Genomic DNA, 51,193 nt, shown 5'->3' with positions numbered 1-51,193 from the left:
GATACTTAAGGTATGTTGTTAGATCAGCCAAATATTAACCAACCGAAGTGATGGCTGATCAGCTTCGAGGAAAATGTTACATATGAACGTTAGTGAAATTATTAAGGACGTCAAAGCACTTCAAAGCCGCATGATGGCACTTGAATTTATTGTGCAGTCTATGCTGAGAACTTTATCAGAATCAGAAAAAAAAGAATTAATTACTGAATTGGAAAAAATAAATTATGACATTCCAGCCGTTCATGAAGCTCTTGAGCTGAGTAAGAGACACATTAATAACAAGTTGTGATAGGTAAGGCGGTCACCGTGCCGCCTTTAATATTTTAGAAACCATATCCTTTGCGTATTTTTCAGCGCGATCAATAAATTCCCCGATGGATTTATTTTTACTATAGTCCTCTTGGTACCTAAAAGTAATTTTCGGTTCCGTCAAAAGTTTGTTCTCATCATTAACATTCATAAAATCTGTAATTTCAATCTCTGAAATCAATATTTGCACATACGACTGGTTAAAAGCACCAACCCCATATCTTTCAACATCGTCATTTATATCCAAGTTAGAAGGGCGCTCGAATAACTTAGGAAAAGTCACTTCAATATTCATCATTCACCTCACGTGAGTTAATAGGTTGCCAGCCGCAATGTGTGTATACGGATGTAATGAGAGTGATTGCGGTGGCAAATATGGGAATCCCTCTGTTGCAGAAAGGGTATTAATGGCTATTCAGTCACGTTTCAGGATAAAACCAACTACGCAACCAAAACTGAACATTGATACACTAAGCGAAATTAACGTGATAATTGATAATTCCATAGGCATACCTCATGACACTTGAAATCGTTATTGCTGTGATAGGTGTATTGATCCCCGTTGCCCTTTATTTTGCAAACAAGCAGGATCAAAACAAAAAGGAACGTAGGAAAGTATCGAATGAAATACTGGTAAAACTCATAAAAGAGATTACCTTAATAGAGTCTGGTAGGTACCCATTTACAAAACTAAGTCAGCGTGATTTTGATAAGTTGCTCGCCCTGGTTTCAGAAAGGAAAATGAAGAAACTTAAGTCTGCCATTAATTCCTACGAACGGGCTCATAATGAAACCGTCAAAATTAAACACTATCACGACACTCATCCATCCGATCGCGTATTCATTCTTAATGCTTTTGATGTTATTAACCCAAAAGAAACCATCAAAGATTTGGAGCCATTGAGAAGATTTCTGAAAAAATTTTAAGCCGCAATGAGAAAAAGGCCGCATTAAGCAGCCTTGAATTTAGAATTTATTCATCACGCCAGGTGACGCAAAAACGTTTGGTTTTTCCTATTTGTTGCTTCAGTATTTCTCTTAATTTTCCTGCTTCAGAACTATAGGGAATTCCGAGAGCGTAGGAAGTGAAGCATTTATATACATCTTCGCTATAGGTAGGAACGTAAGGCTTACCAAGGTAATAGGTAATACTATCAACTGTTATATAAAGATTTTTGTTATTAAATAGATTTTTTATTTTCTCATAACTCTCTTTATTATGGGGGGTAGATACATTCCACTTAAGCATATTCCAACTGCCAGAAGTATTTGGTGTTTCTACCCAATAGAATGAGTCTGTTTGTACAATCTCTGCATTATTGGATACTATATTGATAGCACCAACGGCATGATGATTTGGATTCCACTTAATTGCATCAGTTTCGTCCACGTAACCCCACATCTCCATGAGACCACCTAGAGTATCTTTCGATGAAGCATATTCTATAGTAAGGTCAAAAACATACATACTATCCTCTGGACACACTGGCTTTAGCTTTACCTTCGCCTCTTCCCAATCGCACGCTACCATATCGTCCTGATCTGGAAGCCAATCTCTCGAATGGTCGTGTCTATCGTGTACTTGTAAATAGACCTGCTCCGCCTTGTCGTCATCGGCTTTTTGAGTATTAAGATATATATATTTTTCTGGATAACTCCAATCCTTACAGCGCATTTTCTTACCAAGATACACCTGAATTATTGCCCAAGGAAAAGAACCGACTGGCGCAGTAATATCATTACTCAATTCAACTTTAGCTTTAACTTTGTAATCATCAGGGTTGATTTGGCATTCAAATCCCATTTTCTTATTTTGTTTCTCTGGCTTATTAACTTCAGACATTAATTCCTCACTTATTATTAATTATTAAAGGTAATTTCATCCTACTAATAAACAGCCAGTTAATATTACTTAGACCTGTTTTTATTTCAATCCAGCGCCATTGTATAGAGATTAATACACCTTAATATATGGCGACGCACTATAAAATTTGTCTGTTAATCGAGTGCACAATTCAGTGAGGTGTAAATTTGAAGTTTGGTGCTGGTAGCGGGCCTCGTTTCGTGAGGCTAACGGTCAGTGACGTCATTCTGACATCAGATGCAAGATAACATTGCCACGATGACAATATGTTTTGCGCCTTAGAACCTGTCATGCTGATTTATCTGGCTTGCATGGGTGTTCTCTAACCTTGATCGAAGTGTTGACCAAACCGTACAGAATAAAAATTAACCTATTGATTTATAGATACTATATCTATTGATCGACCCCGATCGAACTGCAATCTCAAAATTGACGACTGTCAGAAAGCAAAAAACCCCGCCGAGGCGAGGTCTGAAAATTGGTAGTGAGTATAGTTACAAGTTCCCACTATTTAAAGATGGTAGGCCAGCTGCGGACAAAAAGCAACTGTTTATTTTGTTACCTCATTGAATGCTTCTTCAGCGCGTCTTTCTTCCGTGCGGCACTTCTCCACCAGCTTTTCATAAAACGGTTTCCAGTTCCGACGCCATGTCCTTTCGTTCAAATCAGGGATAAGCGCCTTAATTGCGGTATAAGCCACTGATGACGGCACTCGACTGTACCCCCGCCCTGAGCATCGAGGGCAAATCTTGTGAACGGGAACACCTCGTACAGCGGTTTCTTCCTCGTCCAAAATAATGCCCCGTCCCTTGCAGCGACAACGGTTTGACAGCACACCTTTCCCGTTGCATTTCTGGCAAAGCTCTCCTACTCGTTCAACTTCAATCCACGGTTCAATAAGCACCACCCCATCAGCGCGAATAATACCGGGATGCTTTTCAACCTCTTTCATGCCATAGATAAGACCTTTCCCTTGGCACTCTGCACATTGGCAGGTTGAAGCGGCTGAACGGGCATAATTCTCAAACGCCATCTTGGATAAGATCACCAAACATTGACCCAGCTTGTTACCTGCCGCTTTTGATATCAGCTTCGGTACGGTTTGCCTTGCATACTTTGTTAATGCCTCTACCGTGCTGAACTTGTCTTCTTCACTTACCTCGTTCTTGGCAAAGAATGCCGTCATGCCAAATTCAGCCTGTGATGTCGCCATCCCTAAAGCCGCTGCCGTATCCATGCCCTTCATTCTGTCCGGGGCGGTACTGGTGGAAGCATCGCTAAATGTCGGTGACTTCGGGTGAAAGTGTTTTAGTGCTGATTCGAGTTTCATCACTTAATCGCCCCTATCCCCAGTGACCTGTCCAAAAAACGAAACAATAAATCGACCTGACTGCCGTGCTTATCCTCCCATGCCAATCTGTCGCGGTGCAGTTCGTTATGGCATGCTCGACACAATGGTAAGCAAAATAGGTCATGTGCCTTGGTGCCCATTCCTCCCTGACCGTGTCCAATAATGTGGTGCGGATCATCCGCCGGACGCTGACAGGCAATACAGGGCTGAGACTTCACCCACTGCAACCAATGTTCATTGCGCCATGGCTGTAATTTGGGTGAACGCATAAAGCTGGCGGGTGGCTCAGGATCAACCTCAGCAGCCAGTACCGTTTTAACTTGTTCGACGCGCTCATGGATAATGTCTTGTGAGGTTTGAGTTATCCATTTAATGTCATGCTCGCTGGTGGTACTGCCAATTTTCTCATCATGATCATCAATCCGCTGTAAGGCACGATGGTTAATAAATGACGGTAGCAAATCCGATACCCCATGGATAACCGACCAACTAAATAGCTCTGGCCACGTCACTTGATGATGGGCTGGCAAACGGAAATAACTCACTACGTTATACAGCACCCATTGATGCCGGTTTTTCTCTGCCGCCGCCTGTATGCGATCGGAGCCCTCCCGGCACTGATTGTCATGATGCCAGCACGTTCTGACCACACTGTTATCAAGCACGGTTACCGTCAGCATATTATGGTGATAACCTTCCTCGTCCTCTGCCTGACAGGCTGAAACCGTATGGGCGATATAGTGTTTCATCGCCTCCATGCCGCCCGTTATTTTGAGTACCCGTTCATGCTGAAAGAAGGGGTTCAGCCGCTTATCCGCAGCCAGCCATTGTCCTTCAATCACTTGCCCTGATGGTGCGGACTGAAGTGCTGTTGGTTCGGGCATTAACAACATTCGGCCATGAAATCCATTCAGGAGACTACGACCCGGTTTGAATACCACCAGCCCCAGATCACGAAGCACATGCGGAGTCAGCAAATAATTCATGCCAGGCACCCCACTTTGTACTCGGCCCACAATCCTGCAACCCAGCGCATTCCCTTGGCCGTAAACCGAGCTTGTGCGAACGCATGGGCATTGGTGGTATTGGTGCCTGTCTTGACCTCAAATCGTTTTGTATCAATGTGATACTGGTAAGGTAACAGAGTGCCATTCAGTCGATACATAATCCGTCTTTCCAGCAAGAACCCACGGAATTCCGGCTCTTTTGCCCCAATCAACTTGCACACCTGTCGGAACGTCATTGAACCGTTCGCGTTAACATACCGATCAACAAACGCCACTTTGGGGGCAGCGGCAGCCAATTGAGATTCCAGTGCCTGGTTGTGTTCTGCTAAATCGGCGGCTAATCGCAATGCTTCGGGCAACGTCTGAGGAATATGGGCAACTTGATGTTGTTCCAGAGCCTGCCAGCGATCGACCAGCCGGGCGGTAAACTCCGGAGAGAGTTGGGCGACAATTACGTAACTGTCCCGCTTCCCTATCCGGTATTCATCAATGGGTTGGTTCTGGTGATTTCTGACTTCCACCAATGGTGGACGTTGGATAACGCCCCGTTCTGCCAGGCGCTCAATGGTTCTTTTCACGGAGTCATGACGGGATTCAACCAAATCCGCTATCTCCCTGCTCGACATGGTTAAGCTGTGTGATATTAAATTTGTCATGTTGTCACTTCCCTCTCCGAGCTTTAGCCAGTAATGCATCAAAACGCTTTAACAACAGGTTGCCTTCCGGTATTGGCCGACGTCGATGGCGCAATGCTTCCCGACTCGCTTTTAGCCTTTCCCAGTATTCTGCCATGATGTGATCTGCGCCCTGAACAACACGATAAACCCGAGCACCCCGCTCACGAGTGCCACTGACTTCCACGGCGCCAATGGCAATCAGCCTGCACAAGCTGCCCGTGGCGGTGCCGATGGGGATTCCAAACGCGTCGGTGACCATCCGCGAAGTAAATCCATCGTGCTGCTTAAACTGCTGAACAATGCGGTGAGGTATGGGGTTATTGCGCATCCTTCCCTCCCTGCTCTTTCGCTGCCTGTTCTGCCGCCTGCTGCCAAATTCCCCGCCATGCGGCTAAACCTGCTATCTCGCTCATGCGGCCTATGCCCGCCTTACGTGCCAGTTGTGCCGCCAGTTCCTGAATGCGGTTTGCAGGTTTCCAGCCAGTTGAAAACAATTTCCGGAATGTAGTGTCACGCTCCACGGTGTCAATGGTGATGGCAATTTCTCCAACTTTCAGCCAGCGGCCGTTTACACAGGCTGGGCGGCCTTTTTCGTACCACTTGCAGGCTTTGTCGAAATACTCCGTACAGTTTTCTGGGCTAAACAGAGTCTTCGGTCGCAGATAATCCCGCATCTTGCCATCGTTAGCCCATTTGGCGGTCAGGTAATCAGTGACCAGCATTAGGTCTTCCATCACGAATCCTTCATTCAACCGGGCACGGATATAACCTATGGTCGTTTTACCCTCACGGTAACGGGAGCCTGTCACTTGATTGAAATAATTTAATACCTGCTGGGCGGGGTCGGGTTCCTCGGGAACCTGACAAGAGTTCTCTGTAGTAGTCTCTGTAGTATTCTCTGTAGTAGTCTCTGTAGTATTCTCTGTAAGATCAGGCCAATTTGACCCGTTCAGAGCAGTGCAATCTGACCCGTTTGATCGTTTCATTTTGCACTCATCGATAAGGTCATTTTGACCTGCTCGACGATGAGGCTTTGAGCGGTTCGATGGGGTCATTTTGACCTCATCGTTCAGTAACGCATGTTCATAATTTATCGAATAATAATTTGTGCGGTCATGATTGGATTTATTGATTTGCTCAATGCGTAATACGTTCATTTTTTTCAAATTGGCAAATGCGCGTTTAATGGTGGACTCAGAAAAGAACGGGAACTGCTCCTGCCATTTTTCAATGGTGTTGTAGATCCATCGCCGCCCGTCAGCTTCGATACCAGACCCCGTTTCGGTCAGCCAGTATTGCAATTGTTGCAGCACCATCGCCTCATTTAGCCCGAGGCGCACCGCCAGTTCAGGGATAACCACCAATGGGCGATTTTTTAACAATAATAAACTCATACCATCACCCCATTGCCCCGTTCTCTGTATTCCCCCACAGCCCATTGCACAAAACTGTGGTTGGTTGGTTCCCATTTACCCAGTATTCTTATTTCATAACGAAACGGCACTGACCTGCTGCCGGGAGTGAAACGACAACGAATTTGCGCCATCCCCATGTTTTTGGTTAAACTGTCCATGCGTTGATTACTCCACACACTGTTTTTGACGCACTGACGCCTCAGACCGCGAATCTGGGGCGTTACCTTTTTCTGAGGGACAAAAATAACGATAAGACAGGCTGAGATATCCCAATGTCAGCACCTGTAGTTGTTCACCGATGTAATTCAATTCCTCCCGTTCTTGTTGATCAATCACGCCATCCGCCGTGAATTCGTTCCAGCGATGGGCCAACTCCCCCATTTTTCCAACCAGTTCATTGAATTTGGCGGCGATATCTTCCCTATCCACTTCCACTTCTGGGGACGGAACAAATACGCCACCCGCCCGTCTTGCCATTTCTTCCACCAGCAACGGCTCACCACAAGCACGCTGGATAACCTCAGCAAATCCGATGGGAAAGACTTGATCACCTTCATCGCGCAGGCGGTTGTAGACTGAGTTTTCAGTGATACCCAGCCATTCCGCCGCTTCCTTATAACCTCCTGACAGTTTTGTGATCATTCGTTTAACCACTCGCGAGTACCATTGAGGCTGTTTTTCGATATGCCAATGTTCGTTTTTCATCCCACGGCTCCTTTTATTTTTTTGTGGTTTATTTATTTCAGTCTTCAGCTATTCTTTTGTTTACTAGGATCTGCGTTTTTCCATATAAATCTGCTCTATATTTCAGTTTTCCATTGGTGCGCAATTCTGCTTCTAACGCTCTAGATTTAGGAATGAGGCCACAAGTTCGCCTCTTCCACATAGAAATCGCCTCTGGAGTCACACCATAAAATTCGGCTGCTTTTTTGATTGTGCCGAAGTGGCACACGATTTCATCGACAGTCATACGAACTCCTTTTATCTAAGTAAACTTAGATACTAGCTTCTAAGTTTATTTTGATCAATAGAAGCTAAAATTACTTAGTTAATTTTTTTATCGGGCATTGTATGAATGACACATCTTTGGGTATGCGGATAAAGCATCTGAGAAAAAGCCACAAACTTACCCAGGTGGATTTGGGGAGGTCCATTGGTGTTTCAGGTGTAACGGTTGGCTATTGGGAAAAAGACCTAAATGAACCAAAAGGAAAGGCATTGAGTAAACTTGCCAAGGTCTTGAATACGACCGAAAACTATCTTCTGTATGGAGTGGAAGATCCGGCAGCGCAATTGATGTCTATACGACAGGCAAATGAGGTTCCTTTATTCATGATTTGGGATGACGCCCTTCGATATATAAATTCGAAAGGAGTCCCTATTATGAATAATAAAACAAAAACAATTACCTCTTTTGTCAATGTTTCCATAGAGTCATTTGCACTACGTATGTCAAATGACTCTATGATTACCTCTAATGGCGGGGGAATACCACAAGGTGCTATTGTTGTCTTTGATCCCAAATTAAAGCCAACAGAAGGAAAGATTGTTCTAGCGCAAATCACTGAAGGTGATAAAAAACATTTAATTATCAAAAAACTGATGATAGATGGTTCTCAGCAGTACTTAATGCCGTTAAATTCTCAGTATCAAAGCACCCTTGTCGATGAACAGTGTAAATTTTTAGCTGTCGCCTGTAGCGTTCAATACGAGATCTAAGTGACTGTATGGCCCGCTACTAGCGGGCTTTTTTCCGCCCATTTCCTGAGATCTATCAATAAAAATACGACAACGCCTAATAAATTAGCTGATGGTAATGATAAGTCTATTAGAGGAATTCGAAAGTCATCTACAGCCAAGTAACCAGAAGTTCCTCCATCTAAGAACTTATACACAGATATATTTTGATTTACGGTTGCAATAACTAAATCTTTTGTGCCTGGCACAATGGCAGTATCAATAATTACAACTGAACCGTATGGGGCTTCAGCGCATCCGCTATTTCTTTCCATGATATACGCACGCCACGTTTGCTTTGGCTTATCTGATGGTGAGATAACAAAATTATCTGTTTTGCCATTGGAGTTCCAAATAGATATTTGCGGGTGCTTGCTTAAACTAGGTGTCACCGACTCTTCATCGCCCACCAGCATGCTTCCAGTTCCGTTAGCTAGCCACTCAGGATTAACACTCAAGGCGTTAGCTATATCTATTATTTTTGATGAACCTTTAGCCTGTCCTTGGGTTAAGCGCCATATTGTAGGCTGTGCAACCCCTGACGCTTCTGCTAAAGCACCTTGAGTCATCTTCCGTAACTTCATTGCCTCTGCCAGGCGCTCTGCAAGATTTAAATTTTTCATACATTGTAATTTATAACTGTGAAGATCAGACGTCAAATACACATAACTATTATTTAATTTTCTATCTAAACTCTCATTAAATTATTTATTAACAATAAGATATACGAATACTTACTTACCACAGCTAAAAAAAATCACATAAAAACTAATTTTTCTTATATTTTTAACTTGAATTTAAAACTAAGTTATCTTAGATTTAAGTCGTAGGGTACTGAAGCAATTCGCGGCTGGCCAGATTTTCAATCCAGCACCAGGAGGAACGACCTTTCGTTCTTATTGGCCAGCCGCACTTTTTCACTCTTATAGATAAGGTCACGGGTTTGTTTATGTAGGCAGTCGGATCTTTCATTAGCTGGTGGTCTTATCTATAAGTGTGGGGTAATTAAAAACAGTGTGGAGTAATTGACTATGGAAATTAAATTATTGGCAGGTGAAAAGGTGATCACTACATATACAGAAGGTGAATCACCTATGAAATTTTTAGCTGACGTATTCACTGCTATGGCAGCAGCGGATGAAGAAGCTCAAAAGGCTAAACATATCGCTAGAAAAAAACGCCTTAAGGAGCTTACTGATCGATGGATTAAAACGGCTCCTGAGGATCAGTCGTGAAAGGATCAAGTAGCTTGACTACTTGAGCATCAATTGAACTGCCCTTTAATTTGTTTTTGATGTTGTCAATATCCTCCTGATACACATCGGCAGGGGTGTTTTCAAGTAAGGCAACAGATATGAAGCTAATAGCGCGCTCAATAGCTGCTAGACGATCTTCTAAATTATCATTTTTCATTATCTTTTCTCTTGGCTGTTGTGGTGACTTCCAAGAATACCACTACCGCCTGAGGTGGTAAAACAACCAGGCACCAATTCACGTGTGGAGTAATAACAATAACCGACGGAGGTTAGCATGAGCGAAAGTAGAACAACGGTAGTACCGGATTTTTTATCCGAACTGGATGGTGGCGTATTCGAAAATAAACTGTCCGCGTCATTAAATGCAGTTGCACTGGGAGTCATTAACAACGGTGGAAAAGGCAAAGTGATTGTTGAGATGGATATTGCCCGTTTAAACAATTCCATCGAAGAAAAGCGCGTCATGATTTCCCATAAATTGAAATTTACTGCACCAACACCACGCGGGAAATCTTCAGAAGAGGATACGACTGAAACACCGATGTATGTCGGCAAAGGTGGGAAATTAACAATTATGCAAGAAGATCAGGGGAATTTATTTTCCATCAATGGAGAGCCGGACGGAAAATTAAGAGCAGCGAACTGATTTAATTTATTCCTATTTTACTTTCAACATTAATTAATACTCAAAATAAAGAGTGGAGGTTTTATCATGTCTCAATTAGATAGCACAGCTATTTCTCAAATTCAGGAAATGAGTATCGCAGCTTCATCTTTGGATGTAATTAAAAGTGCAAATTTCCCTGCTGCCCTTATTTCAGAAAAATATCGCATCGAAAGCTTGGAAGAGTTTGAGCTTCTTCGATATCGCTTTCGTGGTGAAATGAAAACAACCAGTATTGATGATTTCGTCAAATATTCTATTGGTTATTCTGGTGAAGGCACCCGCTGCTTTATTGATGCGGAAAAAATGCGGGCTGAATCTATTTTTAATTTGGGTACGCTTTCCCGTCCTGACCATGCAGATAATACGGCCAGTGTTACCTTAAAGAAAACAGCCCCCTTCCGTTCCTTGCTAGATATTAATGCCCGTAAACAACGGCAAAAAGATTTAGCGGAATGGCTGGAAGATTGGCGCGAACACTTAATGGCATTTGATTCCGATGGCAATGTATTAGATATCAAAAAAGCGATCGCTGCCATTCGTCGCATTACCATTGAAGCAACACAAACCCAAGATCATGAAGAGCACGATTTCAGCGGCAAGCGCTCAGTATTAGAGAGCGTCGAAGCTAAAAGCAAAGAAGTAATGCCTGCTGCGTTTGAATTTAAGTGTATCCCTTATGATGGCCTGTCAGAACGCCGGTTTAAATTACGCTATAGTATCTTGACCGGTGATAACGTTCCAGTGCTGGTACTGCGCATCGTACAACTGGAAGCAAAAGAAGAAGCGATTGCCGGAGAATTTCGCGATCTCCTGACAATTGAGTTCCAAGATGCCGACATTGAAACATTTATCGGTAATTTCTCAACTCGATAATCAGTAAGAAATTAAGCGTCGTGATTGCGGCGCTTAATTAAAAATAGTGTGTGGAGTAAATATCATATTTTTATTGCCATCTGGTGAATACATATGACAAACGAACAATATTTTAATTTCGCCAATAAAGCTATTTTGCATGAAAAAGGCGAGCAATATATTCAAGCGGCTTTATTTTGGGGAAAGGCAGCTGATTGTGCGATGCATTATAAAAATAGAAACTGGGCAATATATCGTAAAGAGCACAATGAAATTAGAAATACATTGCATATCCGTCATGAAGATGAATGCAAGAAAACTGCCAATCGAAAAACGGCTGTTGTTTTAAAGGCTCATATTGATAGAAGTAAATAAAGCACAGGTGAATATCATGAAAAATACGTTGGAAGATTTGAATAACCATCTCTTTGCTCAATTGGAGCGATTGTCTGACGAAGATATTTCCGGTGAAGAATTAGAAATGGAAATCAGGCGCGGAAAAGCGATATCCGGTGTAGCTGTACAGATTGTTAATAACGGTAAATTAGCATTAGAGGCTCAACGGGCATTCGGTTCTGGCGAGATCCCTGCACCCCCAAAATTTTTGGAGGCGCGAAAATGAAGAAAGCTCTGTTTTTCTATTCAGATGAAATGAAGCAGTGGATGAAGGAAAACTATAGGTTGGTACGACACCAACTTACAGATGCGTTTAATGCTCAATTTAACACGAATCAGAGCAGGGAAAGTATTTGTGGACTACGTAAGCGATTAGGGTTGCGTGTTAGGCAATCTGCGACATGGGAAAAAGGATATAAACCCGTCTATACAGGCACCAAAGGAATGCTAAAGGCCACCAGTGGCTCATTCAAAACAGGCCACGATGCGATTGGAAATAAGCGTGAGGTAGGAGCAGAACGCATTAACTCATGTGGCTACATGGAAATAAAAATCGCCAACCCCAGCGTTTGGCGACTGAAGCATCTGGTTATTTGGGAAGAGCATCATGGCGAACGGCCTAAAAACTGCGTAGTTACTTTTAAAGATGGCAATCCCCTAAATTGCCAAATTAGTAACCTGATATTGATCACTCGTAAAGAGAATACGTTAGTCAATAATTCCAATAAGAGACTTAAGGCACCCGCAGAATTTAAATCAGTAGTAATCAATTTGGTAAAAATAGAACAAGCCATTGCAAGCAAGGCCGCAAATAACACATAACCAAAATTATGGGTGTTTAAATGAAAGAGAGATCGATTATTTTTAATGGCGACATGGTTCACGCGATTTTGGATGGTAGAAAAACTCAAACACGGCGGATTGCCGAATTCAAGCTTCGCGAGAATGGGTACAACCTCAGATTCAGCGGCCTACGAGTAGGATATTATCACAATGGCATGCCGTCGAGTGGTTTTGTACTTCGGGCGGCTGATGCTGGTTGCTGGAATGACAGAACCTTCCCATTACATTGCCCATATGGACAGATAAGTGAGCAGTTATGGGTGCGTGAGTCGAAACAAATACCGCGCGAGACTTCCCGTATTCTACTGGAAATAACAGATATCAGAATTGAGAGATTGCAGGATATCAGTGAACAGGATGTGATAGCTGAGGGGTTAATGAAAATATCGAAAGATGGACAATTATTTAAATTTGGTATTTCTGATATGGATGGTCTACCCGGTGGCTGTGATGTCGGTTGGAAATGGCGTGAATGGGAAATAAACCCAGAAATAGCATACAAAAAGCTATGGGAATCAATCTACGGCGAAAGTAGTTGGGATGCAAACCCGTGGGTGTGGGTAATTGATTTTAGGAGAATTAGATAATGAACGATAAATTTGAAAATAACTCCCTCGATGATATTTCGAACAGACTGAAAGCAGCAGCGAGAATATCAAAAAACTATAACGTCAATAAAATAACAATTGATTGCGATGAATTAATAACACTCTGTGACGCTGCAAAGAAACTCGCTGAATATGAAAGTATGGAGCCTGTTGCGTACATAAATCTAATTAACCAAGAAATACGTAAGAGTATTTCTGAATTTGATGAAAATAAAACAATATACGCCGCTCCTTTATATTTACTCCGTAATTCCAAAAAATAACGAGAACCATCATGAATATTATCGACGCAGCGAATGAAAGCAACGCAGCTCAGGGAATTCCTTGGGTAAGTACTCAGGAAAAAATGCCAATAGATGATGATGATTACTCTCCTTTGTGCCTTGTTTATGTGTCGTTAGGTTCTATCTCTCGTGCAGGTTATGACTACTGGGACACGGATAAGAAGCAATGGCAAGAACACGAAAATGATGAAGTTACTCACTGGTGCTATATGGATGATATCCCCGCTCCGGTAACAAAGGAGAGTTAGCCATGATCCATAACTCATTCCACCTCACACAAATAATAGCGTCGGCTTGGGGTGATCCTTCGGATATTACCGATGCAGTATGGAAAGCCGGCTATCGCAAGCCAGAACGGGAAGCAAAAGAAATCGTCGCACTTACTATCGACATTATGGAGGGGGTGCCCAATGAGGTGCCCTATTCTGAAAGACCAAAGAATTTGGATGACATTCTTGCAGGAGAGCTGAACAACATTATTTTTGATGCGGCGTGGAGCGATAAGGCGACACCTGCGGGAGTGGCGAAGTTGATTTTGGGATGTGGGTATAGGAGGGATAAAAAATAATGATTAGCCTAGATTGCGTACCTATTTCGACATATTGCCAACACACTGGAGAAAGTATCGAGGCCATTAACAAACGGTTACAACGTCAAGTTTGGGTGGAAGGGATTCATGTATTAAAGGTTAACGGAGTGAAAGAACGTTGGATTGATTTAGTTGAGGTGTCTAAATGGGCCAGAAAGAACAAAATGAACACGCTCTACCCAGAGGGGTAATGATACGCCGACATCGTGCCGGAGAGACAATTAATATTTCTTTTACCTATAGAGGGGTGAGATGTAGAGAGCCCCTTTCTAATCTAGATATAACCCCCAAAAACATAAAGTATGCTGCAAGATTACTTGGGGAAATCCACAATAAAATTGAAAGGGGTATTTTTTCATATGTGGAGTATTTTCCCAGGTCATCACGATTATCTATTTTTGGCAACAAAAAAATAGGGCGTAATGTAGAAGAGTATCTGGATGAGTATCTGAAAATATGTGAGACGAGAGGTTTATCTCCATCTACAATTGGTGGTTATAAAAAGTGCAAATCTGCTTTATCCGACTTACATAAAATTTCCGTCTCAGAAATCACACCTGCGATCTTAAAAAACTGGATTCAAAAGCAAACTGTTTCATTAAAGACAATCAGGAACCAGCTTTCGTTTTTTCGCAGTGCTATTGATGAAGCAGTCACTGATGGTTTGATAAGTGTAAATCCGGTTAATTTGGTGACAGCGTCCAGATACCAGACAGAACGAAAAGAAAAAGAGAAAGAATACATCGTTGATCCGTTATCACCCAATGAGGTTTCCGCATTGCTTTCAGCTACAGGTAACAAGCAATGGGAGAATTTATTTCGATTTGCTATTCACACTGGGCTTCGCAGTTCTGAGTTATGCGCCTTGCGCTGGTCAGATATCGACTTTATAGGAAAAACAGCACATATTACTGCGGCCAGTGTCGTTGGTGTAATTAAAGGAACAAAAACCAGAGCCGGAAAACGCAAGGTTGAACTTAATGAACAGGCGATATTTGCTCTTTCCAGTCAAAAAACATTTACCTTTTTAAAGGGCAATGAAGTATTCGAAGATCCCAAGACTGGTGAGCCATGGGCTGGTGCTGACGCTATTCGCAAAAAAGCATGGGTTCCAACACTGAGAAAAGCAGGTATCCGTTATCGAAATCCCTATCAGACAAGGCATACATTTGCCACTAAGCACATCAGCCAAGGCGCAAATCTATTCTGGCTCGCTTCGCAAATGGGGCATAAAGGGCCTGAAATGTTGTTCCGACATTACGGCTCATATTTATCCGCATATGATGGAAATACGGAACTAAAAAACACTAAAAAAGAGGTGGGAAAATTTCTTTAATAATCATGCACTCAGATAGGACAACAAAAGAGCCGCAAATGATACGCGCACCCCAAAATAAAAAATTAAACCAATAGAAACAATGAATTAATTATTAAATATCGCGGGTTCAACTCCCGCCAGCTCCACCAAAATTCTCCATCGGTGATTACCAGAGTCATCCGATGAAGTCCTGAAAGCCCGCATGGTTTGCTCTATGCGGGCTTTTTTGTGCCTGAGAGTATCCGCCTGAATCCAGAGAAAATTGGTACACGTTTAGGCACACAACAGACAATTGAATTCTAAAAAAATAATTTATATTCAATATATTGACAACTTCATTCCGGCTTCGCCAGCGCGTAAACATGCAGTCATTTTTGTTTGTCTATGTCCACTTTACGTCCACCCATTTTATTTTTATGGGAATAAATGGATGCGACCTAGATGCTAAGATATTCACCAGTTCTAACTTCCGAATAGAAATCATTCCCTTAATTAACTACCTTGAGTCTTCCACGTTTCCATCTTTATCTTCGATTTACAAATAGCCAAAGAATGAAAAAGCGATTTTAAATGACTGAGTTGGGCATTGAGAGTTATTACATAAAGCAACGAATTCTGATTTCTTTCGATGGTAATCTTTGACGTTTACAATGCTGGCTGGTTTTATACAGTATGGACGAATGATGGATTGTTTTCAGAAAGCCAACTACCTTTTTCTTCACATGTTAAATTTCCGTACTGCGTACGATTTAACTTTGACATTCGTACCGAGTACGAATAAACTATTTTTCATAGACGAACAAGGACGTGTTTTATGGAATATCTACTTTTTATCGAGACTCCTGTATTTAGTAGAGAACGGGTAGAGTTGTTAACCCATGATGAATTTAGACAACTACAAGAACATTTACTAAAAAATCATGAACAAGGCAGTACCATTAGTGCTACTGGAGGATGCAAAAAGATTCGCTGGCAGCGGGAAGGAACTGGAAAACGTGGCGGTGTCAGAATTATCTACTACACCATCACCAAAACTGGAAGGCTCTATCTTCTTTTGATTTACCCTAAAAATAAAAAAGATAACTTAACCTCAAAAGAAAAAGAAGTACTTAAAGCTATCAGTAATAAATTGCAATAATCAATGCCACGTAGATACGCGGCTTGTTCATACAACGGAGACACTATGGACAAAAAACTTTTTGACGATCTGGTTGAAAGTATGAATCAGATGGTAGCGATTGAAAAAGGAGAACTTTCTGTTCCTGCTGAAAATATTCATCGCCATCGCCTGCCCGACGTAAAAAACCTACGCGAAACCTTTGGGTTAAAACAGAGCGAATTTGCCGAAGTTGTTGGCGTTTCTACATCTCTAATTCAAAGCTGGGAACAACATCGCCGTATTCCTTCAGGTTCATCACTTAAATTACTTAAAATGCTTGAACGTAACCCAACGCTAATTAATGAGTTAAGTGCACTTTAATATTTTCTCTTTCTTCTTCATCATTCAAAAGAGAAAATAATTTCAGTTCGGCCTACCCTGCTAGGCCGCTTTCTGGCCCAACTGTATAAACTAGTGCGGCTTTATTCTGTTACTCATGCAATTACGTAAAATATAATTTATATTTTAATAACAGTACATTGATATTTTCTCTGTAATCCTCTTTTAATCCAAGAAATGAAATTTCCTTAATATTTTCGAAGGCCAACATAAAAAACGGAGAGTACCATTAATCATTGTGAAAGATTGTTCATCCCACATGACTATAAATATATTCTGGCTTTATCTCTTCACATTAACTAACCTTCATTAAGAAACCTTTTAATACGATTAAGAACGCCTTTATCATTGACATAAACGAGCTTTATACGATGACTTGCATTGCTGTTCATTAATCTCCTTGCTTGTCTTAACTCTGAATGTGCAATTGCTGATCTATAGTCAAGAGAACCAATATCGCTATAATCACAGTTACGCCAATTATGATGGAATTTTTCTTCATTTATATTGGATTTTTCTTTATATTTTTTAAACCGATTATCATCTTCCATGTAAAATACCAATCCTTTAATAGGTGAATTGGGATTTGCAGCTTCGACCTCAACCCAGTCAACTGCCAATTTTGATATTTTACGCCAATATGACTTGGCAAAAGTACGAGTAATGAGTTCCCCGTGATATTTTTTTTCATAACTTTCGAAGTTATCATAAGATCCAACCTGGCTCACTTCTTGCCTGAATCTTAAAAGGTTTTCAATACCTTCTTCATCACTTTTTAAATAAGATTCAAATGCATTATGAGTATAATTTTTATCTTTAATTGTATTGATTAAATTTGTATGGGTCAGTGAAGAACCAGCATGATAATCTCCTGACTTTATCATTTTCTCTTCATTTATACGTTTATTCACATAAGCAAAGGGAATGTTTTTCGCTAGAAACCCTGCCTTATAATTACTATGCAATTTTTCATTGCCGAATTTATCTTTATTACTATTTCTTCTTGTTAACGTGTCATGGAGAGATAATTTATCCATATTTCGACCTAAAAAATCACTCCAGCTATTCAATAAATAATGGATAGTGTTCGGGTCAATGAAACCCATAAGTGTTTTTTCCTGATCTTGTGTAATAGAATAACTATCATTTTCTGCTTCATGATTAAAAGACCAAATTGCAGTATAAAATTTTTTTTGAGCCACTGATACATTAGAAAGGTAAAAAGTTTTAAACATTTCATTTTTGTTTTTTATAAAATAGTTTATAGCATTTAAAATATTACTTGCAGATAAATCCAATCCTAATGAAGAACTTAAGATATCCATAGTTATATAAGTATTATCGTCTCCAGCAATCTTTTTATCATATACTTTTTTTAAATAATCATCTCTGGGGCTATCAAGCCCGAAAACTACCATAATATTTTTTTTCATGATATTAACTTAAGCTAGATTTAATAATTTGGAATATAATTCTCCTTGTTACGGGAGAAATGATACATGAATCATAATCCATGAAATACAACGACTATAATTTTCTCCTTATGTCTAATTATATCGGTTCATTAAAATCAAAAAGATATAGAATGATTTAGGCCATATGAATTAAATAAGCAGCTGTAATAACATGTTTTCTAACGATATCCAAAACCAAGTTTAATTACCTATTCATCACACCACACTCGTATTACTGTATACATCGGTTGGGTTGCTTTGGTTTTCCTTATGGATAGTAATACGCAGTTGATTCCCTTCACGGCGTAATATCCGCCGAATTCTGTAAGTACTATCAGGAATGTTAGCCCAAGAAACACCGTTATTGGCACTTTGCTGGTAAGTTTGAGTGACCACAAATTCCAATTCGCCGGGGCCGGTAAAAGCCCGCGCCTCAGTAGTATTAAATGGGCCTAACGCATCATGTTCGTCGCAGCCGATACCTAAACTGCCGGGCGTATAGTCGACGAGGCCATTGTGGGTACTCGCCTCGCGGTAGGCTTTGGTCACATAATGCTGTATCCCATTTGCATGTGTTTGCCAGCAGACATCCTCACGCAAGCGAATATGCATTAGATCATCCAGAATGCCAGTACTGCTCTGCCAATTCAACATGTGGATAATGGAACCCTTGGCACCTTTTTCCCAGCGGGACGTACGAAAATTGACTAACCGCGGGCATAGTTGTTCACGCAATCCCGGATATTCACTCATCAAGTACTTTCTCGTCCTTGCGTATTTTTGCCACTTGATGGCAGGCACTTTCGTCATCTCTGCTGCTAACTGAATTGCATGGAAAGATCCAAAACCACCTCGAACCAATTGAGTGATTGTGTGTAAAGAGCTGTGCCCGAAGTATTCATAAGCTGGGTTTTCGATTCTCAGTAGCCGTTCAAATTCGGTAAACTGGAACATGTGTCCCTCTCTATATGTACTCTGCCTTGCTGAAGGCTACATCTTTCACAAATTCCGATAACCCATCCTTTTTATTCGCGTACAAGACCAAGACAGCTTAGCGGCTGAATTGAATAGCGTTCCTTCACAATATTGCCATTGAAAAACACGACACTGTGGTAATCGGCTTCATTCTTATCTATCTGAAAATCTCTTATAAAGACATCTGTAAACGCTTTCTCTCCCCCCATCATATAATGGTTCCACATAGACTCATCTGGGCAACTGGTAAAAAGCCTCCCATCATATGCTCTAATGTAAATGTTCTTTAAATAGCTAGATAACTGTGAACCAAAAGAGGATGTTCTATCATCGTTTGATTGCGCTTCCCTCCATTCTCCATGTTGATTATTTTTATTATCAGGATCGGAGCTTGCCGTGTCACAGGCAAGCAGCCGGACGCTATACAAACGGGTAATAAGAGTCCATGCAGGAATAAATTGGGCAATCTGTTGTGGGCCATAAAATCGATCGTCTATCTTGATGCGAGGCACGCCAAGTGCATGTTTATATCCATGACAAACGATAGTAAGCCGAGTTTTACCTACTGCTTTACGGTGTGGCTCTATGAATATACTCGAGTCTGGGTACACACGAATTAATTTCATATAGTTCCCTCTCTTTACAGTAACTCAGTGAACCTTACTCTCCTTGCGTTACCATGTAAACTTTATCCCTACTGGTATTACCCCCCTAATATCCCCTTTCCACCAGCATTATTTGTTTTGGGATGGCAATCTATTTTCAGCAAATGGCTGGCTATTCCCCATTTAACGACATGGATCTGTTCTTTATCCGCTTCATCCATTTCCAGTATCGAATAACTGGCATTTAGGTGATAAAAGCGAGGAAAATCACGGAGGGAGCACTCTTTAAGTAATGAAATAGCTGCTTGTATGACGTGACTATGCGAAACTAAACATATTGTCTCGCATGCACAAATGAGTGGTAGTTTTTGTATAAAACCAATTAAGCGATTTGCAGCTTGCGCCAATGATTCTCCCTGATGAGGAACATAATCAGCATCGTTTTCAAAAAGCGATGCTGCTGCATCGGGATATTCCCGCCGAACGGTGTTAAGGTACTGACCTTCGAATTGACCAAAGTGCTGCTCTTTCAACTCATCCTGCAATACCAATGTACAACCAAAATTCCTGGCTATGGCCGATGCCATAGCCAATGCTCTGCCTTGCGGGGATGAAAAAACACGTTCTATCCGGATACCCAATGAAGTAAGTCCAGCAATCAGTGATTCCGTTTCCTTGCGCCCCTTTTTTGTTACCGGGCTATCACGCCACCCCTGAATAATGCCTTGCCGGTTCCATTCAGTTTCGGCATGCCGGATAAGGATAATTTGCATAAATACACATAATCTCTTTATCAATTGAGTTGAATAAGTTTATTCAGCAAGAAATTCCACAGAAATATCAATTTTAGGCTCTCCGCCATAGGCTTTTATTTCGTAACAATCCGTTTCGCCACAAACAGCTCTTTCAACAATATTTTCACACCCTTTTATTTCGGTATACCACCCTGCGTCATACCCATGTTCAAAGGTTAAATCACAACTCACTGGGCCGCTGGATACCTTCCAGCTAACGCTTTTTACTCTTAATGTACAACCACTAAAAATATTATCATTATCTTTTAAATAAATATCAGATTTCTCATCAGGCCCGATATTCAACTCATTAGGGCCGCTATCATACATACATTTACTGCTTTCTTTATCTATTTTTAATTTATATTGTGAAGAAGATAAGTTTTTAAACTCCATATTATATTCAGCAGATAAAGAAGCTTGTTTTTCTGTATAAACTTCGTTTTCTTCTGCAGATACAGGGAAAGCCAATAAATAACAAACAGCAACTAATATTGTGCTATATATTTTATTCATGCCGTTCTCCTTACGATAATCTTATTAAGATACTTACTTTACATTATTGGAGGTTATCATTTCATCCATAACAATTTTATTAAATGATAGTTTATTATAAAACTCCATCGACTTCATTTCATCGAGACTAAATTGTAAACAATTCAGTTTATTTATCCTCAACAAAAATAATAAGACACATAAAAACTTTTACGAAGAAGTCCATTTATTGGCATTATGCACTAAACTTATAACAGCTCTATCGAAATGAATTAACCATTTGAATATAAAAACAAAGATAAATCAGGGGGAATAAATGAGAAAAGGCATCGTAATTCGAGATTACGTCAGCGAATACCCAAACCCCATCAAATTACAAGTCGGGGAAAAGGTTGCAATCAGCCATAGTGATATTGAATATCCCGGCTGGATTTGGACGACAAATCAATTAAATATCAGCGGCTGGGTTCCTCAGCAAATTTTACATATTACTCATCCTAATCAAGCGATAAGTAATGAAAATTACACTGCACATGAATTAACCGTAAAAGCAGGGGAACATTTGTACCTAGAGAGAGTATTAAATGGTTGGTATTGGGCGCATAAAATATCTGGAGAAACGGGGTGGGTACCTCAAGAATATATTAAATTTTAAAAAATTATTAATAGTGATGACTATCTCAATATCAGTCAAAATATTAGTATTATAATAAAATTTGATATGGTATTTTTATCTGATAAAAATAAATCACTGAGCTAATGGAGCCTCTAATAATGAAGTTTACTCCCGATTATAATGATATCTCTGCTGCCCACTCCCGTATTAAATCTCACATCAATAAGACTCCCGTATTCACATCAACAACCGTTAATGAACTTTTCGATGCCCAAGTTTATTTTAAATGTGAAAATTATCAAAAAATGGGAGCATTCAAGTTCCGTGGTGCCCTGAATGCTCTCAGCCAATTTAGTGATGAACAGAAAAAAGCGGGAGTTGTTGCTTTTTCATCGGGTAATCATGCACAAGCCATTGCATTGGCGGCGAAGTTACTGAATATTTCAGCCACTATTGTCATGCCGACAGATGCACCCAAGGCTAAAGTGAATGCCACCAAAGGTTATGGCGGCCAGATTATTTTTTACGATAGATATACTGAAATTCCTGAAGATATCTGTGCTCAATTGGTAGAAAAACATGGCATGACGTTCATCCCCCCTTTCAACCATCCTCATATTATCGCAGGCCAAGGCACCGCTGCTAAAGATTTGTTTGAAGAAGTCGGTGAGCTGGATTCACTGTTTGTGCCACTTGGCGGCGGCGGCCTGTTATCCGGCTCGGCTCTTTCTGCCTCCAGTTTATCGCCAAAATGCCGAGTCTTTGGTGTCGAGCCTGAAGCCGGTAATGACGGGCAGCAATCGTTTAGAAAAGGGGAAATTGTTCATATTGATACACCAAAAACGATTGCAGATGGCGCACAAACCAAATATATCGGGGAGTACCCGTTTGCCATCATTCGCCATCTGGTCGAAGATATTCTGACAGCTTCAGATGAACAATTAGTTGATGCCATGTACTTTTTTGCAGAACGAATGAAAATGGTTGTCGAGCCTACCGGCTGTTTGGGATTTGCTGGGGCAAAAGCCATGCGGGAACAACTGAAAGGGCAACGTATCGGGATTATCGTCAGTGGCGGAAATATCGATATGAAACGTTATTCTGAATTGCTGGCAAGTAAAATTTAATCAAAGACTGTTGTGTCCCCATCATTAACTCGGTTCACATCGGCAGCCATATAATGTTAAACGCCAGTACACTGGTACTGGCAATATTTTATTCTAATTTATCTGCCCCCTCATCACAGCCAGCCCTTGTTTACATCCGTATATTTCATCAAAAGGTTAATCTCGTAACTGGATATATAGCGCATTATCCAGATATCGCTTATTTGTAAATTATATTAAATATAATTTAAGTTTATTGACCTTCCTGTAAGGGGAAGCTTTATAGTTTTGAATAAGTTAATTAACCAAACAGGATCATATGATGAAAAAAATACTTCCTTTAGCTGTAGCCTTAGGAGCCGCAATGTCTTTTGGTGTGTCAGCCAGCCAAGTAAACACTCACATGAATCACACCTCTTCAGAAACAACCACTGCCATGCAAAAAGAATTGAATAATTCGATGGCAAAAATGCATGAAAATATGGCTAAAAGCCTTAGTGTTGAAGATCCTGATGTGGCTTTTGCTGAAGGCATGATTGCTCACCATTTAGGGGCTATTGATATGGCTAAAATTGAGCTTAAATATGGCAAAGACCCCGAAATGAGAGAACTGGCAAAGGCCATTATCAATGCTCAGGGGCCGGAAATTGAACAAATGCAAAAATGGCTTGAGAAAAATAACGCTAAAAAATAATTTGGTCATCAGGCCGCTATAGGACAACGCGGTCTATTAATCAGGCTAATGGCACCCTAACACAGTGAGCAATAACATTTAGCCCAAGTTTTGCCAAAGCCAGTTAACGCTATTTCCTTGAGAAAATCATGGCAAGCTCAGGAATGGATACGCTATTGTTATCCGACACCAACGCATTGAGTAAACCCATTTCCCCTATGATATCCCGGCAGTTTTTTGTTTTTCCTGCTGTAATCTTCGCCATAATGTCGTGCGGCTAATTCCCAGATACTCTGCTGCCGCACGCCGATTACCTGAAAACCTGGCCAGAATATCATGCACAGAAAGCGCATTCTGAACAGGAGGAGATATCTCAGCCGGCGCTATTTTTACATCATTGTTTAGCGCGTTCTTAGCCACATTAATATCAATTTGGCGCTCAGGTGAAAGCGACAATATCAGCGCCGGTGTCAAAGATTGCTCAGGGTGGGCACTCAAATACAGTGCTATCCGCTCCATTAAGTTACGAAGCTCACGAACATTGCCCGGCCAGTGGTAAGATTGCAGCGCTTCATGACAAGCCGCAAGCTCTTGTATTTTCTGTGGGGCTATAGGCAAATTGAGAGCGGCACACGCCCGTTGTAAATAATCCGTCGCCAACAGCCCAATATCGCTTCCCCTTTCCCGCAAGGCCGGTACATTGACCCGCAATACACTCAAACGATAGAACAAATCCGCCCGGAACCGCCCTTCGCGTACCCAACTATCCAAATCACAATGCGTTGCGCAAATAATGCGAACATCAACGGCTATAGGGCGATATCCACCCACTCTGACAACGGATTTTTCTTCCAATACCCTCAATAACCGAGTTTGCAACTGTAACGGCATTTCGCCTATTTCATCCAGAAATAGCGTTCCCCGGTGCGCCACTTCAAATAAACCCGCCCGCCCGCCGCGACGGGACCCCGTGAACGCCCCTTCTTCATAGCCAAACAGTTCAGCTTCCAGCAGAGACTCTGCAATAGCCCCGCAATTGACGGCAACGAACGGTCGCGGGTTGTTACCTGACAATAACCCATAACGCAAAGTATATTCATTGTGAATCGCTTGGGCCACCAGCTCTTTCCCTGTTCCACTTTCTCCCTGAATCAAGACGGTCGCCGTTGAACGGGCATATAGCATGATTGTATTGCGTACATGCTCCACCACAGCAGAATTTCCTTTGATATCCCGAATTGTATGGCGGGTACGCAGCTTATCTTTTGTTGGATAAGGGGAAATAACGGCCTGATTGAGTTTCATGAATCTGGCAATTTCCAGAGAATCCCGAAATGCCTGACGGATAGAATCAGCAGAATAGATGAAAACTCCCGCCAATTTAGCCTTATAAGCAAGATCAGTAATTAACCCGGCTCCCACTATCACCTTAATCCCCATCGCTTTTAGCGCATTGATCTGTGCCCTGGCATCTTCTTCCGTCACATAGCTGCGTTGTTCAATGCTCAAATTGAAACTTTTTTGGAATTCTTCCAATACTGGCTGGGTATTCTGATAGGTGATAACGCCGATTCGGGAACTGATGTGCCGGGCGCGGGCCAATGCCTGCATAAAATCGAATCCGCTTGCTTTGGCGATAATTACGGGAACGGATAAACGGCTTTTCAAATATGCGCCATTGGAACCCGCACAAATAACAGCATCACAATGCTCGGTTTCCAGACGTTTGCGTATGTGCTGAACTGCATGTTCAAAACCCAGTTGAATCGGAGTGATATCCGCCTGGTGTGCAAATTCTGGTGTGATATCCCGGAAAAGATCGAAGATTCTGGAAACAGAGACTGTCCAGATCACGGGTTTATTGTTATCACGCTCACCTGATTGTTCTGCAACCATATTTTCCCCTTTGTTTCACCCTCTTCACTTGAAACAAATATGAAACAATTTTATTTCAAATGAAACCAAGTATACATTATAACCAATAACGAAACGATCACCACTCAGGCAAATTAAAATCAATTATCCATTTGATTAAAAACAATAAAATATTTTATTGCGAGTAAATACAGGCTAACTTTTTCTCTTTTTTTAATCCTTGGCATAGACTTTGCTTATATAAATAACGAATACAAACAACCCCCATTTTTGTAACAATTCATTTTCTGTGACAGTCCATTTTTTGTAACAACGAGGTTATATATGGCATTTTCTTCTGCAGGTTTAGCTTTTCGTCAAGCAATAGAAGCCGAATCTCCGTTACAGGTAGTCGGGGCCATCAATGCAAATCATGCATTACTGGCAAAACGAGCGGGTTACAAGGCCATTTACCTTTCAGGCGGTGGCGTTTCTGCCGGTTCACTCGGTCTGCCAGATTTAGGCATCTCAACATTGGATGATGTGCTGACTGATATTTTTCGCATCACGGGTGTGTGTGATTTGCCACTGCTAGTTGACGCAGATATCGGTTTTGGTTCCTCAGCATTTAATGTAGCCCGCACTATCCGTTCTATTACTAAAGCCGGCGCTGCGGGGGTTCATATTGAAGATCAAGTGGGCGCCAAGCGTTGTGGGCATCGTCCAAATAAAGAAATCGTTTCCAAAGAGGAGATGGTAGATCGCATCAAGGCCGCCGTTGATGCCCGTACTGATGAGAATTTTGTCATTATGGCGCGCACTGATGCACTCGCAGTGGAAGGGCTGGAAGCTGCCCTTGACAGAGCCGCAGCTTATATTGAAGCTGGGGCAGATATGCTGTTCCCGGAAGCCATTACAGAACTGCATATGTACAAAGAATTTGCATCCAGAACACAAGTTCCTGTTTTAGCGAACATTACTGAATTTGGTGCAACCCCGCTCTTTACCCTCGATGAATTGAGGAGCGCGGATGTAGCCATTGCCCTTTATCCACTCTCGGCATTCCGTGCCATGAATAAGGCCGCCGAGCAAGTCTATACCGCCCTGCGTCGTGACGGTACCCAAAAAAATGTCATCGATATGATGCAAACCCGTAATGAATTGTATGAAAGCATCAACTACTACGCTTTTGAACAAAAACTGGATGCCCTGTTTTCTCAAAAAAATAGCAAAGGTGATACTCATGAGTAATCAACATACAGCAACAGGATCGCCAGAATCCACTTCATTCAAACCGAAAAAATCCGTTGCCCTGTCCGGTATTACAGCCGGCAATACCGCCCTTTGTACTGTGGGTAAAAACGGCAGCGATTTACATTACCGTGGTTATGACATTCTCGATTTGGCCGCCCATTGTGAATTTGAAGAAATAGCCTACCTGCTCATCCACGACAAACTCCCTACACACGCAGAACTTGCATCCTATAAAGCAAAATTAAAAGCCCTGCGCGGCTTGCCCAGCAGTGTTAAGGCCGCGTTGGAAGCCTTGCCGGCCGTTGCGCATCCAATGGATGTTATGCGCACAGGTGTTTCTGTGCTGGGTTGCACTTTGCCGGAAAAAGAAGATCACAATATTGCCGGCGCCCGCGATATTGCAGATCGCCTGCTGGCGTCTCTCAGTTCAATACTGCTTTATTGGTATCACTACAGCCATAATGGGCGCCGCATTGAAGTTGAAACCGATGATGATTCCATTGGTGGGCATTTCCTGCACCTTCTGCATGGCCAAAAGCCACGCGAGTCGTGGGAAAAAGCAATGCATACATCGCTTATCCTGTACGCTGAGCATGAGTTTAATGCTTCCACGTTTACCAGCCGCGTCATCGCCGGAACCGGATCAGATACTTATTCTGCCATTATCGGCGGCATTGGTGCCCTGCGCGGGCCAAAGCACGGTGGAGCCAATGAAGTCTCGTTTGAAATCCAGCAACGTTACGATACTCCGGCCCAAGCCGAGGCTGATATTCTCGCCCGTCTGGAACGCAAGGAAGTTATCATCGGTTTCGGCCATCCTGTTTATACCGTTTCTGATCCTCGCCATAAAGTGATCAAAGATATTTCCCTGCAACTTTCCCAAGAAGCGGGAACAACTCAAATGTATGACATTGCGGATCACATTGAGCGCATTATGTGGGAACACAAAAAAATGTTCCCGAATCTCGATTGGTTCTCTGCCGTCTCCTATCACATGATGGGAGTTCCTACGGCGATGTTTACACCATTATTCGTGATTGCCCGCACATCCGGTTGGGCTGCCCACATCATTGAACAACGCACAGATAACAAAATTATCCGCCCTTCTGCTAACTATGTCGGCCCTGATAATTTGGCATTTATACCCATTGCACAACGCAAATAGCTCCGTTCATACCCAGTGGATTTCCAACATGCAGCACAACGGCAAGGAAAGTATTCCCGGGAGCATAGTCAACAAGCTATGTGACCGGGAGGGAATGGATGAAAGGGAATAAACGGAAGGAAATGGCCGAAAAGCAGTAAACGCAGCCGACAACACTGTGGCTTGAAAGACAACGAGTATATGAATAGCAACTTAAGGATTAATTATGTCTACCCCTGTTATGAATAACCGCCCTGATTATGATCAGGTCATTGTCGATATTGTGAATTATGTCATGAACTACACCATAGTCTCTCCGAATGCGTATGCTGCTGCACAACACTGCCTTATAGACACGCTAGGCTGTGGGTTGGAAGCGCTGGAATATCCTGCCTGCACTAAATTGTTGGGGCCAATTGTGCCGGGAACAATTGTGCCCAATGGCGCACGCGTGCCGGGAACACAGTTCCAGCTCGATCCCGTTCAAGCTGCATTCAACATTGGTGCGATGATCCGCTGGCTGGATTTCAACGATACTTGGCTGGCGGCTGAATGGGGACATCCATCTGACAATCTGGGCGGAATACTTGCCACCGCTGATTGGTTATCGCGAAATGCAGTGGCTCGCGGAGAATCTCCCCTGACCATGTGGGATGTGTTGACAGCAATGATTAAAGCCCACGAAATTCAAGGCTGTCTGGCATTGGAGAACTCCTTCAATAAGGTCGGATTGGATCATGTTGTTCTGGTAAAAGTAGCATCCACCGCCGTGGTCGCCCAAATGTTGGGATTATCACGTGAACAAATACTCAGTGCGGTTTCGCTGGCTTGGGTTGACGGTCAATCCCTGAGAACTTACCGCCATACGCCCAATACCGGCTCCCGCAAATCATGGGCTGCCGGGGATGCGACATCCCGCGCTGTGCGCCTTGCTTTGATGGCGCAGAAAGGTGAGATGGGTTATCCCTCCGCTTTAACGGCGAAAACCTGGGGATTTTATGATGTTCTGTTCAATGGGGAGCCATTCCAGTTCCAGCGCCCTTACGGCTCTTATGTGATGGAAAATGTTCTGTTCAAAATCTCTTTCCCCGCAGAATTCCATGCGCAAACTGCTGTAGAAGCGGCAATCACCCTGCATCAACAACTGAAAGAGCATGGTAAATCTCTTGATGATATCGAGAAAGTAACGATACGTACCCATGAAGCCTGCATCCGGATTATTGACAAACAAGGCCCGCTGGATAATCCGGCAGACAGGGATCACTGCATCCAATATATGGTTGCCATTCCCTTGATTTTTGGGCGCCTGACGGCCGCGGATTATGAAGATGATATCGCAGCTGATCCACGCATTGATGCCTTGCGTGAAAAAATAGTCTGCACCGAAGATCCTGATTTCACCCATGATTACCATGATCCTGAAAAACGCTCCATTGCCAATGCGTTAACCCTGACATTTACCGATGGCTCTCAATTTGATGAAGTGAAAGTCGAATTCCCGATTGGTCATGCACGCCGCCGTAAAGACGGCATTCCGTTATTGAAGGAAAAATTCAAGACTAATCTGGCTCGTCGGTTCCCGAAAGAGCAACAACAAAAAATTCTAACGCTCTCTCTCGATCTCTTCACACTGAAAAATACCCCCGTGAATGAGTACCTCGACTTATACATTATATGATCTAACAGGCAACACCTGCCGCTTTCAGCCGCAGGTGTTGCTATCGGTGGCTTTAAAGCCGCCTCTCATCTGCATAACGCAAGGAGAGATTATGTCATTTCAAGATTTCTATCAGTATTCGATTAATGATCCCAATGCCTTCTGGAAAGAACAAGCCAAGCGAATACACTGGCAACAGCCTTTTGGGCAGGTATTGGATCACAGTAATCCACCTTTTGCCCGTTGGTTCTGCGGGGGAAAAACGAATCTTTGCTATAACGCGCTGGATCGCTGGCTGGAAAGCCAGCCTGATGCCAAGGCACTGATTGCCATTTCAACAGAAACCAACAGTGAAAAGGTATTTACTTACCGAGAATTGCATCAGGAAGTAAACCGTGCTGCGGCCATGATGCTGTCACTTGGTGTCACAAAAGGCGACAGGGTTGTCGTTTATATGCCCATGGTGGCTGAAGCCCTATTTGTTTTGCTGGCCTGCGCCCGTATCGGAGCAATTCATTCCGTCGTATTTGGCGGTTTTGCTTCCCACAGTCTCGCTACCCGTTTAGATAATGCCGAACCCGTTTTGGTCGTTTCCGCCGATGCCGGTTCACGCGGGGGCAAAATCATTCCCTATAAGCCTTTGCTGGATGAAGCCATTGAGCTGGCCAACCATACACCGCGCCATGTTTTGATGGTCGATAGAGGGCTGGCTGACATCAATTGGGTGGAAAGCAGAGATGTGAATTTTGCTGCTTTGCGGCAAGAGCATCTTGATGCAACCGTTCCTGTGACCTGGCTCGAATCAAATGAAACATCCTGTGTGCTTTACACGTCTGGTACAACAGGAACACCCAAAGGCGTTCAACGGGATGTCGGTGGTTATGCCGTAGCACTGGCAACATCAATGGACGCTATTTTTGGCGGTAAAGCCGGCGGTGTTTTCTTTTGCACATCGGATATCGGCTGGGTTGTTGGGCATTCTTATATTATCTATGCACCGCTGATTGCCGGCATGGCAACCATTATGTATGAAGGATTGCCGATCCGCCCGGATGCCGGCGTTTGGTGGCAAATTATCGAAAAATACCATGTCACCAAAATGTTTTCGGCACCCACCGCAATACGGGTTTTGAAAAAATACCCTACAGACTGCATCGCCAAATATGATATTTCATCGCTTGAAACGCTCTATCTGGCTGGAGAGCCTCTGGATGAGCATACTGCCCGCTGGATCACCGAAGCCATTAACGTTCCTGTCATTGATAATTACTGGCAAACAGAAACAGGATGGCCAATTATGACAATTGCCCGAGGCTTAGACAGCAGGCCAAGCCGTTTTGGCAGTACGGGATTCCCGATGTACGGATTTAATGTCAAATTGATAAATGAGCTGACAGGACAGGAATGCAGCGATAACGAAAAAGGCATGCTGGTAATCAAAGGCCCCCTGCCACCGGGTTGTATCCAGACTATCTACGGTGACGATACCCGTTTCATCAACACCTACTGGAAGCAATTCAATCAGCAAGTCTATTCAACATTTGATTGGGGAATTCGCGACAGCGATGGTTATTATTTTATTTTGGGACGTTCGGATGATGTCATCAATGTCTCAGGGCATCGCCTGGGAACCCGGGAAATTGAAGAATGTATCGCCAGCCATGAAGATGTGGCGGAAGTGGCCGTAATTGGTGTAAAAGATGAGCTGAGGGGGCAAGCTGCCGTTGCTTTTGCTGTTCTTAAAGAGGGGCGCGAAATCCAAAGCGCAGACCACTTCGCAGCATTGGAAAAATCGCTGATGGCATTGGTTGATCAAAAAATCGGTAGTGTTGGGCGTCCGTCACACGTCTATTTTGTGACTCAATTGCCAAAAACCCGTTCAGGAAAAATGTTGCGCCGTACAATGCAAGCCATTTGCGAAGGCCGTGACCCCAATGATATCGCCTTGATTGAAAACCCAGCGTCACTGGACGTTATTCGGGATGCTCTCCTCCATTAAAAAACAGGTGAAGGATTATCTCAATGATAACAACTGATATTTGGTATGGCCTTATTGTGAATGGATAAAACAGGCAATATGCGCCATACCAAGTATTCTGATGAAATCCTTATTCATTATTTCAATGCATCACCCTAATTTAATTCATTATTTCAATTCATTATTCCCGTTCATTATTTCAATTCAACTGCTGATTCCCGTAATCTGCGTTCTAAAACATAAGTACAGTAGCTAAGAATCAATTAAATATGTCCAATGCACATTCCATTGAGGTTATATTTAATAATACAGCGCTAATATAGCCTTGTACTACATTTTCCCAGCTACTTTACCCACTTCTGCTCCGTCCTACACGGAGCTTTTTTTTTATCCCAATACTGACTTCATACAGAAATGCAGCCGTTCTACAATTGCATCTGACTAATCATATAACGATATATCCGCGCGGCTTTCTCCGGTGGCAATTCAACAATCTGTTTATTTATATCAATAAGCATCTCACAGCTTTTTTCTGCATTAGAGTAAGCACTCTGGGACGATTCTAACAACAAGAAATCTTTGCCATATTTATTATGTATCAAGTCAAATATAACAGCATTGAAATCTTCTAAAGCAAGTTCACTATTCTCATTTGATCGCTGATATTTTTTCTCACCATAAGACGCAATAATCATTGCTTCATCCGCTTTCACGCGCCTCAAGTATAACTCCTTAGGGAACAAGGCCAGCATATCAAGATTAACCTTCAAACTCTTTCTGAGATCTGGCATAACAAAGTTAAGACATTTTTCGCCACTTACTGTTTGCAAAAATTCCATTTGCTCTATGACGACGTTTATATGGGAAATAACATTTTCATCTGGAGCAAACAAAATACGTTCATTAGTCAATAAAACTATTTTTTTAGCCATTTCACTAAGCATTTCGTCACGACTTTTCCCTTCTTTTTTTAAGGCCGAAACGAGTTCTCTATATTCACTATAAACTTTTGGATCTTTATCTTTTAACACCAAAAAAACAGGTGATTCCCATTGAAACCCTACCGTTTCTTTATCATTTATAGGTAAACCATAATCCTTCATAAGGATTTTAAAGTAGAATATATTCCATATAATAGTTAGGGTAATGAATATCACGTAAGAAACATTCTTACTCAATATTCCTTTTTTCTTCACAGCCCAGAGAATACCGCCCAAAATCCCACTAAAAATAGCACTCAAAACGGCGCCATAAGCCATTTGTCCCCAGTCCATTTCCCATCCTTCCTATTTGATGAAGTAAAAACGATATAATCTATAATGGATAAACACAGCCCAGCAATAACTTATTATGCGAATGCAAGCTGACAATATATTCCCAATCACATTCTAGATAATTAAATTAACAATGGAAGAAATAAATAGTGCAACAAGCAAGTCATTCATAAAATAAATACCGCAATATCAGGATACGTGATCTAACGTATCCTGTATCTCTATATCAAAGATTGTTGATAATCATGATATGGTTAGAATCAATGTTCAATTTCAGGCTCTTTCTTTGCCGACTCTACCCATTCTATGATTGCCGGAAGTTGCAAGATGCGGTCAATCCATTTCTGGCTAATGGCTGAAAACTTCAATCCATAAATTTGGGCACGCAAAGCCACTGGTGCATAAAATGCATCCACAGCCGTAAATTGATCCCCCGCCAACCATTCACCACCAAATTTAGTTAGCCCTTCTGACCAAAGTTCATCAATTCTATCAATATTACTCTGCAACTCAGGTGTTATTTCATTTAACTGGGTGCTGAGAATGCAATTCAACGGGCAAACCTCACGCAATACCGTAAAACCTGAATGCATTTCTGCGGCTGCACTCCTCGCCCATGCTCTGGCAGTTTTGTCTGATGGCCAAACTTGCGCATAATCTTCAGCGATATATTCCGCAATCGCCAGAGTGTCCCAAATTTTTATATCCTTGTTTCCATCAATCAAACAAGGAAGCATTCCCGTAGGAGAAAATGCCCTGAACTTCTCATAACTACTTTTACCATCCTCAAAAGAACTAAGCTGTTCGCTAAAAGGAATACCCAAAGTTTTGAGCAAAACCCACGGGCGCAGTGACCAAGAGGAATAATTTTTATTAGCTATCCATAATGTATACATTATATTTCTCGATTGATTGATAAAAGCGAATGAGGGATTAAAAATAATACAGACAAATAGACTAAAAATGAACCCGCTGAGAGTAAAATTTATCATTACAAAAGTAAACAATAACAAAGTAAATCATTAATAGTATTCAGTTTTTTCTTACCAGACAAACAATCTAAAAAAAATTAATAACACTACCTGAAATCAAGTAATGCAGCCCTATTTTTGAAAATAAAAGCTATAATGTAATTAAATTGATATAAGCAAATAACTTAAATGAATAAAATGAAGCTATCTTAATGATGCACAACAAAATATTATTCTATTTTATTGTTGATTATTTTTGATATTCTTAAACAAATATTTTGTCTAAAATACCCAAAAATCAACTGTCATTTTTATTTACTATAATACCCCATTTATCATCAAGAACGCTGGGCATTAATCTCTTACATGATCAAGAATAAGGAAACAGTATGCTATTAAAAAATACTTCCACGCGCTTTGGTCATATTTCTATCTTAATCCATTGGCTAGTTGCCATCGCTGTTTATGGCATGTTTGGGCTTGGCTTATGGATGGTAACATTGAGCTACTACGATACTTGGTATCATCGCGCACCAGAGCTACATAAAAGTATAGGCGTATGCCTTTTTATTATCATGGCTATTCGTGTCATTTGGCGATTTGTCTCTCCCCCGCCAAAACCGTTGGCAAGTTACAGCCATTTTGTACGCATCACTTCAAAACTGATGCATTTCGCACTGTATATTGCCCTGTTTGGCATTTTGGTCAGCGGGTATCTGATTTCGACAGCGGACGGCGAATCAATCAGCGTTTTTGGTTGGTTTGACATTCCTGCTACCCTGACTGAGCAAGGGGTACAAGCTGATACCGCAGGCATTATCCATCTCTATTTAGCCTGGATTATGGTGGTGTTTTCATTATTTCATGCTCTTGCCGCATTGAAGCATCACTTTATTGATAAAGATTCCACCCTAACCAGAATGTTTGGTTTCAAGTCCGATATAAAATAACCTCTGGAGAATTGCTTTATGCTTAACAAAATGATGTTTAAAAAAATGATGCCGAAGAAAGCCTTGATTGGCTTGGCCGCTGGCATTTTATTCATGGGCAGCAACTCTGCCATGGCCGCTAATTACAAAATTGATACCGCTGGCCAACATGCGTTTGTTGAATTTCGCATTCAACACTTGGGCATAAGCTGGCTTTACGGCAGTTTCAGGAAATTTGATGGCCAATTTACTTTTGATGCACAAAATCCCGCAGCAGATAAAGTCAATGTGGTTATTAAAACAAACAGTGTTGATACTAATCACGCTGAACGCGATAAGCATCTGCGCAGCCCCGATTTTTTAAACGTTGTAAAATACCCAGAAGCTAAATTTTCATCAACCGAGGTCAAAAAAACAGGGGAAAATTACGCCATCACGGGTGACTTGACACTAAATGGCGTCACCAAACCTGTGACACTCAACGCCAAACTGACAGGCGAAGGCAACGATCCTTGGGGAGGATACCGTGCGGGCTTTGAAGCCAACGGTAAAATCAAACTGAAAGATTTCAAGATAAAAGGCGATCTGGGGCCAAAATCCCAAGAAGTCGAATTGATCATTTCAGTGGAAGGGGTTAGAGAGAAAGCCTAATATTTTTTAATACGACATTTCAAAAGCAGTATTTTAAAAGTAGTGTTTAAAAATAATCAGAATAAATCTTGTCCCGCGATAAACGGGACAAGGCTGCAATCTCTTACATTTTATGCTTTAAATAATACAAAGTATTATTTATCAGTAATAGTGACCTCAATATCGTTTGCATCTAAATATATTCCATCACCATCAAAAACATTACGGACATGGTTTATGGATATATCTTTATCACATCTAAATTCATCACGTAACTCTGTATAATAATCAAAGCCATGATTAATTAAATTATCAATGAAAAATTGCATTTCGGTTTTATTCATTGTTAAATTTATTTTCATACCAATCCTCTCAATTTTTCAGTTAAAAAAAACAAATACTTCCCATGATGATAATAATCATGACATCAAATTAAAAATATCAAATCAAGACGTTGAAATACCGGAAAAACCTTCACGTACCGCATGATAATATTGCTGGTTAATTTCCTTGGTTATTTCTTGTGAAATAAGTGACATTTCCGGCCCTGCAAGTTGTGGCGAACCTGTTTTAAATGGTGGGCGTGGATCATATTCAATAGCCAGTTCAACCAGTGCCGCAAACTCAGTACTTCTTAATTGTTTAAGTACGAGTAAAGATGCATCAAATGAGCCTGTTGCCGGGCCAGAAGTGTAAATATTGCCATCAACAACAACTTCACTGCCTTCCACTGCAATCGCATCAAACTCTGATAACAAAGGAATCGCTTTGGAATTAGTGGTCGCCCTGCGATTTACTAGCAATCCGGCGGCACCAAGAACCAATGTTCCGTAACACGTTCCAATTAAAAATTTGGTTGTTGCCGCTTTTTTAGCAAAAAATGCAAGCACTTCCGTATCTTTAACAATTTCGGGAGGAACCATGCCAACAACCAATACATCTAAATCATCTGGGCATTCATCAAATGTCATTGTCGGCATTGTTGGCCAACCAATAAAGCCTTCAACTAACTCTCTTTTTTTCCAAATGAAATAGATTTCCGCTGAAGCAATGGTAAAAACAGATTGTGCTCCATTAATATCCATTGGCATAAAACCCGGACACACAAATATACCAACCTTAAGCGATGTGCTTTGCCTTACTTTTCCTTTGTCCACTAGCTCTATAATCGATTTCGTTGTTTTACCATAAACACCGTTGACAATATCGGACATTTCACTTTCTCAATCGAATTTTTTACTGGTTAGTAAAATAATGGCATTTGTTTTATACTCTGTAAATGATTATTTTACTAGGTAGTATGAAATGAAAAAGAAGGGTCGTCCGCGTTCCTACGACAGTGAAGTCGCCATCAAAAATATTACTTTTCTCTTTTGGCGCAAAGGGTTTACTGCCACATCTTTAGACGATTTGGTCAACGAAACGGGGATGAATAAACCGAGTCTCTATGCCGCATTTGGCAATAAGTTATCCATTTATAAAAAAGCGATGGATAATTTTGGTGTCATCGCAATCACCAGTTATGAAAATGCGCTTAAAAAAACACATGAAAAAGACACAATCATTGATCGCATCACCCGTTACTTAATCGCTTCAGTTGATTTATATACCGGTGAAAACGGGAAACTGGGTTGCATGGCTTTATCTACCGCTGCGGCAGAGGTAGAAATACCTGAAGTTCAACAATACCTTGCAATGGTAATTCAAGTGCAAACTGATCAAATAAAAAAAGTCCTAAGTGAAACAAAAAATAATGGGGAATTGCTCCCTGAGACGGATGTTGACATCATTGCTCAACTAATCATCGCTATCTTACATTCGATTTCCCTACGAGCAAGAGCCGGTGAACATAAAGCAACATTAATGCCATTAGCATATAGTGCCAAAATGATTTTGGAACCTGTCACAATGCCGGCAAAGTAATTGGTAAAAATCAAATTTCCACCAGCCATTTTTTTAGTATCCCACTTGTTGTCATTAAAGCAGTTTTCAAGGCCATTATTTTGCCCTTACATATACAGGGCTTGATTAACTCAATGAAACATATCTCTGCCTTCAATCACAGCAAAAGCATTTAATCTTTCATAAACTACGGTTCAACATGCAGCACAAAACCTGATTTTGGCAGGACAAACCAAGCATGAAGTACTATATAAAGTGCTATGTAGAAATACAGTTTTAAATCGAAATTTCTTGCGTTTATGTTTTAGATATTTATGCCGCGATGGAGTTTCAGATAATTATCTGAAATATAAGGATCGTTAAACTCCACTTAATTCATCATCTCATACCATTGAACACGTCTAATATCATTTATCACGAGAGAAAAAGATAATGTATAACGAACTTGCCAACAAAACTGAGGAAGAAAAAACGGTAGACCCCTCTCTACAAAATAAATTGATTAAATCTCGAAGTGTAATTATCGCGGGAGAAATTAATCAGCAACTCGCTGAAAAAGTCATGATACAGCTTCTAATGTTGCAGGAAGTCAGTGATGAGCCAATAAAAATATTTATTCACAGCCAAGGTGGTCATGTTGAATCTGGTGATACCCTGCATGACATGATTAAGTTTATAAAACCCAAAGTCATCATGATTGGCACTGGCTGGGTTTCAAGTGCAGGTATTACTATCTTTCTTGCTGCTGATAAAGAAAACCGCTACTCATTGCCAAACACGCGTTTTTTGATCCACCAACCATTGGGCGGCTTTCAAGGACGTGCTTCAGATATTGAAATTGAAGCGAAAGAAATATTGAAAATTCGCAAACGTATAAACACTCTTATCAGCCAATCAACTGGGCAACCTCTCGATAAAGTCATAAAAGATACAAACTCCAATTACTGGATGGAACCTGAAGAAGCCCGTGATTACGGTATTGTTGGGAAAATCATCAGCCATTGGAGTGAAGTCGAATAATTTAAAAAACGGCAAAAATGGGTAAGTGCAGCCTACAAGGCTGCACAATTGTTCTGGGGAGTTATTGCCGCCATCGCGGGTGGGATCAGGCTCATAAGTTCATCTTTAGACGCTCCATCACGAGCCTGCAATGAAATTGCCTGCATAATCCCAAGAAAATATGCTGCTAATTTACCAGCATCAATGTCAGCAGATATTTCACCATTCGCAATGCCTTTTTCTAACCGAGTCTGAACTAATGCCAGTGTATTTTTCCGCACGGCTTTAAGATAAAGATAAACATCCTCATTTTCTATCTGGTTATTCATGATTCCTAAAATCAGTAAACACCCGCCAGAATGACTTGACGTTGCAACTTCCACAGAACTTTCCAGCATTCCCCGCATATTTTCCTGCAGACTGCCGGTTTCATTCAGCCTATTCATTGTCTTGGTGCCCACAGTTTTAATGTAAAGTTCAACTGCCGCATAAAATGCTTTTTTCTTACTGCCAAAGGCAGCATAAAAACTCGGAGGATTGATCTCCATCGTCGCGGTGAGATCAACAAGCTGAGTCCCTTCATAGCCTTTATCCCAAAATAACGTCATTGCTTGCTGAAGAGCAATATCTCGGTTAAAGCGCGGCGGACGCCCTCGTAGTGTCATCATATTTACCATCGTTATTTTTGTAGTGACTATAACATAAATGCCTTGATCTTATTTCGCAAGCCAGATATTTTTGTAACACCTACTACATAATTAATCGATCAGTAACTAAAAGGTACTAACATGGAGAACATGCAATCCAAGATCGTTAGCCATTCCCATGCCGTAAGCAAACAAAAAACCATCCCCTTCGCCATTTATATACTGACACTCGGCATCTTTTCCATGGTAACCAGTGAATTTCAAGTCTCAGGCATGGTGCCAATCATGGCATACGACCTCGGTGTATCCATTTCTCAAATCGGTTATCTTGTTTCCCTTTATGCTTTGTCCATGACTTTTGGTGGTCCGCTTTTAGCCATTGGATTATTAAAAACACCGCCCAAAAAGGCTTTAACTGCCCTTTATGTTATTTTCATCGCAGCTGAAGTGCTCGGCGCACTGGCAAATTCATATTCCACGCTGGCGATTGCGAGGGTCATAACCGGAGCAGTTTCAGGAGCTTTCTTTGGCGTAGCACTTGCAATCTGTGTGGAGCTTGTATCCACTGAACAACGAGGATGGGCCGTTTCAATCGTACTTTCCGGCATTATGGTGGGAACGATCTTGGGATTGCCAATGGCTAATTTGATAGGCACATATGCAGGTTGGAGAGAAAGTTTTTGGACAACCGGGGTATTGGCTACCATTGCCGGGCTCATCAGTTTATTTTTCCTGCCCACCATCCCAAAACCACCAATCATGAGCCTGCGCTCAGAACTCAGTCACTTAAAAAATCTAAAATTATGGAGCGTTTTTGCCACCAGCTTGCTGATTATTGGCGCAACCTTCGCTGCGTTTACTTATTTCACACCAATATTAAAAGAAGTATCAGGTTATAGTGAGGGTATGATCGCCTGTTTACTCATTCTCTATGGAAGTGCAACGATAGTGGGCAATGCGATAGTCGGGAAGTTGTCTGAGCGCTATACGATTATAACGTTAACCATTGGCTTGATTTTACTGACCTTATTTCTTCTGTTATTTGGTTTATTTGCCGCTCAAAAATCCCTTGCAGCCTTATCCCTCGTTGGTATCGGATTAGTGGGCGTTACCATGAATCCGGCTATGGTGACACGCGTCATGAAAACAGCCAATGGCCGTTCACTGGTTAATACGGTTCATTCCTCAATGATTACCCTTGGCGTCGTCATTGGCTCTTTTCTTGGTGGATTCGCGATGAACTTAGGATGGGGATTAAGGGCGCCTTTATGGATAGGTGTATGTATGGCGTTGCTTGGTTTAATGACTTTACTGCCAGATATTCGGGCGTTATATAGAGAAAATCGTAAAAAACGCAGTTATCTTTGGAATGATAATTCTGGTTATTAACGCATATTTTCTTTCAGGAAAATGAGTTAAAAATAAAGGCGATATTACATTGAATGAATAATACCGCCGGTTTTTTGTCATTTATTCAGAGGGTTTTGTATTATCCAGCATCCAGACAAAATCGGGTTCAACCACAGCCTGAAAACCGACTTTCTTATATAGCCAAGGAGCATCGTACGTCACTAATGCCACATGTTTTACATAAGAAGTAACAGGGTGTTTTAAAATACATTCCACCAGCCAGCGCCCTAACCCTCTTTTTTGATATTCATCAATCACAAATACATCAGCAAGATATGCAAACGTTGCAAAATCAGTCAGTAATCTGGCAAATCCAATTTCTTTATCACGATGAAATAATGTAAAACATATACTATGTTCTATCGAAATTTTGACTCTTTCAAATTCAACATCAATCGCCCAGGGTAATTTCTTCAGATTATTATGTACGAAATGGATATCACATTTAGTTTTATCTGTGGTAACCCAATATTCACCTCGTTCCCATGTTATATTCTGCTCCATCATTTTTCCTTTTGCGAAAAAATTGAACCGAGGAGAAAATCTACCATAAAAAAGGGCAAAAAAAAGCCATGCTATCGCATGACTTATTAAAATAAAGGAATATTTATTAATAAATTAATCATCTTTCTGTAATAAAGCCTTATATATCAATCCACCAATCGCACCACCAATTAATGGAATAAGCCAGAATACCCAAAGTTGCTCCAATGCCCAGGTGCCCTGGAAAATAGCAACCGCAGTACTTCTCGCCGGGTTAACTGATGTATTGGTTACGGGAATGCTGATTAAGTGAATAAGTGTCAATGACAAGCCAATCGCCAATGGCGCAAAACCTGCCGGTGCTTTCTTATCTGTAGCGCCAAGGATTATCAATAAAAAGAAAGCCGTTAATACTAATTCAATGATAATTGCAGATTGTAATGAGAAGCCACCCGGAGAATGATCACCGTAGCCATTAGATGCAAAACCACTTGCTGTTGCATCAAAACCACTTTTACCACTGGCGATTAAATAAAGCACCGCCGCTGCGGCAATTCCACCAATCACTTGAGCAATAATATAAGGGATAACATCTTTTGCTGAAATACGCCCGCCAGCAAATAGTCCCAATGTTACCGCAGGATTAAAATGCCCTCCTGAAATATGCCCCACGGCATAAGCCATTGTCACTACAGTTAAACCAAAAGCCAGAGATACACCCACAAACCCAATCCCCAGCTGTGGAAATGCCGCTGCTAACACAGCACTGCCACATCCACCAAACACCAACCAAAAAGTACCAAAGAACTCCGCCGATAATTTTTTAAACATTCTACGATTCCCCTATGATGTTTGCATGAATGCAAAAGGATCCAAAAACAGTGTAGTTAGTATTTTTAAAGATGGGCAAGGAATCACAGAGAGAAATAACAGAAATAAAAAATGATTAACGTAAGTTTGAAATAGATCCTTTATGACATGCCATATTGTTCATTTAACAATATAGCCTTCATCTTTCAAGTTGCTTTTTGTTGGCTGTGCACATTTATCTCGGTTACACAGTTATCTATGCAACTCGAAATCCATTGGGTATAAACCATATTGAAATTAAGCTTTCTATTCTAAAAATAGATTAACCCTCAAAACAGAAAAGCATGCTATAAATCAAACAACCTGAGTTTAATATAACGGAAACTCAGGTTGTTGATTTACTCGATCAAAAGATTATTTTTGTACTGCGGTTTCGACTTTATCCGATGCTTGCCAAATACGATATTTAACTGTCATGGATTTTGGTGTATAAGTCACGATAGGTAACTTGCTGTTATAACGAATAAGTGCCTCTTTACCCAGCTGAACCTGAACAAAACGCACTGTTTCTTTTTGATCCGGGCAGCCCATTTTGGTTGACATGGGGCCATTGACTTTATCTAGCATATAATAGTCATATCCCCATCCTTCCAATACTTTCTTATCCAACTTACCACCAAACCAGTGATGATTGCAGTCAACTTTCATATCCTGGCCGATCATCAACTCAACCATGTAGTCTTTTTCATTATCTTGTTTAGGCAGCTCAATCACACTGCGAACCATTCCAGCAGGCGCAGCGGGATAAGGAGCGACATCTTCCAAATTTTTGTCAGCAAAAACGGAAGTCGATACCATCAAAGCAGCTAAAGGAAATAGATATTTTTTCATATATCACCTCTGAATATATTTAAAAAGGAGATTGAATAATAACAACAAAAAGACTGAGGTAAATTATGATTTTTTGGCAATATACTGATTTTTATAGTTATTAAACAAAAATTAGATCGCTTTGCCAGAAATAAATGTTAATTTTACATTAACAATTAGTTAAGAGCATAAATGGCATCAGATCTTTTTTATGTGATATCTCTCAAATCTGATATTACAATGGGCTGCTACACTTTACTGAGTGTGGTAGTAAATTTCGTTTAGGAGGTCTCATGTTTCCAGAATATCGTGATTTAGTATCCAATCTGAAAGAATCCAATCCCCGCTTCCAATCTTTGTTTGAAAAACATAACCGACTTGACCACGAGATAGCCCAACTTGAAGGCCCAAATGGAACTGGCTACAGCGATAAGGTTGTACGTCTAAAGAAAGAAAAACTACACATCAAAGATGAAATGCGAAGGATCTTGCAGTCAGTGTCCGAAAAATAACTTCACTTTTTAACGCCTGCTTTATGACAAGTGGGCGTCACATGGAGTTCTCATTTAGAGAACTAAAATATTCCCACCTCACACAAAAAAGCCACCATAATGGTGGCAAAAACTGGAGCAATTGTTTTTTCGTTATTTATGGTTTTCCCATGAATTACTGGGCGGCAGCGGCTTTCTGACGAGGTTGTCTCTTAGTTTTTGCCTTTGGATGAGGCGTAACATTATTGACTTCACCTGGCTTAGAAATGAAACGGACAAAGGTTTCATGGCTGACGAACGTTGCTCCACAATTAACATTCTGACATTGGTTATAGCGCTCCTTTGTTTGGCTTGAATGCTCGAAGCTGCTACGAGTATGCGCTGACTGACCACACAGAGGACACTTAATCATATTGTTCACCTTTCTTGAAATAACATCGGATAACACCATTCTCGTCTGGTGAACAATATACCAAAGATCTCATATTGAGATCAAGCATTAATTTAGGTACCTTCCGGTTTAATTTCGACCTCATCAAGCTTAATTTCGAGATCTAATGATGTCGTAAAACCACTGTCATTGAGATTGTGAGTGACTTTGACCAAAGTCCATTGCGTCCCATCTATCTCCTCCTTGAACCCTTTTAATGCAACAGGCGTTTCAGGATAAATATCCGCGCGCCCCATCGCCAGCGTGATAGAGAACTGAGCCGCTCCACGTTGCATTTTTTTCCACACAGCAGTAGCAACACGTTCTGCTTCTACCTTACTAGAAAAAATACGCGAAAGCGTCAAAACATTCTCTCCAGTTCCCGACAAATAGCTTGAGGATTCTGTCTTTTCCGTTGTTGTTTGATGGAATTCAGTTTTTGACTCACTCTTTTCCTCATGAGATATGCTGCCCTTAATCTCAAGGCTGGTTTCAGTATTACTGCTTCCTTTACCTTTGTTTTTTCCTTTACGCCCATTTGTAATATAAGAAGGTTCTTCTCGGCCTTTAGTTTTCGGACCTTTCTTCGCCAATTTGGCTTTACCGGGCTTCGCCAGACTCACGCCACCCGGTTTACCAAGACTGACAGGAGCTGATGATTTGCCTTTAGGATCTTTTCCCTTTTTAGGGGATTCAGGCTCTTTTTTCTTACCCTTTTCATCCTCTTTTTTAGTGGGATTTTTGTCTTTCTTGCCTGAGTCTTTGTCTTTTTTGGACTTATCTTTTTTAGGTTTATCTTTGTCTGATGATTTATCCTCGCTGCTTTTATATTCAATGGAAATTTCAGTTTTCCCTTCCTTTGTTTCCACCTTCTGCAATTTAACCGTCTGTTTAGTCGCTGTACGGGTATCCTGCCACTGAGCAACAACCCCCGTATAAGCTTCACGATCGGACAGAGAAAAACGATGGCTATCTCCTGACTTGCGAGTAATCAATACCGGTGAGATCTTCTTACCACTGACTGTTTTGTTCTGTCCTTGCTGAATAAATAGCAGCTCGCCATTTTTGACCGAAGCGATTGCCCCTTCCTGCTTTGCAATTCGTGTCAAAAAGCTCACGTCAGATTCATTTGTCTGGTCGATATGCATGGAGATACCTTTCAAATCATCACTGATTTGAAATTGCAGTTGGTTTCTCGCAGCTATCGTACTTACAATGCTTTCTAACGTCTGTTTATGATAAGACTGTTCGCGTTTAACATTCAGATCGCCACGAAAATCCGCACTGCGAGCACGAATGGTCAGCCGGTCAGGCGCTCCGCTATGCTCAATCTCATCAACGACAAATTTCCCTTTTGGCGTTAAGGAGTGGCCATGCCACCCCAGTTCCAGTGTGAGAATATCGCCTCGGCGCGGCAATGCTAACTGACCATCCGAATCATCCAGCTCAAGATCCAGCTGGTCTGATTCCAAACCTCGGTTGTCCGTCAGTGTTAAAGACATTAAACGCGATTGGATTTTCCCTGTGATATCTTTATTGTTGGTTTCCAGTCGAAAAGCAGGCGCTCCCTCTTTTCCAGTAACCAAATCAAATTGGGGAATCCAACTCGTATCTGGCATCCACTGTTTAAAATCCATCATGAGAATACCCCTTTCACTTTGCCCACCGCCTGATCTTTAAGAGCAGTCAGATCCTCCATTGACTTAGGTAGCTTGTCCTTGATGTCAGATAGTTGCTCCTGCAAATCACCCAACATTTCAAACAAATTGTTATCCACTCGCCGTAACGTCAGTGTAAAACTGATTTTTCTGGCTGCACCACCAGACATAAATTCCGTTTTTGTCTCATCAATGCTTTCGATAACGAACATTCCGTAAATCGAACCACTTCCATCAATCAAAGACCATGCTTTACCGCTGTCGGCCATCAACGTCAGTGCAGTCAGGGAAAGAGATCCCCCCGTTAATTCGGGGTAGAGTTCTCCTGATAGCGTTATCGTATCGTTATCCGAACCAACAAATTGCCATGCAGGCCGCGCTCCCACGCGGCTGTTAAATGCATGTCTCCAACTCTTTTTATGCTGAAAACTTTGATAAGGCGTTGTTTTTAACATAAATACAAATAAACCAAGTGCGGCCATCATGAGTATGATTCTCCTCTATCAGAATATGAGCTACGCATACGGGCTTGCTGAGCACGTTCCCGTTGCTCCAGTTCCTGTCTGACCATACGGGCGATATCCTGGGCAGATTGTCCCTGAGAGCCATAGACATAGATGTTATATTGCGGTGCCGCGCCAGCTTGCAGCTGCGGTTGGCTTTGTGCCCTGTTCGCCTGAACTTCCTCGTAAGAGTAAGCAGGTAGACTTTGTGCATGCAGCGGTGCATCCTGCGCTGCAACAGGCAGAGACATAGAGCTGACAGCCAGCCCCAAGGCGGCATATTGCGCTGTATTGACCCTACTGGTCACATTCGCTGAACCTGACACAATTTCAGGGCCACGCTCACCGACAATAGCCGTTTCGCCATTTGCAATATATCCACCTTTATCAAGCTTCTTAGCCGGCATTAAGTCTTTGGTCGTTTCACTCCTGGTAATTGCCTCCGTTTTATTTAATTCAACTTCCTTTTTATCACTACCACCACCAAAGAATGATTTAACGGCATCACCGAAACTTTTGAATTTATCTTTCAGCGCCTTCCACTTCTCTTGGATACCGCCCAATACGGCATCGATCATTTCTGAACCAGCCGACTTCAATTTTTCCGGAATAGCCTGAACATCAGCAACAATCTCATCCCATTTATCAGAAATTGTTTTTTTGACGTTTTCCCATATTTCCAGTGTATTTTGTTTAACTGATTCCCAGACTCCACTTATTGTAGATTTAACTAACTCCCATGCTTCTGAAGCACTTTGTTTAATACTTTCCCAGTTTTGGTAGATAATGCCAATTAAGCCACCATTCATGAAAAAGCTTTTAATACCTTCCCAAGCTGCACTGATTCCATCTTTTATGCCTTGCCAAGCATTACTGCAGATATTTTTGATACCTTCCCACAAGGCCATAAATTTAGGCCCCAATGACTCCCAATTCTGCCAAATATAAATGGCGGCCATTGCGATAACACCAATAATGGCAAGAATTGGGTTTGCCATCATAGCTCGCCCAATAAACGACATTCCTTTGCCTAATGAACTAAATGCATTACCTAAAAGACCTAAACCTTTTGAACTAACATTTGCCAGAGTATTTATTCCACTACCCAAAGCACCAAAAACTTTTTGGCCAATATTTCCAAATAGCCCCAAACCTTTTCTTTGTGATGAAAAAGTATCTTTACCGCCTTTGCTCGACAATAAATCGGCACCTTCATTTATTGTTCCAAATACCTTGCTTCCGGTTTTACCGAAAAAATCCATGGCCGTTCTTAATGCTTCTAAAGCCTCTGTTCCTATTTGTGCAAATGCCTTCAAACCAACGTTTAAATTTTCCAGCGCCTGAATACCGACTTCCGCAAATTTATTAATGTTGGCTCTTAAATCTTCTAGGGCCTGAGATCCAATTTGAGTAAAAACATCCAAAGGTGCTGTTAGTTTATTCAGCGCTTGAACGCCTAGCTGAACAAATGAATCCAAGGTGGATTTTAATTTATCCAGCGCTTGGGTGCCCAACTGGGCTAATACATCAAAAGGAGAGGTAAGTTTATTCAGCGCCTGCATTCCCATCTGAACAAATGCATCCAGCGTGGATTTTAATTTATCCAGTGCTTGAGTCCCCAATTGCGCTAACACATCGAATGGGGAGGTAAGTTTATTCAGCGCCTGCATTCCCATCTGAACAAATGCATCCAGCGTGGATTTTAATTTATCCAGCGCTTGAATTCCTAAATCAGCAAAAAAGCTTATACTGGATTTTAATGTATCCAGAGCTTGAATACCCAATTGGGCAAATGCATCCAGACTGGACTTTAATTTATCCAGTGCCTGAATTCCCAACTGCGCAAAAAAGTTAATACCGGCTTTTAATTCATTTAAAGCCTGTATGCCTAGTTGGGCAAACACATCTAAAGGGGCTGTTAATTTATCTAGTGCCTGAACGCCTAACTGTACAAATGAATCCAGCGTGGATTTTAACTTATCCAGTGCCTGAACTCCCAGTTGAGCAAAAAAGTTGATACCGGCTTTTAATTCATTCAAAGCCTGAATACCCAATTGGGCAAATGCATCCAGACTGGACTTTAATTTATCCAGTGCCTGAATTCCCAACTGCGCAAAAAAATTGATGCCGGCTTTTAATTCGTTCAAAGTCTGAATACCCAATTGGGCAAATGCATCCAGACTGGACTTTAATTTATCCAGTGCTTGAATTCCCAACTGCGCAAAAAAGTTGATACCGGCTTTTAATTCTTCCAAAGCCTGCATACCTATCTGTGCAAGCAGATCAAAAGGAAATGTGAGTTTATTCAGCGCCTGAACGCCCATTTGCACAAATGCATCCAGGGTGGATTTTAATTTATCCAATGCCTGAATCCCTATCTGCGCAAAGAAACTCAAACTCGCTTTTAACGTTTCAAAAACTCGGATGCCCAATTGGGCAAAGAAATTCAGACTGGCCTTTAACTCAGCAAAAACCTGAATACCCAACTGTGCAAAAAAATTCAAACTAACTTTTAATTCAGCAAAAGCCTGAATGCCAAGTTGTGCGAAGAAATTTAATCCGGCCCTTAATTCGGCAAAAACCTGAACACCTAGCTGAGCAAAGAAATTCAAACTGGCCTTTAACTCAGCAAAAGCCTGAATACCCAATAGGGCAAATATATTTAAACTGATCTTGAGAGACTCAAAAGCTTTTATGCCAAGACTGCCAAAAATTTGTATATAACCAACCAGCATTTGAAATACGACTTTGACTGAACCCGTCGTTAATTTCAACACTGCATTAATTTTATTCAGAATGCCAAATAAAATTGTCACCTTTGGATTAATATTAATGACCAGTTTATCTAACAATGTAAAATTGTTAGTCATATTTCCAGTAACACCAAAATTCAATTCATTTTTTTTACTGGATGAATTTTCTTGTTTAATAATCTGGGTAGTCTGAATAATATTAGCAGATTGACTAGCGGCGTTTACTTGTTTCACTTGTGATGAATTCTGCCGCGCAGAGAAAGACTGTTTAATTGTTTGGCTATAAGCTTTAAGATCGGTACGCATACGCGCAGTTTCCTGCGCATAACCTACTATGGGCTTTAATCCCTCAACAGTCTTATTAAGCTTTTTAAATTGGTTATGTATTTTATCGACTGAACCGACCAGCTTTTTCTGATTCTGCTGAAAAGATTTAAAGGAACTGGTCAGTTTGCCAACAGTACTCAATACCTTATCTAGCTGTGACTGTATTTTACTCATTTTCTGCACCACTTCTTAAAATGGCCCGATGTCGCCAGTCCAACAGTTCCGTCAGTGGCATTTCATCTGTCACTGCCGGTGACCAGTGAAAAACGGTGGCGATATCTGCCACCAATTCATCAACGGTTAATCGTTCTGGGAATCGGACTTGACCGACTTCGGCAACAAAAAATTGACCACCTCCACACTGAGATTAATCAGATCACCAGGTGACATCATCATCAGGTCATTTTTGGTCAATGCAGGAGTAGTTACACGCGGCAGGACAAGCAGCATAGAATCCACATCCATTTCCAGCAGTGCTTGTAAACGCGCACCGCGTAGCGCACCGCTGTTAGGTTTACGAATCATCACTTCTGTGATTTCGCCATTACCTCGTGCCAGTGGGGCTTCCAATTCGATAATGCGCAGATCGTCATTTTGAGTATTCAGTGTTTCAGTCATGGTTCAACCTTGTTTATCCGATAGATAACCTGTCTCAACAAATATGAAGAGACAGGAAATAAGTTTTAAAAAAATCTAATTGCTAAAAGAAGCGATTAAAAAAGACCGATTGCGCGGCGATGCTGTTCCAGGCGATCTTCCCCACCGACTTTCTCAACCATGTTGATGGTGTCGATTTCAATTAGTTCTTCGCCATCCCATGTCAGTTTGAAGTAAGTGTTTTTAGCGGTGATTTTGGTCTGAGTGTTATCACCTTGTTTATAAGTGCCATGATCGAATTCCTGGAAACGACCACGCATTACAACTTCAACTGCAACCACGTTACCAGTGTCTTCGCTTTCAAAAGAGCCGGCAAAACGCAACATGACGCCATCTGCTTTCGCGATGCCCCACTGTTTGTACAGTTGAGATTCGATGCCACCCAGAGTGAATTCAGCGTCCAGTGCGCCTTCATCCAGCCCCAGATCCACCATTGCGCTGCCGTTCATGCCAGCACCACGATAAGCTTCCAGCTTGCGGCTCAACTTAGGAAGAGTCAGTTCTTCCACGATCCCCTGATAGTTGTTGCCATCATTGAACAAATTCAGGTATTTAAGTTTGCGAGGTAATGCCATCAGTTAGCCCCTTAGTTGTTGATACTTTTAGCGAAATCCATCAGGTAACTATCTGTAATGCGCTGGCGTAACATCATGTTTTCCAGTGGCGGTACAGGTGTATAGTCATAATCGATGGTCAGTTTGCCTGCTTTCAGGGTGTCTTTATCGTTGGCTTTATCGTCGTACCAGCAACGGCCATCAATGATGTAGCCACCGGCTTTCAGTTCACGGAACTTAGCATTGATGCCTTCGATAATGTCGCGCACCAATGATGGCGTCAGCGGCTTGTCGATAGCCCACATATGCGCGTCAGCCATAGTGTCAGACAGAACCTGAGCGGTACGGGTGTAGCTTTCGAACTGGAACAGTGATTCCTCAGAATTAGGAGCAGCACAAGTGCGTGAACCCCAGAAACGAAAACCGTTTTTGCGGATCAGTGTCGTGATGTGGTTCTGGTTCAGCAGATCAGCCTCAGTTCCAGTCGCTTGCAGATCCCAGAAGACATCGGCAGATAGGCCCGTTACACCGTTAACGCCCACGTTGGACAGAGTTTTGTGCCAGCCAGTCTCTTCGTCGATTTTGGCACGCAAGCCCAGTGCATAAGCCGTCGCAGGTGCGATAACTTCACCTTTATCCCATCTCAGGAAATCAGGCCAAATCAGCATTACCTCACGCTGACCGAAGTTTTCACGATACTTGAGCACTTCCTCAATAGTTTTGCAGCCGTAAGCGCTGACATACGCCATTGCTTTCAGTTGCTTGGCAACTGTGGCCAGTGCAGCAGCGACCGGTTGTGAATCCAGGCCCGGAACACCCAGAATGCGTGGTTTAACACCGAGCTGGCTTTGTGCTGCAAGCAGTGCCTGAATACCGGTTTTCTTACCTGCTTCAGTGACACCACCGAGGATGTTTTTAATGGTTGCTTCTTCAGACTCGCCCTCTGCTACACGAACAACAACAGTGACAGGTTGGGCCTGAGCTGCGATTGCTTTCAGTGATGCGGACAACGTCCCTTTTGTTCCGGCCTTACCACTGGCGCTCATAACGTCAGTAATCAGGACTGGAGTATTTAATGGAAATGTATTTTCGTCTGCGTCAGAAGCAGTACAAACCATACCTACGATAGCAGTGCTAACGGTAGTAATGGTACGAGTACCTTCGTTGATCTCCTGTACACGGACGCCGTGGTGATAGTCTTGTGCCATAATAGCGGTTCTCCTGTTAAGGTGTGCTGATATATTGGCGGATTAGGTCGGGGAAATCATTCGATTGGGCATGTGTGAGGGAAGGTACAAATGGGTTCTTATATTTTATTTAAAAATCAAAGTGTTAATTTTAAATTTAGTTAATTTTTGGATGAATTGAGGGGAATTGGCGATTTGACTGGAGCGGGAGCCATTTTGGTTAAATAACACCCGCAATTAGTTCATTTATTGACCGAAATTTAGTTCAAAATTTATCCTTTTTAGTGTTATTCAATGTAATCCTGCCTTTTGGTTGTTTTTTGATAGGTAAAAATGGGACGTTTTTGTCTTTGATCGTCAGTTTTCAGGGTATGAGGAATGGGATCTTGGCTTGGATCGTTAGGATCTATGGATTGTAGAAAACCTCGGTTT

At 41.7% G+C, this 51,193-nt stretch carries 64 protein-coding genes; 30 read left to right on the top strand and 34 right to left on the bottom strand.

The window, feature by feature from the left end:
• The first annotated feature begins 82 nt into the window (after window positions 1-82).
• Window positions 83-289: a hypothetical protein gene (locus FE392_RS11000; protein ID WP_319930266.1), complete on the top strand. Its 207-nt coding sequence runs from the start codon at window positions 83-85 to the stop codon at window positions 287-289.
• Between the two features lie 12 nt (window positions 290-301).
• Here the strand turns inward: FE392_RS11000 and FE392_RS10995 are convergent, their stop codons facing one another.
• Window positions 302-607 (bottom strand): hypothetical protein, encoded by a 306-nt coding sequence (locus FE392_RS10995; RefSeq protein WP_319930265.1) that lies wholly within the window; start codon window positions 605-607, stop codon window positions 302-304.
• Between the two features lie 218 nt (window positions 608-825).
• On the opposite strand from FE392_RS10995, the gene FE392_RS10990 reads away from it, so the two are divergent.
• Window positions 826-1,236: a hypothetical protein gene (locus FE392_RS10990; RefSeq protein WP_319930263.1), complete on the top strand. Its 411-nt coding sequence runs from the start codon at window positions 826-828 to the stop codon at window positions 1,234-1,236.
• 46 nt (window positions 1,237-1,282) lie between these two features.
• Here the strand turns inward: FE392_RS10990 and FE392_RS10985 are convergent, their stop codons facing one another.
• The 9 genes from FE392_RS10985 to FE392_RS10945 all read right to left on the bottom strand — a co-directional run bounded on the left by FE392_RS10985 (window position 1,283) and on the right by FE392_RS10945 (window position 7,593).
• On the bottom strand, window positions 1,283-2,152 hold the full coding sequence (locus tag FE392_RS10985) for a Thoeris anti-defense Tad2 family protein (protein ID WP_319930262.1): 870 nt from the start codon (window positions 2,150-2,152) through the stop codon (window positions 1,283-1,285).
• Between the two features lie 571 nt (window positions 2,153-2,723).
• Window positions 2,724-3,503 carry an antitermination protein Q gene (locus FE392_RS10980; protein WP_319930270.1) on the bottom strand — a complete coding sequence of 260 codons (780 nt, stop codon included), beginning with the start codon at window positions 3,501-3,503 and terminating at the stop codon, window positions 2,724-2,726.
• Window positions 3,503-4,510, bottom strand: coding sequence for a DUF968 domain-containing protein (locus tag FE392_RS10975; RefSeq protein WP_319930261.1), 1,008 nt, complete (start codon window positions 4,508-4,510; stop codon window positions 3,503-3,505). Before FE392_RS10975 ends, FE392_RS10980 begins: the two co-directional genes overlap by 1 nt.
• Window positions 4,507-5,187, bottom strand: coding sequence for a phage antirepressor KilAC domain-containing protein (locus FE392_RS10970; RefSeq protein WP_319930259.1), 681 nt, complete (start codon window positions 5,185-5,187; stop codon window positions 4,507-4,509). Before FE392_RS10970 ends, FE392_RS10975 begins: the two co-directional genes overlap by 4 nt.
• A gap of 4 nt (window positions 5,188-5,191) precedes the next feature.
• Window positions 5,192-5,536, bottom strand: a complete 345-nt coding sequence (locus FE392_RS10965; RefSeq protein ID WP_319930258.1) for a hypothetical protein — start codon at window positions 5,534-5,536, stop codon at window positions 5,192-5,194.
• Window positions 5,526-6,602 carry a conserved phage C-terminal domain-containing protein gene (locus tag FE392_RS10960; RefSeq protein WP_319930257.1) on the bottom strand — a complete coding sequence of 359 codons (1,077 nt, stop codon included), beginning with the start codon at window positions 6,600-6,602 and terminating at the stop codon, window positions 5,526-5,528. The genes FE392_RS10965 and FE392_RS10960 overlap by 11 nt, the downstream gene beginning before the upstream one ends.
• Window positions 6,599-6,781 (bottom strand): hypothetical protein, encoded by a 183-nt coding sequence (locus FE392_RS10955; RefSeq protein WP_319930256.1) that lies wholly within the window; start codon window positions 6,779-6,781, stop codon window positions 6,599-6,601. The genes FE392_RS10960 and FE392_RS10955 overlap by 4 nt, the downstream gene beginning before the upstream one ends.
• A 7-nt stretch (window positions 6,782-6,788) precedes the next feature.
• Entirely contained in the window at window positions 6,789-7,328 is a 540-nt protein-coding gene (locus FE392_RS10950) for a YmfL family putative regulatory protein (protein WP_319930255.1), read from the bottom strand.
• A gap of 37 nt (window positions 7,329-7,365) precedes the next feature.
• Entirely contained in the window at window positions 7,366-7,593 is a 228-nt protein-coding gene (locus tag FE392_RS10945) for a Cro/CI family transcriptional regulator (protein WP_319930254.1), read from the bottom strand.
• A gap of 101 nt (window positions 7,594-7,694) precedes the next feature.
• Between FE392_RS10945 and FE392_RS10940 the strand changes: the two genes are divergently transcribed.
• Complete coding sequence (locus tag FE392_RS10940) at window positions 7,695-8,342, top strand: S24 family peptidase (protein WP_319930253.1); 648 nt, start codon at window positions 7,695-7,697, stop codon at window positions 8,340-8,342.
• Here the strand turns inward: FE392_RS10940 and FE392_RS10935 are convergent.
• Window positions 8,339-8,983, bottom strand: a complete 645-nt coding sequence (locus FE392_RS10935) for a helix-turn-helix domain-containing protein (RefSeq protein WP_319930252.1) — start codon at window positions 8,981-8,983, stop codon at window positions 8,339-8,341. The two genes, FE392_RS10940 and FE392_RS10935, sit on opposite strands and share 4 nt — an antisense overlap.
• A 408-nt stretch (window positions 8,984-9,391) precedes the next feature.
• On the opposite strand from FE392_RS10935, the gene FE392_RS10930 reads away from it, so the two are divergent.
• Window positions 9,392-9,595, top strand: coding sequence for a hypothetical protein (locus tag FE392_RS10930; RefSeq protein ID WP_319930251.1), 204 nt, complete (start codon window positions 9,392-9,394; stop codon window positions 9,593-9,595).
• Here the strand turns inward: FE392_RS10930 and FE392_RS10925 are convergent.
• The gene (locus FE392_RS10925; protein ID WP_319930250.1) at window positions 9,567-9,773 is read right to left on the bottom strand and encodes a hypothetical protein; all 207 of its coding nucleotides are present in this window, start codon (window positions 9,771-9,773) and stop codon (window positions 9,567-9,569) included. The genes FE392_RS10930 and FE392_RS10925 overlap by 29 nt on opposite strands.
• 117 nt (window positions 9,774-9,890) lie before the next feature.
• On the opposite strand from FE392_RS10925, the gene FE392_RS10920 reads away from it, so the two are divergent.
• From FE392_RS10920 to nadS, 13 genes are all read left to right on the top strand, one after another.
• On the top strand, window positions 9,891-10,262 hold the full coding sequence (locus tag FE392_RS10920) for a YfdP family phage-associated protein (protein WP_319930249.1): 372 nt from the start codon (window positions 9,891-9,893) through the stop codon (window positions 10,260-10,262).
• Window positions 10,263-10,328: 66 nt separating this feature from the next.
• Entirely contained in the window at window positions 10,329-11,156 is an 828-nt protein-coding gene (locus FE392_RS10915; protein WP_319930248.1) for a YfdQ family protein, read from the top strand.
• A 93-nt stretch (window positions 11,157-11,249) separates the two neighbouring features.
• Window positions 11,250-11,510 (top strand): ANR family transcriptional regulator, encoded by a 261-nt coding sequence (locus FE392_RS10910; protein WP_319930247.1) that lies wholly within the window; start codon window positions 11,250-11,252, stop codon window positions 11,508-11,510.
• A 16-nt stretch (window positions 11,511-11,526) separates the two neighbouring features.
• Complete coding sequence (locus FE392_RS10905; RefSeq protein ID WP_319930246.1) at window positions 11,527-11,757, top strand: hypothetical protein; 231 nt, start codon at window positions 11,527-11,529, stop codon at window positions 11,755-11,757.
• Window positions 11,754-12,353: an HNH endonuclease signature motif containing protein gene (locus tag FE392_RS10900; protein ID WP_319930245.1), complete on the top strand. Its 600-nt coding sequence runs from the start codon at window positions 11,754-11,756 to the stop codon at window positions 12,351-12,353. The genes FE392_RS10905 and FE392_RS10900 overlap by 4 nt, the downstream gene beginning before the upstream one ends.
• Before the next feature lie 20 nt (window positions 12,354-12,373).
• Window positions 12,374-12,961 carry a hypothetical protein gene (locus FE392_RS10895; protein ID WP_319930244.1) on the top strand — a complete coding sequence of 196 codons (588 nt, stop codon included), beginning with the start codon at window positions 12,374-12,376 and terminating at the stop codon, window positions 12,959-12,961.
• Complete coding sequence (locus tag FE392_RS10890) at window positions 12,961-13,245, top strand: hypothetical protein (protein WP_319930243.1); 285 nt, start codon at window positions 12,961-12,963, stop codon at window positions 13,243-13,245. Before FE392_RS10895 ends, FE392_RS10890 begins: the two co-directional genes overlap by 1 nt.
• Window positions 13,246-13,256: 11 nt before the next feature.
• On the top strand, window positions 13,257-13,514 hold the full coding sequence (locus FE392_RS10885; protein WP_319930242.1) for a hypothetical protein: 258 nt from the start codon (window positions 13,257-13,259) through the stop codon (window positions 13,512-13,514).
• A 2-nt stretch (window positions 13,515-13,516) separates the two neighbouring features.
• Entirely contained in the window at window positions 13,517-13,834 is a 318-nt protein-coding gene (locus FE392_RS10880) for a hypothetical protein (RefSeq protein ID WP_319930241.1), read from the top strand.
• Window positions 13,834-14,046, top strand: a complete 213-nt coding sequence (locus tag FE392_RS10875) for an excisionase (RefSeq protein ID WP_319930240.1) — start codon at window positions 13,834-13,836, stop codon at window positions 14,044-14,046. Before FE392_RS10880 ends, FE392_RS10875 begins: the two co-directional genes overlap by 1 nt.
• A complete protein-coding gene (locus FE392_RS10870) occupies window positions 14,001-15,191 on the top strand; it encodes an Arm DNA-binding domain-containing protein (RefSeq protein ID WP_319930239.1) in 1,191 nt (396 codons plus the stop codon). The genes FE392_RS10875 and FE392_RS10870 overlap by 46 nt, the downstream gene beginning before the upstream one ends.
• Window positions 15,192-15,987: 796 nt before the next feature.
• Complete coding sequence (locus FE392_RS10865) at window positions 15,988-16,311, top strand: type II toxin-antitoxin system RelE/ParE family toxin (RefSeq protein WP_319930238.1); 324 nt, start codon at window positions 15,988-15,990, stop codon at window positions 16,309-16,311.
• A gap of 45 nt (window positions 16,312-16,356) precedes the next feature.
• Window positions 16,357-16,653: a NadS family protein gene (nadS, locus tag FE392_RS10860; protein ID WP_319930237.1), complete on the top strand. Its 297-nt coding sequence runs from the start codon at window positions 16,357-16,359 to the stop codon at window positions 16,651-16,653.
• A gap of 317 nt (window positions 16,654-16,970) precedes the next feature.
• Here nadS and FE392_RS10855 read toward each other — a convergent pair whose 3' ends face one another.
• The 5 genes from FE392_RS10855 to FE392_RS10835 all read right to left on the bottom strand — a co-directional run bounded on the left by FE392_RS10855 (window position 16,971) and on the right by FE392_RS10835 (window position 21,015).
• A complete protein-coding gene (locus FE392_RS10855) occupies window positions 16,971-18,104 on the bottom strand; it encodes a hypothetical protein (RefSeq protein ID WP_319930236.1) in 1,134 nt (377 codons plus the stop codon).
• A gap of 237 nt (window positions 18,105-18,341) precedes the next feature.
• Window positions 18,342-19,079 (bottom strand): hypothetical protein, encoded by a 738-nt coding sequence (locus FE392_RS10850; RefSeq protein ID WP_319930235.1) that lies wholly within the window; start codon window positions 19,077-19,079, stop codon window positions 18,342-18,344.
• A 71-nt stretch (window positions 19,080-19,150) separates the two neighbouring features.
• Window positions 19,151-19,726 carry a hypothetical protein gene (locus FE392_RS10845; protein WP_319930234.1) on the bottom strand — a complete coding sequence of 192 codons (576 nt, stop codon included), beginning with the start codon at window positions 19,724-19,726 and terminating at the stop codon, window positions 19,151-19,153.
• A 77-nt stretch (window positions 19,727-19,803) separates the two neighbouring features.
• Window positions 19,804-20,478 carry a histidine phosphatase family protein gene (locus FE392_RS10840; protein WP_319930233.1) on the bottom strand — a complete coding sequence of 225 codons (675 nt, stop codon included), beginning with the start codon at window positions 20,476-20,478 and terminating at the stop codon, window positions 19,804-19,806.
• A 39-nt stretch (window positions 20,479-20,517) separates the two neighbouring features.
• On the bottom strand, window positions 20,518-21,015 hold the full coding sequence (locus FE392_RS10835; protein ID WP_319930232.1) for a hypothetical protein: 498 nt from the start codon (window positions 21,013-21,015) through the stop codon (window positions 20,518-20,520).
• 295 nt (window positions 21,016-21,310) lie between these two features.
• Here FE392_RS10835 and FE392_RS10830 point away from each other — a divergent pair, with 295 nt between their 5' ends.
• The 3 genes from FE392_RS10830 (at window position 21,311) to copM (ending at window position 23,410) form a co-directional block, all read left to right on the top strand.
• Window positions 21,311-21,649 (top strand): SH3 domain-containing protein, encoded by a 339-nt coding sequence (locus FE392_RS10830; protein WP_319930231.1) that lies wholly within the window; start codon window positions 21,311-21,313, stop codon window positions 21,647-21,649.
• Window positions 21,650-21,768: 119 nt separating this feature from the next.
• A complete protein-coding gene (locus FE392_RS10825) occupies window positions 21,769-22,737 on the top strand; it encodes a threo-3-hydroxy-L-aspartate ammonia-lyase (RefSeq protein WP_319930230.1) in 969 nt (322 codons plus the stop codon).
• A gap of 301 nt (window positions 22,738-23,038) precedes the next feature.
• Window positions 23,039-23,410 carry a CopM family metallochaperone gene (gene copM, locus FE392_RS10820; protein WP_319930269.1) on the top strand — a complete coding sequence of 124 codons (372 nt, stop codon included), beginning with the start codon at window positions 23,039-23,041 and terminating at the stop codon, window positions 23,408-23,410.
• 195 nt (window positions 23,411-23,605) lie between these two features.
• On the opposite strand, the gene prpR is transcribed toward copM, so the two are convergent.
• Window positions 23,606-25,285, bottom strand: coding sequence for a propionate catabolism operon regulatory protein PrpR (gene prpR, locus FE392_RS10815; RefSeq protein WP_319930229.1), 1,680 nt, complete (start codon window positions 25,283-25,285; stop codon window positions 23,606-23,608).
• 303 nt (window positions 25,286-25,588) lie between these two features.
• On the opposite strand from prpR, the gene prpB reads away from it, so the two are divergent.
• From prpB to FE392_RS10795, 4 genes are all read left to right on the top strand, one after another.
• Window positions 25,589-26,494, top strand: a complete 906-nt coding sequence (gene prpB, locus FE392_RS10810; RefSeq protein WP_319930228.1) for a methylisocitrate lyase — start codon at window positions 25,589-25,591, stop codon at window positions 26,492-26,494.
• Entirely contained in the window at window positions 26,487-27,662 is a 1,176-nt protein-coding gene (prpC, locus tag FE392_RS10805; RefSeq protein ID WP_319930227.1) for a bifunctional 2-methylcitrate synthase/citrate synthase, read from the top strand. Before prpB ends, prpC begins: the two co-directional genes overlap by 8 nt.
• 205 nt (window positions 27,663-27,867) lie before the next feature.
• A complete protein-coding gene (locus FE392_RS10800; protein ID WP_319930226.1) occupies window positions 27,868-29,319 on the top strand; it encodes a bifunctional 2-methylcitrate dehydratase/aconitate hydratase in 1,452 nt (483 codons plus the stop codon).
• A 91-nt stretch (window positions 29,320-29,410) separates the two neighbouring features.
• Window positions 29,411-31,297: a propionate--CoA ligase gene (locus FE392_RS10795; protein ID WP_319930225.1), complete on the top strand. Its 1,887-nt coding sequence runs from the start codon at window positions 29,411-29,413 to the stop codon at window positions 31,295-31,297.
• A gap of 404 nt (window positions 31,298-31,701) precedes the next feature.
• On the opposite strand, the gene FE392_RS10790 is transcribed toward FE392_RS10795, so the two are convergent.
• Both FE392_RS10790 and FE392_RS10785 read right to left on the bottom strand, forming a co-directional pair.
• Window positions 31,702-32,550: a hypothetical protein gene (locus FE392_RS10790; protein ID WP_319930224.1), complete on the bottom strand. Its 849-nt coding sequence runs from the start codon at window positions 32,548-32,550 to the stop codon at window positions 31,702-31,704.
• A 260-nt stretch (window positions 32,551-32,810) separates the two neighbouring features.
• Complete coding sequence (locus FE392_RS10785) at window positions 32,811-33,446, bottom strand: glutathione S-transferase family protein (RefSeq protein ID WP_319930223.1); 636 nt, start codon at window positions 33,444-33,446, stop codon at window positions 32,811-32,813.
• A 464-nt stretch (window positions 33,447-33,910) separates the two neighbouring features.
• On the opposite strand from FE392_RS10785, the gene FE392_RS10780 reads away from it, so the two are divergent.
• Together FE392_RS10780 and FE392_RS10775 are read left to right on the top strand one after the other, a co-directional pair.
• Window positions 33,911-34,471, top strand: a complete 561-nt coding sequence (locus tag FE392_RS10780; protein WP_319930222.1) for a cytochrome b — start codon at window positions 33,911-33,913, stop codon at window positions 34,469-34,471.
• A gap of 48 nt (window positions 34,472-34,519) precedes the next feature.
• The gene (locus FE392_RS10775; protein WP_319930268.1) at window positions 34,520-35,101 is read left to right on the top strand and encodes a YceI family protein; all 582 of its coding nucleotides are present in this window, start codon (window positions 34,520-34,522) and stop codon (window positions 35,099-35,101) included.
• A 134-nt stretch (window positions 35,102-35,235) separates the two neighbouring features.
• Here FE392_RS10775 and FE392_RS10770 read toward each other — a convergent pair whose 3' ends face one another.
• Together FE392_RS10770 and FE392_RS10765 are read right to left on the bottom strand one after the other, a co-directional pair.
• Complete coding sequence (locus FE392_RS10770; RefSeq protein ID WP_319930221.1) at window positions 35,236-35,442, bottom strand: hypothetical protein; 207 nt, start codon at window positions 35,440-35,442, stop codon at window positions 35,236-35,238.
• Window positions 35,443-35,526: 84 nt separating this feature from the next.
• Window positions 35,527-36,294 carry a DJ-1/PfpI family protein gene (locus FE392_RS10765; RefSeq protein WP_319930220.1) on the bottom strand — a complete coding sequence of 256 codons (768 nt, stop codon included), beginning with the start codon at window positions 36,292-36,294 and terminating at the stop codon, window positions 35,527-35,529.
• A 91-nt stretch (window positions 36,295-36,385) separates the two neighbouring features.
• Here FE392_RS10765 and FE392_RS10760 point away from each other — a divergent pair, with 91 nt between their 5' ends.
• Together FE392_RS10760 and FE392_RS10755 are read left to right on the top strand one after the other, a co-directional pair.
• A complete protein-coding gene (locus FE392_RS10760) occupies window positions 36,386-37,003 on the top strand; it encodes a TetR/AcrR family transcriptional regulator (RefSeq protein ID WP_319930219.1) in 618 nt (205 codons plus the stop codon).
• A gap of 411 nt (window positions 37,004-37,414) precedes the next feature.
• Window positions 37,415-38,002: an ATP-dependent Clp protease proteolytic subunit gene (locus tag FE392_RS10755; RefSeq protein ID WP_319930218.1), complete on the top strand. Its 588-nt coding sequence runs from the start codon at window positions 37,415-37,417 to the stop codon at window positions 38,000-38,002.
• A 32-nt stretch (window positions 38,003-38,034) separates the two neighbouring features.
• Here FE392_RS10755 and FE392_RS10750 read toward each other — a convergent pair whose 3' ends face one another.
• A complete protein-coding gene (locus tag FE392_RS10750; RefSeq protein ID WP_319930217.1) occupies window positions 38,035-38,649 on the bottom strand; it encodes a TetR/AcrR family transcriptional regulator in 615 nt (204 codons plus the stop codon).
• 129 nt (window positions 38,650-38,778) lie between these two features.
• Here FE392_RS10750 and FE392_RS10745 point away from each other — a divergent pair, with 129 nt between their 5' ends.
• Window positions 38,779-40,017, top strand: coding sequence for an MFS transporter (locus FE392_RS10745; protein ID WP_319930216.1), 1,239 nt, complete (start codon window positions 38,779-38,781; stop codon window positions 40,015-40,017).
• Window positions 40,018-40,098: 81 nt separating this feature from the next.
• Here the strand turns inward: FE392_RS10745 and FE392_RS10740 are convergent, their stop codons facing one another.
• The 3 genes from FE392_RS10740 to eco all read right to left on the bottom strand — a co-directional run bounded on the left by FE392_RS10740 (window position 40,099) and on the right by eco (window position 42,222).
• Window positions 40,099-40,542 carry a GNAT family N-acetyltransferase gene (locus FE392_RS10740; RefSeq protein WP_319930215.1) on the bottom strand — a complete coding sequence of 148 codons (444 nt, stop codon included), beginning with the start codon at window positions 40,540-40,542 and terminating at the stop codon, window positions 40,099-40,101.
• A 114-nt stretch (window positions 40,543-40,656) separates the two neighbouring features.
• Window positions 40,657-41,352, bottom strand: coding sequence for an aquaporin Z (aqpZ, locus tag FE392_RS10735; protein ID WP_319930214.1), 696 nt, complete (start codon window positions 41,350-41,352; stop codon window positions 40,657-40,659).
• Between the two features lie 393 nt (window positions 41,353-41,745).
• Window positions 41,746-42,222: a serine protease inhibitor ecotin gene (eco, locus tag FE392_RS10730; protein WP_319930213.1), complete on the bottom strand. Its 477-nt coding sequence runs from the start codon at window positions 42,220-42,222 to the stop codon at window positions 41,746-41,748.
• Between the two features lie 272 nt (window positions 42,223-42,494).
• On the opposite strand from eco, the gene FE392_RS10725 reads away from it, so the two are divergent.
• A complete protein-coding gene (locus FE392_RS10725; RefSeq protein ID WP_319930212.1) occupies window positions 42,495-42,713 on the top strand; it encodes an HP1242/YdcH family protein in 219 nt (72 codons plus the stop codon).
• A 154-nt stretch (window positions 42,714-42,867) separates the two neighbouring features.
• Here FE392_RS10725 and FE392_RS10720 read toward each other — a convergent pair whose 3' ends face one another.
• The 8 genes from FE392_RS10720 to FE392_RS10685 form a co-directional block, all read right to left on the bottom strand.
• Window positions 42,868-43,104 (bottom strand): ogr/Delta-like zinc finger family protein, encoded by a 237-nt coding sequence (locus tag FE392_RS10720; protein WP_319930211.1) that lies wholly within the window; start codon window positions 43,102-43,104, stop codon window positions 42,868-42,870.
• Between the two features lie 92 nt (window positions 43,105-43,196).
• Window positions 43,197-44,762, bottom strand: a complete 1,566-nt coding sequence (locus FE392_RS10715) for a phage late control D family protein (protein ID WP_439153480.1) — start codon at window positions 44,760-44,762, stop codon at window positions 43,197-43,199.
• Complete coding sequence (locus FE392_RS10710; protein WP_319930210.1) at window positions 44,759-45,265, bottom strand: phage tail protein; 507 nt, start codon at window positions 45,263-45,265, stop codon at window positions 44,759-44,761. Before FE392_RS10710 ends, FE392_RS10715 begins: the two co-directional genes overlap by 4 nt.
• Complete coding sequence (locus tag FE392_RS10705) at window positions 45,262-48,537, bottom strand: phage tail protein (RefSeq protein WP_319930209.1); 3,276 nt, start codon at window positions 48,535-48,537, stop codon at window positions 45,262-45,264. Before FE392_RS10705 ends, FE392_RS10710 begins: the two co-directional genes overlap by 4 nt.
• Complete coding sequence (locus tag FE392_RS10700) at window positions 48,530-48,649, bottom strand: GpE family phage tail protein (protein WP_319930208.1); 120 nt, start codon at window positions 48,647-48,649, stop codon at window positions 48,530-48,532. The genes FE392_RS10705 and FE392_RS10700 overlap by 8 nt, the downstream gene beginning before the upstream one ends.
• 14 nt (window positions 48,650-48,663) lie before the next feature.
• Entirely contained in the window at window positions 48,664-48,981 is a 318-nt protein-coding gene (locus tag FE392_RS10695; protein ID WP_092514088.1) for a phage tail assembly protein, read from the bottom strand.
• A 95-nt stretch (window positions 48,982-49,076) separates the two neighbouring features.
• On the bottom strand, window positions 49,077-49,595 hold the full coding sequence (locus FE392_RS10690; RefSeq protein WP_092514090.1) for a phage major tail tube protein: 519 nt from the start codon (window positions 49,593-49,595) through the stop codon (window positions 49,077-49,079).
• An 11-nt stretch (window positions 49,596-49,606) separates the two neighbouring features.
• Window positions 49,607-50,782, bottom strand: coding sequence for a phage tail sheath protein (locus FE392_RS10685; protein WP_319930207.1), 1,176 nt, complete (start codon window positions 50,780-50,782; stop codon window positions 49,607-49,609).
• Window positions 50,783-51,193: the final 411 nt, after the last annotated feature.

The sequence above is a fragment of the Xenorhabdus santafensis genome (assembly GCF_033949405.1).
GTDB classification, from domain to species: domain Bacteria; phylum Pseudomonadota; class Gammaproteobacteria; order Enterobacterales; family Enterobacteriaceae; genus Xenorhabdus; species Xenorhabdus santafensis.
This window is presented reverse-complemented; position numbering and strand designations above follow the sequence as displayed.

Excerpts from the sequence above, each read along its gene's own strand:
- FE392_RS10950 (WP_319930255.1), bottom strand. The coding sequence starts at position 7,328 with ATGAAAAACGAACATTGGCATATCGAAAAACAGCCTCAATGGTACTCG.
- FE392_RS10835 (WP_319930232.1), bottom strand. The coding sequence starts at position 21,015 with ATGAATAAAATATATAGCACAATATTAGTTGCTGTTTGTTATTTATTG.
- FE392_RS10830 (WP_319930231.1), top strand. The coding sequence starts at position 21,311 with ATGAGAAAAGGCATCGTAATTCGAGATTACGTCAGCGAATACCCAAAC.
- FE392_RS10905 (WP_319930246.1), top strand. The coding sequence starts at position 11,527 with ATGAAAAATACGTTGGAAGATTTGAATAACCATCTCTTTGCTCAATTG.
- FE392_RS10795 (WP_319930225.1), top strand. The coding sequence starts at position 29,411 with ATGTCATTTCAAGATTTCTATCAGTATTCGATTAATGATCCCAATGCC.
- FE392_RS10885 (WP_319930242.1), top strand. The coding sequence starts at position 13,257 with ATGAATATTATCGACGCAGCGAATGAAAGCAACGCAGCTCAGGGAATT.
- FE392_RS10765 (WP_319930220.1), bottom strand. The coding sequence starts at position 36,294 with ATGTCCGATATTGTCAACGGTGTTTATGGTAAAACAACGAAATCGATT.
- FE392_RS10900 (WP_319930245.1), top strand. The coding sequence starts at position 11,754 with ATGAAGAAAGCTCTGTTTTTCTATTCAGATGAAATGAAGCAGTGGATG.
- FE392_RS10965 (WP_319930258.1), bottom strand. The coding sequence starts at position 5,536 with ATGCGCAATAACCCCATACCTCACCGCATTGTTCAGCAGTTTAAGCAG.
- FE392_RS10995 (WP_319930265.1), bottom strand. The coding sequence starts at position 607 with ATGATGAATATTGAAGTGACTTTTCCTAAGTTATTCGAGCGCCCTTCT.
- FE392_RS10985 (WP_319930262.1), bottom strand. The coding sequence starts at position 2,152 with ATGTCTGAAGTTAATAAGCCAGAGAAACAAAATAAGAAAATGGGATTT.
- FE392_RS10980 (WP_319930270.1), bottom strand. The coding sequence starts at position 3,503 with ATGAAACTCGAATCAGCACTAAAACACTTTCACCCGAAGTCACCGACA.
- aqpZ (WP_319930214.1), bottom strand. The coding sequence starts at position 41,352 with ATGTTTAAAAAATTATCGGCGGAGTTCTTTGGTACTTTTTGGTTGGTG.
- FE392_RS10800 (WP_319930226.1), top strand. The coding sequence starts at position 27,868 with ATGTCTACCCCTGTTATGAATAACCGCCCTGATTATGATCAGGTCATT.
- prpR (WP_319930229.1), bottom strand. The coding sequence starts at position 25,285 with ATGGTTGCAGAACAATCAGGTGAGCGTGATAACAATAAACCCGTGATC.
- FE392_RS10745 (WP_319930216.1), top strand. The coding sequence starts at position 38,779 with ATGCAATCCAAGATCGTTAGCCATTCCCATGCCGTAAGCAAACAAAAA.
- FE392_RS10750 (WP_319930217.1), bottom strand. The coding sequence starts at position 38,649 with ATGATGACACTACGAGGGCGTCCGCCGCGCTTTAACCGAGATATTGCT.
- FE392_RS10755 (WP_319930218.1), top strand. The coding sequence starts at position 37,415 with ATGTATAACGAACTTGCCAACAAAACTGAGGAAGAAAAAACGGTAGAC.
- FE392_RS10840 (WP_319930233.1), bottom strand. The coding sequence starts at position 20,478 with ATGCAAATTATCCTTATCCGGCATGCCGAAACTGAATGGAACCGGCAA.
- FE392_RS10990 (WP_319930263.1), top strand. The coding sequence starts at position 826 with ATGACACTTGAAATCGTTATTGCTGTGATAGGTGTATTGATCCCCGTT.
- FE392_RS10785 (WP_319930223.1), bottom strand. The coding sequence starts at position 33,446 with ATGTATACATTATGGATAGCTAATAAAAATTATTCCTCTTGGTCACTG.
- FE392_RS10845 (WP_319930234.1), bottom strand. The coding sequence starts at position 19,726 with ATGAAATTAATTCGTGTGTACCCAGACTCGAGTATATTCATAGAGCCA.
- FE392_RS10895 (WP_319930244.1), top strand. The coding sequence starts at position 12,374 with ATGAAAGAGAGATCGATTATTTTTAATGGCGACATGGTTCACGCGATT.
- FE392_RS10925 (WP_319930250.1), bottom strand. The coding sequence starts at position 9,773 with ATGAAAAATGATAATTTAGAAGATCGTCTAGCAGCTATTGAGCGCGCT.
- FE392_RS10945 (WP_319930254.1), bottom strand. The coding sequence starts at position 7,593 with ATGACTGTCGATGAAATCGTGTGCCACTTCGGCACAATCAAAAAAGCA.
- FE392_RS10935 (WP_319930252.1), bottom strand. The coding sequence starts at position 8,983 with ATGAAAAATTTAAATCTTGCAGAGCGCCTGGCAGAGGCAATGAAGTTA.
- FE392_RS10865 (WP_319930238.1), top strand. The coding sequence starts at position 15,988 with ATGGAATATCTACTTTTTATCGAGACTCCTGTATTTAGTAGAGAACGG.
- FE392_RS10880 (WP_319930241.1), top strand. The coding sequence starts at position 13,517 with ATGATCCATAACTCATTCCACCTCACACAAATAATAGCGTCGGCTTGG.
- FE392_RS10790 (WP_319930224.1), bottom strand. The coding sequence starts at position 32,550 with ATGGACTGGGGACAAATGGCTTATGGCGCCGTTTTGAGTGCTATTTTT.
- FE392_RS10850 (WP_319930235.1), bottom strand. The coding sequence starts at position 19,079 with ATGTTCCAGTTTACCGAATTTGAACGGCTACTGAGAATCGAAAACCCA.
- FE392_RS10685 (WP_319930207.1), bottom strand. The coding sequence starts at position 50,782 with ATGGCACAAGACTATCACCACGGCGTCCGTGTACAGGAGATCAACGAA.
- FE392_RS10710 (WP_319930210.1), bottom strand. The coding sequence starts at position 45,265 with ATGATGGCCGCACTTGGTTTATTTGTATTTATGTTAAAAACAACGCCT.
- copM (WP_319930269.1), top strand. The coding sequence starts at position 23,039 with ATGAAAAAAATACTTCCTTTAGCTGTAGCCTTAGGAGCCGCAATGTCT.
- FE392_RS11000 (WP_319930266.1), top strand. The coding sequence starts at position 83 with ATGAACGTTAGTGAAATTATTAAGGACGTCAAAGCACTTCAAAGCCGC.
- prpC (WP_319930227.1), top strand. The coding sequence starts at position 26,487 with ATGAGTAATCAACATACAGCAACAGGATCGCCAGAATCCACTTCATTC.
- FE392_RS10775 (WP_319930268.1), top strand. The coding sequence starts at position 34,520 with ATGCCGAAGAAAGCCTTGATTGGCTTGGCCGCTGGCATTTTATTCATG.
- nadS (WP_319930237.1), top strand. The coding sequence starts at position 16,357 with ATGGACAAAAAACTTTTTGACGATCTGGTTGAAAGTATGAATCAGATG.
- FE392_RS10715 (WP_439153480.1), bottom strand. The coding sequence starts at position 44,762 with ATGATGGATTTTAAACAGTGGATGCCAGATACGAGTTGGATTCCCCAA.
- FE392_RS10725 (WP_319930212.1), top strand. The coding sequence starts at position 42,495 with ATGTTTCCAGAATATCGTGATTTAGTATCCAATCTGAAAGAATCCAAT.
- FE392_RS10720 (WP_319930211.1), bottom strand. The coding sequence starts at position 43,104 with ATGATTAAGTGTCCTCTGTGTGGTCAGTCAGCGCATACTCGTAGCAGC.
- FE392_RS10740 (WP_319930215.1), bottom strand. The coding sequence starts at position 40,542 with ATGGAGCAGAATATAACATGGGAACGAGGTGAATATTGGGTTACCACA.
- FE392_RS10930 (WP_319930251.1), top strand. The coding sequence starts at position 9,392 with ATGGAAATTAAATTATTGGCAGGTGAAAAGGTGATCACTACATATACA.
- FE392_RS10960 (WP_319930257.1), bottom strand. The coding sequence starts at position 6,602 with ATGAGTTTATTATTGTTAAAAAATCGCCCATTGGTGGTTATCCCTGAA.
- prpB (WP_319930228.1), top strand. The coding sequence starts at position 25,589 with ATGGCATTTTCTTCTGCAGGTTTAGCTTTTCGTCAAGCAATAGAAGCC.
- FE392_RS10695 (WP_092514088.1), bottom strand. The coding sequence starts at position 48,981 with ATGACTGAAACACTGAATACTCAAAATGACGATCTGCGCATTATCGAA.
- FE392_RS10940 (WP_319930253.1), top strand. The coding sequence starts at position 7,695 with ATGAATGACACATCTTTGGGTATGCGGATAAAGCATCTGAGAAAAAGC.
- FE392_RS10855 (WP_319930236.1), bottom strand. The coding sequence starts at position 18,104 with ATGAAAAAAAATATTATGGTAGTTTTCGGGCTTGATAGCCCCAGAGAT.
- FE392_RS10875 (WP_319930240.1), top strand. The coding sequence starts at position 13,834 with ATGATTAGCCTAGATTGCGTACCTATTTCGACATATTGCCAACACACT.
- FE392_RS10955 (WP_319930256.1), bottom strand. The coding sequence starts at position 6,781 with ATGGACAGTTTAACCAAAAACATGGGGATGGCGCAAATTCGTTGTCGT.
- FE392_RS10780 (WP_319930222.1), top strand. The coding sequence starts at position 33,911 with ATGCTATTAAAAAATACTTCCACGCGCTTTGGTCATATTTCTATCTTA.
- FE392_RS10970 (WP_319930259.1), bottom strand. The coding sequence starts at position 5,187 with ATGACAAATTTAATATCACACAGCTTAACCATGTCGAGCAGGGAGATA.
- FE392_RS10760 (WP_319930219.1), top strand. The coding sequence starts at position 36,386 with ATGAAAAAGAAGGGTCGTCCGCGTTCCTACGACAGTGAAGTCGCCATC.
- eco (WP_319930213.1), bottom strand. The coding sequence starts at position 42,222 with ATGAAAAAATATCTATTTCCTTTAGCTGCTTTGATGGTATCGACTTCC.
- FE392_RS10890 (WP_319930243.1), top strand. The coding sequence starts at position 12,961 with ATGAACGATAAATTTGAAAATAACTCCCTCGATGATATTTCGAACAGA.
- FE392_RS10975 (WP_319930261.1), bottom strand. The coding sequence starts at position 4,510 with ATGAATTATTTGCTGACTCCGCATGTGCTTCGTGATCTGGGGCTGGTG.
- FE392_RS10870 (WP_319930239.1), top strand. The coding sequence starts at position 14,001 with ATGGGCCAGAAAGAACAAAATGAACACGCTCTACCCAGAGGGGTAATG.
- FE392_RS10690 (WP_092514090.1), bottom strand. The coding sequence starts at position 49,595 with ATGGCATTACCTCGCAAACTTAAATACCTGAATTTGTTCAATGATGGC.
- FE392_RS10770 (WP_319930221.1), bottom strand. The coding sequence starts at position 35,442 with ATGAAAATAAATTTAACAATGAATAAAACCGAAATGCAATTTTTCATT.
- FE392_RS10910 (WP_319930247.1), top strand. The coding sequence starts at position 11,250 with ATGACAAACGAACAATATTTTAATTTCGCCAATAAAGCTATTTTGCAT.
- FE392_RS10920 (WP_319930249.1), top strand. The coding sequence starts at position 9,891 with ATGAGCGAAAGTAGAACAACGGTAGTACCGGATTTTTTATCCGAACTG.
- FE392_RS10705 (WP_319930209.1), bottom strand. The coding sequence starts at position 48,537 with ATGAGTAAAATACAGTCACAGCTAGATAAGGTATTGAGTACTGTTGGC.
- FE392_RS10915 (WP_319930248.1), top strand. The coding sequence starts at position 10,329 with ATGTCTCAATTAGATAGCACAGCTATTTCTCAAATTCAGGAAATGAGT.
- FE392_RS10825 (WP_319930230.1), top strand. The coding sequence starts at position 21,769 with ATGAAGTTTACTCCCGATTATAATGATATCTCTGCTGCCCACTCCCGT.